Origin of the sequence: Sporosarcina highlanderae (genome assembly GCF_030433715.1) — a bacterium.
GTDB lineage: Bacteria > Bacillota > Bacilli > Bacillales_A > Planococcaceae > Sporosarcina > Sporosarcina highlanderae.
Genome location: NZ_JAROCC010000008.1, coordinates 115,343 through 173,013, shown reverse-complemented (window position 1 = coordinate 173,013; position 57,671 = coordinate 115,343). Strand labels below are relative to the sequence as shown.

General features: G+C 41.1%; 47 protein-coding genes and 1 pseudogene (1 of these 48 cut by a window edge). 39 read left to right on the top strand and 9 right to left on the bottom strand.

What is annotated here, in order from left to right:
- Together P5G49_RS11665 and P5G49_RS11660 are read left to right on the top strand one after the other, a co-directional pair.
- A protein-coding gene (locus P5G49_RS11665; RefSeq protein ID WP_301243992.1) for a zinc metalloprotease HtpX crosses the window boundary here: on the top strand, positions 1-510 show its 3' portion. The gene continues 387 nt to the left of window position 1, outside the view; the window shows 510 of its 897 coding nt (coding positions 388-897); its start codon lies off the left edge, out of view; it ends in the stop codon at positions 508-510.
- A 1,079-nt stretch (positions 511-1,589) separates the two neighbouring features.
- Positions 1,590-2,731, top strand: a protein-coding gene (locus P5G49_RS11660; RefSeq protein ID WP_301243990.1) for an IS3 family transposase whose coding sequence is annotated in 2 segments (ribosomal slippage) — positions 1,590-1,863 and positions 1,863-2,731 — 1,143 coding nt in all. Because the reading frame shifts where the segments join, the coding sequence is not laid out codon by codon here.
- Between the two features lie 77 nt (positions 2,732-2,808).
- Here the strand turns inward: P5G49_RS11660 and P5G49_RS11655 are convergent.
- Complete coding sequence (locus P5G49_RS11655; protein WP_301243988.1) at positions 2,809-3,735, bottom strand: acetamidase/formamidase family protein; 927 nt, start codon at positions 3,733-3,735, stop codon at positions 2,809-2,811.
- A gap of 396 nt (positions 3,736-4,131) precedes the next feature.
- On the opposite strand from P5G49_RS11655, the gene P5G49_RS11650 reads away from it, so the two are divergent.
- The 8 genes from P5G49_RS11650 to P5G49_RS11615 all read left to right on the top strand — a co-directional run bounded on the left by P5G49_RS11650 (position 4,132) and on the right by P5G49_RS11615 (position 14,449).
- On the top strand, positions 4,132-5,430 hold the full coding sequence (locus P5G49_RS11650) for a hypothetical protein (RefSeq protein WP_301243986.1): 1,299 nt from the start codon (positions 4,132-4,134) through the stop codon (positions 5,428-5,430).
- A 169-nt stretch (positions 5,431-5,599) separates the two neighbouring features.
- Positions 5,600-6,928, top strand: a complete 1,329-nt coding sequence (locus P5G49_RS11645; RefSeq protein ID WP_301243984.1) for an amidohydrolase — start codon at positions 5,600-5,602, stop codon at positions 6,926-6,928.
- Between the two features lie 170 nt (positions 6,929-7,098).
- Positions 7,099-8,025, top strand: a complete 927-nt coding sequence (locus tag P5G49_RS11640; RefSeq protein ID WP_301243982.1) for an ABC transporter permease — start codon at positions 7,099-7,101, stop codon at positions 8,023-8,025.
- Position 8,026: 1 nt separating this feature from the next.
- Positions 8,027-8,971, top strand: a complete 945-nt coding sequence (locus P5G49_RS11635) for an ABC transporter permease (RefSeq protein WP_301243980.1) — start codon at positions 8,027-8,029, stop codon at positions 8,969-8,971.
- Positions 8,972-9,009: 38 nt separating this feature from the next.
- Positions 9,010-10,053, top strand: a complete 1,044-nt coding sequence (locus P5G49_RS11630; protein WP_301243978.1) for an ABC transporter ATP-binding protein — start codon at positions 9,010-9,012, stop codon at positions 10,051-10,053.
- Positions 10,028-11,002, top strand: a complete 975-nt coding sequence (locus tag P5G49_RS11625; protein WP_301243976.1) for an ABC transporter ATP-binding protein — start codon at positions 10,028-10,030, stop codon at positions 11,000-11,002. The genes P5G49_RS11630 and P5G49_RS11625 overlap by 26 nt, the downstream gene beginning before the upstream one ends.
- Positions 10,999-12,618, top strand: a complete 1,620-nt coding sequence (locus P5G49_RS11620) for a peptide ABC transporter substrate-binding protein (protein ID WP_301243974.1) — start codon at positions 10,999-11,001, stop codon at positions 12,616-12,618. Before P5G49_RS11625 ends, P5G49_RS11620 begins: the two co-directional genes overlap by 4 nt.
- A 37-nt stretch (positions 12,619-12,655) precedes the next feature.
- Positions 12,656-14,449: a S9 family peptidase gene (locus tag P5G49_RS11615; protein ID WP_301243972.1), complete on the top strand. Its 1,794-nt coding sequence runs from the start codon at positions 12,656-12,658 to the stop codon at positions 14,447-14,449.
- A gap of 45 nt (positions 14,450-14,494) precedes the next feature.
- Here the strand turns inward: P5G49_RS11615 and P5G49_RS11610 are convergent, their stop codons facing one another.
- Positions 14,495-16,813, bottom strand: a complete 2,319-nt coding sequence (locus tag P5G49_RS11610) for a glycerophosphodiester phosphodiesterase family protein (RefSeq protein WP_301244006.1) — start codon at positions 16,811-16,813, stop codon at positions 14,495-14,497.
- Between the two features lie 390 nt (positions 16,814-17,203).
- Here P5G49_RS11610 and P5G49_RS11605 point away from each other — a divergent pair, with 390 nt between their 5' ends.
- The 4 genes from P5G49_RS11605 to P5G49_RS11590 are packed head-to-tail and all read left to right on the top strand — an operon-like array spanning position 17,204 to position 21,900.
- Positions 17,204-18,235 (top strand): ABC transporter substrate-binding protein, encoded by a 1,032-nt coding sequence (locus P5G49_RS11605; RefSeq protein WP_301243971.1) that lies wholly within the window; start codon positions 17,204-17,206, stop codon positions 18,233-18,235.
- A 16-nt stretch (positions 18,236-18,251) separates the two neighbouring features.
- Positions 18,252-19,382 (top strand): ABC transporter ATP-binding protein, encoded by a 1,131-nt coding sequence (locus P5G49_RS11600; protein WP_301243969.1) that lies wholly within the window; start codon positions 18,252-18,254, stop codon positions 19,380-19,382.
- Entirely contained in the window at positions 19,379-21,082 is a 1,704-nt protein-coding gene (locus P5G49_RS11595; protein WP_301243967.1) for an ABC transporter permease, read from the top strand. The genes P5G49_RS11600 and P5G49_RS11595 overlap by 4 nt, the downstream gene beginning before the upstream one ends.
- A 35-nt stretch (positions 21,083-21,117) precedes the next feature.
- Positions 21,118-21,900 (top strand): HAD-IIA family hydrolase, encoded by a 783-nt coding sequence (locus P5G49_RS11590; RefSeq protein ID WP_363322180.1) that lies wholly within the window; start codon positions 21,118-21,120, stop codon positions 21,898-21,900.
- On the opposite strand, the gene P5G49_RS11585 is transcribed toward P5G49_RS11590, so the two are convergent.
- On the bottom strand, positions 21,895-22,467 hold the full coding sequence (locus tag P5G49_RS11585) for a glycerol-3-phosphate responsive antiterminator (protein WP_301243963.1): 573 nt from the start codon (positions 22,465-22,467) through the stop codon (positions 21,895-21,897). The genes P5G49_RS11590 and P5G49_RS11585 overlap by 6 nt on opposite strands.
- Before the next feature lie 326 nt (positions 22,468-22,793).
- Between P5G49_RS11585 and P5G49_RS11580 the strand changes: the two genes are divergently transcribed.
- A complete protein-coding gene (locus P5G49_RS11580) occupies positions 22,794-24,434 on the top strand; it encodes a glycerol-3-phosphate dehydrogenase/oxidase (protein WP_301243961.1) in 1,641 nt (546 codons plus the stop codon).
- Between the two features lie 100 nt (positions 24,435-24,534).
- Here the strand turns inward: P5G49_RS11580 and P5G49_RS11575 are convergent.
- Both P5G49_RS11575 and P5G49_RS11570 read right to left on the bottom strand, forming a co-directional pair.
- Positions 24,535-25,101, bottom strand: a pseudogene (locus tag P5G49_RS11575) (LysR family transcriptional regulator substrate-binding protein); the annotation flags it as partial.
- A gap of 21 nt (positions 25,102-25,122) precedes the next feature.
- Positions 25,123-25,419 (bottom strand): LysR family transcriptional regulator, encoded by a 297-nt coding sequence (locus tag P5G49_RS11570; protein WP_301243958.1) that lies wholly within the window; start codon positions 25,417-25,419, stop codon positions 25,123-25,125.
- Between the two features lie 127 nt (positions 25,420-25,546).
- Here P5G49_RS11570 and gltS point away from each other — a divergent pair, with 127 nt between their 5' ends.
- From gltS to P5G49_RS11540, 6 genes are all read left to right on the top strand, one after another.
- On the top strand, positions 25,547-26,749 hold the full coding sequence (gene gltS / locus P5G49_RS11565) for a sodium/glutamate symporter (RefSeq protein WP_301243956.1): 1,203 nt from the start codon (positions 25,547-25,549) through the stop codon (positions 26,747-26,749).
- A gap of 26 nt (positions 26,750-26,775) precedes the next feature.
- Positions 26,776-27,921: a M20/M25/M40 family metallo-hydrolase gene (locus P5G49_RS11560; protein WP_301243954.1), complete on the top strand. Its 1,146-nt coding sequence runs from the start codon at positions 26,776-26,778 to the stop codon at positions 27,919-27,921.
- A 285-nt stretch (positions 27,922-28,206) separates the two neighbouring features.
- A complete protein-coding gene (locus P5G49_RS11555; RefSeq protein WP_301243952.1) occupies positions 28,207-28,908 on the top strand; it encodes a hypothetical protein in 702 nt (233 codons plus the stop codon).
- A 1,011-nt stretch (positions 28,909-29,919) separates the two neighbouring features.
- Complete coding sequence (uppS, locus tag P5G49_RS11550) at positions 29,920-30,726, top strand: undecaprenyl pyrophosphate synthase (RefSeq protein WP_301243951.1); 807 nt, start codon at positions 29,920-29,922, stop codon at positions 30,724-30,726.
- Positions 30,727-30,875: 149 nt separating this feature from the next.
- Positions 30,876-31,700, top strand: coding sequence for a flagellin N-terminal helical domain-containing protein (locus tag P5G49_RS11545; RefSeq protein ID WP_301243950.1), 825 nt, complete (start codon positions 30,876-30,878; stop codon positions 31,698-31,700).
- 270 nt (positions 31,701-31,970) lie between these two features.
- Complete coding sequence (locus P5G49_RS11540) at positions 31,971-32,582, top strand: RraA family protein (protein ID WP_301243948.1); 612 nt, start codon at positions 31,971-31,973, stop codon at positions 32,580-32,582.
- 57 nt (positions 32,583-32,639) lie between these two features.
- Here P5G49_RS11540 and P5G49_RS11535 read toward each other — a convergent pair whose 3' ends face one another.
- Complete coding sequence (locus P5G49_RS11535; RefSeq protein ID WP_301243946.1) at positions 32,640-33,503, bottom strand: LysR family transcriptional regulator; 864 nt, start codon at positions 33,501-33,503, stop codon at positions 32,640-32,642.
- Between the two features lie 165 nt (positions 33,504-33,668).
- Here P5G49_RS11535 and acnA point away from each other — a divergent pair, with 165 nt between their 5' ends.
- From acnA to P5G49_RS11475, 12 genes are all read left to right on the top strand, one after another.
- On the top strand, positions 33,669-36,326 hold the full coding sequence (gene acnA, locus P5G49_RS11530) for an aconitate hydratase AcnA (RefSeq protein WP_301243944.1): 2,658 nt from the start codon (positions 33,669-33,671) through the stop codon (positions 36,324-36,326).
- A gap of 194 nt (positions 36,327-36,520) precedes the next feature.
- Positions 36,521-38,089, top strand: a complete 1,569-nt coding sequence (locus P5G49_RS11525; RefSeq protein WP_301243942.1) for an ABC transporter substrate-binding protein — start codon at positions 36,521-36,523, stop codon at positions 38,087-38,089.
- A gap of 88 nt (positions 38,090-38,177) precedes the next feature.
- The gene (locus tag P5G49_RS11520; protein ID WP_301243940.1) at positions 38,178-39,128 is read left to right on the top strand and encodes an ABC transporter permease; all 951 of its coding nucleotides are present in this window, start codon (positions 38,178-38,180) and stop codon (positions 39,126-39,128) included.
- Positions 39,129-39,165: 37 nt separating this feature from the next.
- Positions 39,166-40,104 carry an ABC transporter permease gene (locus tag P5G49_RS11515; RefSeq protein ID WP_301243938.1) on the top strand — a complete coding sequence of 313 codons (939 nt, stop codon included), beginning with the start codon at positions 39,166-39,168 and terminating at the stop codon, positions 40,102-40,104.
- Positions 40,104-41,120 carry an ABC transporter ATP-binding protein gene (locus P5G49_RS11510; protein ID WP_301243936.1) on the top strand — a complete coding sequence of 339 codons (1,017 nt, stop codon included), beginning with the start codon at positions 40,104-40,106 and terminating at the stop codon, positions 41,118-41,120. Before P5G49_RS11515 ends, P5G49_RS11510 begins: the two co-directional genes overlap by 1 nt.
- A complete protein-coding gene (locus tag P5G49_RS11505) occupies positions 41,101-42,123 on the top strand; it encodes an ABC transporter ATP-binding protein (protein ID WP_301243934.1) in 1,023 nt (340 codons plus the stop codon). Before P5G49_RS11510 ends, P5G49_RS11505 begins: the two co-directional genes overlap by 20 nt.
- Positions 42,124-42,260: 137 nt before the next feature.
- Entirely contained in the window at positions 42,261-43,406 is a 1,146-nt protein-coding gene (locus P5G49_RS11500) for an MFS transporter (protein WP_301243932.1), read from the top strand.
- Between the two features lie 25 nt (positions 43,407-43,431).
- Positions 43,432-44,166 (top strand): sulfite exporter TauE/SafE family protein, encoded by a 735-nt coding sequence (locus P5G49_RS11495; RefSeq protein ID WP_301243930.1) that lies wholly within the window; start codon positions 43,432-43,434, stop codon positions 44,164-44,166.
- 68 nt (positions 44,167-44,234) lie between these two features.
- Positions 44,235-45,812: a sensor histidine kinase gene (locus P5G49_RS11490; RefSeq protein ID WP_301243929.1), complete on the top strand. Its 1,578-nt coding sequence runs from the start codon at positions 44,235-44,237 to the stop codon at positions 45,810-45,812.
- Positions 45,813-45,817: 5 nt separating this feature from the next.
- Entirely contained in the window at positions 45,818-46,492 is a 675-nt protein-coding gene (locus P5G49_RS11485; RefSeq protein ID WP_301243927.1) for a response regulator, read from the top strand.
- A gap of 50 nt (positions 46,493-46,542) precedes the next feature.
- Positions 46,543-47,529 carry a tripartite tricarboxylate transporter substrate binding protein gene (locus P5G49_RS11480; RefSeq protein WP_301243925.1) on the top strand — a complete coding sequence of 329 codons (987 nt, stop codon included), beginning with the start codon at positions 46,543-46,545 and terminating at the stop codon, positions 47,527-47,529.
- 102 nt (positions 47,530-47,631) lie between these two features.
- On the top strand, positions 47,632-48,378 hold the full coding sequence (locus P5G49_RS11475) for a hypothetical protein (RefSeq protein WP_301243923.1): 747 nt from the start codon (positions 47,632-47,634) through the stop codon (positions 48,376-48,378).
- 147 nt (positions 48,379-48,525) lie between these two features.
- Here the strand turns inward: P5G49_RS11475 and P5G49_RS11470 are convergent, their stop codons facing one another.
- Positions 48,526-49,005 (bottom strand): hypothetical protein, encoded by a 480-nt coding sequence (locus P5G49_RS11470; protein WP_301243921.1) that lies wholly within the window; start codon positions 49,003-49,005, stop codon positions 48,526-48,528.
- Between the two features lie 27 nt (positions 49,006-49,032).
- Entirely contained in the window at positions 49,033-49,290 is a 258-nt protein-coding gene (locus P5G49_RS11465) for a hypothetical protein (RefSeq protein ID WP_301243920.1), read from the bottom strand.
- Positions 49,291-49,513: 223 nt separating this feature from the next.
- On the opposite strand from P5G49_RS11465, the gene P5G49_RS11460 reads away from it, so the two are divergent.
- The 5 genes from P5G49_RS11460 (at position 49,514) to P5G49_RS11440 (ending at position 55,266) form a co-directional block, all read left to right on the top strand.
- Positions 49,514-50,026 (top strand): hypothetical protein, encoded by a 513-nt coding sequence (locus P5G49_RS11460; protein WP_301243919.1) that lies wholly within the window; start codon positions 49,514-49,516, stop codon positions 50,024-50,026.
- Positions 50,027-50,210: 184 nt separating this feature from the next.
- On the top strand, positions 50,211-50,921 hold the full coding sequence (locus tag P5G49_RS11455) for a CPBP family intramembrane glutamic endopeptidase (protein ID WP_301243918.1): 711 nt from the start codon (positions 50,211-50,213) through the stop codon (positions 50,919-50,921).
- A gap of 257 nt (positions 50,922-51,178) precedes the next feature.
- On the top strand, positions 51,179-52,477 hold the full coding sequence (locus P5G49_RS11450; RefSeq protein ID WP_301243917.1) for a serine hydrolase domain-containing protein: 1,299 nt from the start codon (positions 51,179-51,181) through the stop codon (positions 52,475-52,477).
- A gap of 32 nt (positions 52,478-52,509) precedes the next feature.
- Positions 52,510-53,736, top strand: a complete 1,227-nt coding sequence (locus P5G49_RS11445; protein WP_301243915.1) for a hypothetical protein — start codon at positions 52,510-52,512, stop codon at positions 53,734-53,736.
- A gap of 165 nt (positions 53,737-53,901) precedes the next feature.
- Positions 53,902-55,266: a plasmid pRiA4b ORF-3 family protein gene (locus P5G49_RS11440; RefSeq protein WP_301243913.1), complete on the top strand. Its 1,365-nt coding sequence runs from the start codon at positions 53,902-53,904 to the stop codon at positions 55,264-55,266.
- Between the two features lie 458 nt (positions 55,267-55,724).
- Here P5G49_RS11440 and P5G49_RS11435 read toward each other — a convergent pair whose 3' ends face one another.
- Positions 55,725-56,009 carry a phospholipase gene (locus tag P5G49_RS11435; protein WP_301243911.1) on the bottom strand — a complete coding sequence of 95 codons (285 nt, stop codon included), beginning with the start codon at positions 56,007-56,009 and terminating at the stop codon, positions 55,725-55,727.
- 272 nt (positions 56,010-56,281) lie between these two features.
- Between P5G49_RS11435 and P5G49_RS11430 the strand changes: the two genes are divergently transcribed.
- Positions 56,282-57,649, top strand: a complete 1,368-nt coding sequence (locus P5G49_RS11430) for a sigma-54 interaction domain-containing protein (protein ID WP_301243909.1) — start codon at positions 56,282-56,284, stop codon at positions 57,647-57,649.
- The last annotated feature ends 22 nt before the right edge of the window (positions 57,650-57,671 follow it).

The window sequence follows — 57,671 nt, the reverse complement described above, 5'->3', positions numbered from 1 at the left end:
ACGGCATTATTGTATGACATGACGCCTGAGGCTGTTGAGGCAGTAATTGCTCATGAGGTTGCACATATTGTCAATGGGGACATGGTAACACAAACATTGTTGCAGTCTTTCCTTAATATAATTGTAAGTGCTATTGTACTACCAATTACCATATTCAGATGGGGTGCATTATTTGTCGCTAATCGTGACTCGGAGTGGGTCTATTGGATTGTATGGATTGCTGAATGGATTATAACACTAATCCTTTTATTCTTCGCCGGTTTAATTGTAAAAAAATATTCCCGTCAGCGCGAATTCGGTGCAGACGATTTGGCATCACGATTAACGCACCCGGAAAAGATGATTTCCGCATTGCAACAATTAGGCGGTGGGGCGACAATTGCGCGTGAGCACAAAAAATTTGCAGCACTTCAATTCAACGGCCAAAGCCGCTTTATGGACTTGTTTTCCACACACCCATCTATTGAACGACGAATTAAGTATTTGGAGAAAGAGTTTAGTGATAAGTGAATCTGCTGCAAAGTCTTTCTACCAATTTAATACATACGGGAAAGGTTCTATAAATTTTACGTGGATAGTTTTATTTATACTCTCGGTCATATTTTTTTACGCTATTTCAATGGCTGAATACCCGATTACTGAAGGGATTATCATGACTTCGCTACTGCAGAAAAGTTGATGATTATAGTTGGTAAGAAATAAGTTTTTACAGATTTCCTCGCAAGGTCCTATTTCAGACAAACGGGTGTTTTAGTTTATGTTGGAGTTATGGAAGATGTTTAGTTCAGGGCCCTATCCGCGACCAAGGAGGCTCAAGCCGTGCCGGCGAAAAGCGTCCGTCTGAAGCGGAAATAAGTAGTGCCACTTATCGTGATATTGAAAAGCTGTCACAAAGAGTTAGTTTTTTTGACTTTCTGGACAGCTCCTTTTTCCTGATTTCTACATAGTAGCCTCACCTGTTGGCGGTGAATTTCTGAAGTTCACCGCCATTAACGTCAGCCCCATTTCGTTTTCAACCATAGAATTTCCCTAAGTGGAAATATAGTGAAAAGCAAATTAGGCTCCGAAAATTCAAAAACTGGTCCTACATCAATTTTTTGATGGCGATAGATCAAGCCCATTTATTCGTTCAATCCACATTCACTACAATAGGCTCCCCTACAACATTCCATTCCTTCCCAACATAGTAAACGTATGCTTAAAAAACTGTACCGTTACGCTGGATAGTGCTTCAATTGTATTGCCTTCATCTCTTACCGCGCCATTCTCACCTACAACGAATAGTTCAGAAGAGAAGACCTCCTTTTTCGCTGTACGGAAATTGACGAAAGCTTTTGGTGATACATGAGGTTTTTATTAGAATGCCATTATGTCAGGCGTTGGATTGTTAGTTATGTATTTGTATTTATCCGAATGAATTGTCATAAGTGTGTCGTGCACAGGTACCTTTACAATATACAGGAACTCTCAAAAACAAAGAAAAGCCAATCGAAAAACGCACTGACATCAGAAAATGAGACAAATAAAAACACCTTACGTTGAAAAACGGGTATTGAACCTTAATACATCAACGTGGAGGTGTTTTTTCTATGGGAACTAAAGTTAGTTATCCAGAAGAAGTTAAATTAAAGGCAATTAAAATGAGGTTAGCGGGTGTTCCTGTAAAAGAAGTTATGGAAGAACTGAATATCCGAAACCGTACACAGCTGAAAACTTGGATGAAATGGTATCGGAATGGTGAATTGCACCGTCTTGCACAACCGGTTGGTAAGCAATATGCCTTCGGCAAAGGACCAGATTATGATAGTGAGACAGCGAGGTTGCGGTCTGAAAATCGGTATCTTAAACAACAGGTTGAAGTATTAAAAAAGTACGCGGAATTGGAAAGGAAGTGGCGCCAAAAGTTGTGATTCAGTTAGTGGAAGAATTAAGGGGAAATATGACTATAGGAGAAATCTGTGGACACTTGGGCGTTAGTCGATCATCGTATTATCGCTGGAAAGCTCAAGAAAAGAACGAGACGCCAAAGGAGGTGCGGGATCGGCAGATTGGAGACTTGTGTAAGAGACATAAATTCCTATATGGCTACCGGAAGATTGCGGAATTGTATCCTGGAGCCTGCGAGAAGACGGTACAGCGTGTCATGCAGAAACATGGTTGGCAGTGCCGTGTAAAAGTGAAGAAACGGAAACGTACTGGGCAGCCCGCATATGTCGCACCGAATTTGTTGGCGAGGGATTTTACTGCATCTAAACCCTTGGAAAAGCTATTAACGGATATTACGTACTTGCCTTTCGGCCAATCCATGATGTATCTTTCAAGTATCCTTGATGTCTACAACGGAGAGATTGTGGCCCAGACCATAGGCTTCACCCAAGATACCGCTTTCGTTCTGGATACGTTGCATCAATTACCTGACTTGCCGGAAGGCTGTGTCTTGCATAGCGATCAAGGCACGGTATATACGTCATATGACTATCAAAAGGCAGTAAAAGAAAAGAGAATTATCATGAGCATGTCCCGTAAGGGCACACCCGCTGATAATTCTCCAATCGAAACGTTCCACTCCTCGCTAAAGTCGGAAACGTTCTACCTCGACGGAATCCATCGCACATCAAATGCGCATGTGATTCAAATTGTCGAAGAATACATTACTTATTATAACAATATCCGGATCCAAACAAAATTAAACAGCCAATCGCCGGTACAATACCGGCAACTGGCTGCATAATAAGGTGTTTTTTACTTGTCTCAAAAAAGATAGTCAGTTCCAAATCGATTGGCTTCCTTTTCTTTAATATAATCAGATCAAAACACCTTGATTTGATAAGCGTCCAGCACAAATTGTGGGATTAAAAAACGTGCAGTCATTAGTGGGTCCACCACTTGGCTTATTTGCGCCTGACCTACAGCACTCATCAGCATGGCTGCTTCTTCAAGGCTTAAATCCGTGTTGCGTTCAAGGAAATGGACTGCTTGTTTCGTTGCCTCTTTAACAGCCTCATCTAAAGTTTCTTTTGAAACGATGAATGAAAGTCCTTCTTCATACTTAACTCTCGGATGCTCAATAGCTTGCCCCTTCACAACTTCTATTTTTAGAACAGCCGAACCAGCTATCTCAACCCCTGTTCCGCAAATTTCACCATCACCCATCGCCCCGTGAAAATCACCCAAAGCGAGTAAAGCGCCATCAACAAATACTGGCAAGTATAAGACAGAGCCTTCTTTAATAATGGTAGTGTCCATATTACCGCCATGCGATTCCGGTGTGCCACATGGAATGTCACTATGTTCAGGTGCAACACCGATAACGCCAATCATTTTGGTGAGCGGAAATGAAAGTCTATCATTAAAAACGACTTGACCATCTTGGATTTGAACAATTTTCTTTGTCATTTCATTGAATTCATCGCCCAACATTCCAAGGTTAGGTCCTGTAAGAAGTACGCCTTGACTGTCGATATTGATTTTTTCGATTGTGACTTTGAGAGTGTCACCTTTCTCGGCTTGATTAACGAAAATCGGACCAGTTGCTGGATTAATTTGGTTCCAGTCAATGGCTACAATTGTATCTTCTTCCACAAGAATTTGATTCGACAGAGCATCCATCGTTTCGACTTCGATGGTTTCGCCACTATCCACATAAAGAACCGGTTTATGATTCTTTGACATTTCAAATATTGTATTATCCTTCGCTGACAATTTTTTCACTAATATCCCCGCTTTCATTTTCATTACTTATAAATTCCCTTCAAGAAAAAAAGTATATCTATTCAAATATATTAATCTTCCTTTGTTGTGTCAATTTTTTAGGTACCTGTGCATGGAACTATTCAAAAAATACACTACAAATGTATAAAAATACAAAAGTGAATCTATTATTATCAATGTTTCGCTTCTTTCTATCGTATATTTATTCAAATTGTCTGAATAAACATGAATGTTTCCTGCACAGGTACCTTCAAAATCTCAGAAGAAAGAATCCCTTCAGAGTGGTACCTTCACAATCACTTGCTTGAATAGTCTGTCAGTGTTAGTATGAATACTATCAAGCTTTCGATTATGGCACTTCGTCCTTCTAAAGGAGGAGTGCTTTTTTAGGGTAAATGAGCGGCTGGAGGTTGGATGTGTTTGAAGATTCGTTTAGGCGTAATTGGTCCAAGTGACTCGATTGAGATTGTGAAAAAAGCGGTGGAGGAATTTGATGAGATTACGCTTCTGCCTTTTCCGTATGAAGAAATGGAGGAGACCCGGGAAATTATTTTGGAGAACAGAAGATTTGTGGACCAATGGTTTTTCTCTGGACAGGCTCCTTATTATTACGCGGTTACGAATAATTTGATACGTGAAGAAGAAGGTAGTTTTGCGCCTTTGAATAGTAATAGTATTTACAAGACTCTTTTGGAAGCACAGTTGCAAGAGGGGAAGATTTTTAATCGCATTAGTCTCGATACCGTTCAAGAGACAGAAGTAGAGATAAAAAAATCCATTAAGTCAATGGAGCTATATACGTTCCCGTATAGCGGATATTTGCCGATACAGGAGATTATTGATTTTCATCTTGACCTTTTTCGTGAGGGGAAGGTGGATGTAGCCGTCACTTGTGTGAACACGGTCTATCATACATTGAAGGAATTGGGGATTCCTTGTTATCGAGTGGCGCCGGATATTATTGCCGTCCGTTTGATCATCCAGTACTTGAAGCAAAGAGGAGTTTCGCAATGGTATCGGAAAGCTCAAATCGCGATCTTAGGTGTGGAAATCATTCAGTTGGATTGGGCGAACTATTCGTATAAGACAAAGTATCAAGAGTTGGAACTGAAGAAGTTACTGCTTAATTATTCTGAACGGATCAATGGATCATTTATTGAAATCGGGGATGGTAGGTACTTCATCTATACGACAAGAGGGGAAGTCGAGCTTCAGTTGAATGAGGATTCCCTTTTTAAGTTGATTGAGCGAAGTGATTTGCAAAGCAAGTTGCAGATCCGAATTGGGTTAGGCTATGGTGCCACATCGTTAGAGGCCGAACAGCATGCAAGACTCGCCACGCAATATGCGAGGGAGAAGAAAGAACCAATCATTGTCATTATGGATGAGCTGAAGCAGATTACGGAGTATGGGGTGGATGAGCGTCCGCTTTCATATAATAATCGGCTGTCAACCGTTAAGTGGAATGAGTTATTGAGAAATGCCAATATTAGCCCGGCGACGGTTAATCGAATTCAGTCGATGGCACTCTATTATAAAAAAACGGAAATTACTTCAAAAGAATTGTCGGTTTGGATGAATAGCACGGAGCGAAATGCCAGAAGGATTTTGATGGAATTAGAGAGTGTTAATTTGGCGAAAATTACTGGAGAAGAACAGTCGGGACAAAGAGGAAGACCGCGAAAAGTTTATGAATTGCAATTCATCGATGAGAAGTAATGAATCGATCTAATAAATACTAACTGCAGTGATTTCGGCTATCGCCGATTCTACTGATGTTAGTATTTTTTTATTTCTAACTGTATTGACAATTCGGTGAAGAGGAATTATTATTAACGGAATGATAAGGGAAAAATTCCTTTAATATTAGTTGGAAAGTGGGTTGCTAATGAACTATCGTATAAAAGACATCTCGGTAGAGGATTTGGTACCGATAATGATTAAATGGCGCCGTGATTTCCATAAACATGCTGAGCCTGGGTGGTTGGAATTCAGAACTGCCTCGTTGATAGCGGACTATCTTGAGCAATTTGGTTATAGCCTTCGAACGGGGAGTGATGTGATTCATCATGAATCGCGGATGGGTGTGCCTACTCCGGAATTATTAGCTGAATATGAAGCAAAAGCTCTTGCCGAAGGGGCTAATGAAAAATGGCTGAAACGTTTTAGCGGGGGGTATACCGGGGTTGTTGGAACGATTCAATCGAAACGACCTGGACCGATTATCGGAATCCGTTTCGATATGGATGCCCTTAACATTAAAGAAAGCTCCGATAAGGATCATTTTCCTGTCGAAAATGGGTTTGTTTCCATTCGCAAAGGGGTCATGCATGCTTGCGGACATGATGCCCATATGTCAATCGGGTTAGCTGTGGCGAAATATATCTCCGAACACCTTGATGAATTAGCTGGTACTTATAAACTTATATTCCAGCCTGCTGAAGAAGGCGTTCGGGGTGCGAAGTCGATGGTTGCTGCAGGAGTGTTGGACGACGTTGACATTTTCCTTACATCACATGTGGGGATTGGAGTTGAACTTGGGACCGTTGTCAGTGGCATTGACAATTTTCTTGCCACAACAAAGTTCAATGCAAGGTTTTTAGGAAAGGCATCCCATGCGGGTGGACGTCCCGAAGAAGGGAGAAACGCCTTGTTAGCGGCATCTTCCGCAATTTTGAATCTACATAGCATTCCGAGGCATGGTAAAGGGCAATCGCAGATTAATGTTGGAAAGTTGTGTGGAGGTTCCGGACGCAACATTATCCCGCAATCAGCCGAAATGGAGGTTGAAACAAGGGGTGAAACGACGGATATTAACGAGTATATGTTCAGGAAAGCGAAAATGATTATAAAAGGCGCAGCGCAGATGTATGACATCGATTATGAAATTGAAATCGTCGGGGAAGCAAAAACAAGCAGTTCGAGTGAACGATTGAAAACGTATATTAAGAAGTCACTTGGCGATATTCCTTGTGTGGATACTGTATTGGATGAAGCCCCATATCCTATCGGGTCGGAAGACGCTACATATATGATGAATCAGGTGATAGAAAACGGTGGACTTGCATCCTACATGATTTTAGGAACGGCGCTTGCTGCTGGACATCATCATGAGAAATTCGACATCGATGAAGCGGTCTTAGAGATTGGCCTAACTTCATATATAGGCATCCTTAAAGGAATCGAGTCATTAAGTGCAGGTGGAGATGGTCAATAGTATATGGATTGAGGATCCTACGACTGCATTTCCGAATAGATAATCCATTTAAAATTAATTAAGAAAACTGAAGACTTTATTAACGGCCTGTGATACTATGAATTAACGGAATGATTAGGGAAAATAACCTTAATAGTTTCAGAGATTTCTTTTGAGAGGAAGGTGCTGTTTTGTACATATTAAAACGTTTAGGCGCAATGCTTTTAACGATTTGGATCATCGCAACACTTACATTTATGGTTATGAAATTCATACCTGGCGATCCTTTTGCGACTGATGCAGATGTATATCCAGAAGATGTCTTGCAGAATTTAAGAGCTGCTTATAATTTGGACAAGCCGGTTCCTGTTCAATACTTTTTATACATGAAGGATTTAATTACATTAAATTTAGGGACATCGATTGTTTCAGATACTCGCACAGTCAACTCCATTATTGGTTCGGGCTTTGTCGCATCGGCGACTGTCGGGCTTTTGGCCATGGTGGTAGCCATTGTTTTTGGAGTGTTATTAGGCATTGTTGCCGCACTTAATCATAATAAGGCAATCGATTACGTCTCAATGGTGATTGCGATAATCGGGATTTCAATACCGAACTTTATATTGGCTCCTCTTCTCATTAAAATCTTTGCAGTCGACTTGAGTTTACTCCCGGTTGCATCGTGGGGAAGTTGGAAACATGCAATCCTTCCTGCGTTAGCGCTTTCAACCACTCCACTTGCCATAGTGGCGAGGTATACGCGTTCAAGCATGTTAGATGTGTTGAATCAAAACTATATGAAAACAGCGGATGCTAAAGGGTTATCTACGTACCGAATTGTCCTTCAGCATGGAATTAGAAATGCCATTCTGCCTGTAATCACTTTTATAGGGCCATTATTCGTTTCCTTGATCACAGGAACTTTTGTTATCGAAAAGATTTTTGCGATTCCCGGAATCGGAAGGTATTTTGTAGACAGCATATTCAATCGGGACTACCCGGTCATTATGGGAACGACTGTATTTTACAGTGTTATTCTTGTAGTCATTCTGTTCTTGATAGACTTGTCGTACCGTTTTATCGACCCAAGAATCAAGTTGACGAGTAAGGAAGGGTGAGATGATGAATAAACAAGCAGATCAAGATTTATTCCGCCCGGTGGACCCCGCCTATTATGATGATAAAGAGGTTTTTCGACCGAGTTTAAGTGTTTGGAAGGAAACAGTCCTTTCCGTATTAAAGAATAAATTAGCGCTTTTAGGATTAACACTATTATTTCTGATCGTAACTCTTGCGATTGTAGGGCCTATGATGGCGCCGTATGGTGGATCGGAACAGAATTTGATGAATACGAATGCTGAACCTTCCAGTGAACATTGGTTTGGAACGGATGATTTAGGACGTGATGTTTGGGTTCGGACATGGTTAGGGGCTCGTGTTTCATTAACAATCGGTATTGCAGCGGCCTTAATCGACCTTATTATTGGTCTAATCGTAGGTGGCATTTCAGGTTATATGGCTGGTAGAGGTAAAAAAGGTGACCAGATTGATGGAGTACTTATGAGATTGGTCGAAATTCTCTATGGAATTCCTTATTTGCTTCTTGTGATTCTATTAATGGTTGTCATGGAGCCTGGTATTAAGACAATCATCATTGCCCTATCTGTAACAGGATGGGTTGGAATGGCGCGTATTGTGAGGGGACAAATCTTACAATTAAAATCGAATGAATACATTCAGGCAGCCGAGAAATTGGGAACAAGTACACCGAAAATAATTATGAGGCACCTTTTGCCAAACACGATGGGGATTATAATTGTAAACCTTACATTCACGATTCCTTCAGCAATTTTCGCAGAATCATTTCTAAGTTTTATCGGTTTAGGGGTTCAAGCTCCACTTGCAAGTTGGGGGACGATGGCGAATGATGCATTGGGTGTTATATTAAGCGGCCATTGGTGGCGGCTATTTTTCCCGGGACTAATGATATCGCTTACAATGTTTGCATTTAATGCACTTGGTGATGGGTTACAAGACTCATTGGATCCACGGGCACGTAAATAATGATAGGATTGAAAATTTGAAGGTTGGCAGGTGATGATATGAACCGTTTGTTGGAAGTTGAAAACTTAGGCGTGAATTTTAAAACGTACGGCGGTGAGGTTAAAGCTGTTCGCAATGTTTCTTTTCATGTGGATAAGGGAGAGATTGTTGCAATTGTAGGAGAAAGTGGAAGTGGGAAAAGCGTAACGGTTCAAACGGTTATGGGACTCATTCCGAAGCCCCCTGCAATTATTAATTCGGGAAAAGTGCTATTTGAAGGTAAAGATTTAATGACTTTATCGAAGAAGCAGTTGAAAAAAGTAAATGGATCCAAAATGAGTATGGTATTTCAAGATCCGATGACGTCCCTAAACCCGACGATGAAAATCGGTCACCAAATTGCTGAAGTGTTGATCGTCCATAAAAACTTAAGCAAAGCGGAGGCAAGGAAAAAGGCGATTGAAATGATAAAGCTTGTAGGGATTCCGAACGCAGAAGAACGCTATGACCAATATCCACATGAATTTAGTGGCGGGATGAGACAACGGGCAATGATTTCCATTGCACTTGCATGCAGTCCGGAGCTTCTCATTGCTGATGAACCGACAACCGCATTGGATGTTACCATTCAAGCGCAGGTGTTAGAGCTTATGAAGGATCTGAAGACGAAGATAAATACAGCAATTATTTTAATTACACATGATTTAGGGGTTGTAGCGGAAACCGCTGAACGAGTGATCGTTATGTATGCAGGAATGATCATGGAGACGAGTTCGGTAGATGCAATTTTCAACAATCCGAAACATCCATATACATGGGGCCTGTTGGAGTCGATTCCGGATATAACGACATCGAGTGAAAAACAAAGACTCATTCCAATAGAAGGGACTCCTCCGGATTTATTCTCCCCACCAATAGGTTGTCCATTTGCACCAAGATGTAAGTATGCAATGGAGATTTGTGTAAATCAAATGCCACCAGATTTTGAAATCGATGAGGGACATACTGCGAAATGTTGGTTAAACGATCCTCGTTCATTAGGCGCAGAAGAGATTCTTGAGTTAAGGGGGAGAGGTCGTGAAAGAGAAGCTTCTACGAATTGAAAACTTAAAGAAATACTTTGCTGTTGGAAAAGGACAAATTGTAAAATCGGTTGATAATATTTCCTTTGATATTTATAGAGGCGAGACTTTTGGTCTGGTCGGCGAAAGTGGAAGTGGAAAGTCGACTTTAGGTCTTACGGTTGCCGGATTGCATACTAAAACGGACGGCGATATTTTCTATAATGATGAAAACCTATCGAAGATGAACCGAAAGAAGAAAGTCATCGTGAACCGTGAGATGCAAATCGTTTTTCAAGATCCCCATGGTTCCTTGAACCCAAGAATGGTCGTTGGCGACATCATTGCCGAAGGGATTGATGCCCATAAGCTATATAGCGGGAAAAAACGACAAGAAAGAATCTACGAGTTGTTGGAGAAGGTTGGACTGCGGCCTGAGCATGCGAAACGGTTCCCGCATGAATTCAGTGGTGGACAACGACAAAGAATCGGAATTGCGCGGGCGTTGGCTGTCAACCCAAAATTCATCGTGGCGGATGAACCAATATCCGCATTAGATGTTTCCATCCAAGCTCAAGTTATCAATCTGTTAGAGGACTTGAAAGAATCTGAAGGGTTGACCTATCTGTTCATCGCCCATGACCTTGGCATGGTGAAACATATAAGTGACAGAATCGGGGTTATGTATTTAGGGAATATGATGGAGCTTGCAAGTAGTGATGATTTATTCGCAGAGCCTTTGCATCCATACACACAAGCTCTCCTATCTGCGATTCCCGTAGCCGATCCAAGTAATTCGCGGAAGGAACGAATTGTCCTTCAAGGGGATCCGCCAAGTCCTATCAATCCACCAAGTGGATGCCGTTTCAGGACGCGGTGCCCGTTCGCAATGGATATTTGCAGCAAGGCAGTTCCGAAGTGGAAGGAAGTTCAACCCGACCATTTTGTCGCATGCCATTTATATACTAAAGAAGAGGTGGGAGAAGTATGAAGAAGTGGACAATGCTGATCGTATTATTACTGTCAGTGGCAGCAGTCATGGGGGCTTGCAGCAGCAAAAATGCAGAAGATGTTGAGGGTGGAAAGAACAGTGATGTGAAACAAGAGTTAACGCTGAATATCAAAACAGAGCCACCGAGTCTCGACCCAGGTCTTGCAACGGATACAACGTCTGCATGGGTGTTGGATCATGTATTTGAAGGCTTGTACACAACAGACGAAGATGGAAATCCGGTTAAAGGCGTTGCGGAAAATGTAGAAATTTCCGAGGATGGGACTGTATATACATTTACGATCCGCGATGATTCGAATTGGACAGATGGAACGCCTGTTACAGCTGCTGATTTTGAATACGCTTGGAAACGGGTGTTGAATCCGGAAACGGGTTCACGTTTTGCTTTCTACTTATATTATATTAAAGGTGCAGAAGAATATAATATGGGAGAAGGAACGGTTGAAGATGTAGGTGTTGAAGCGATCGATGAAAAGAAGCTGAAAGTGACATTGAATGCTCCTCTTGGCTATTTTGACAAGCTGTTGACAATGTGGACGTATTACCCGGTTAAACAGGAACAAGTAGAGGGTAATAAAAACTGGTCAACAGATCCTGCAACGTATGTAAGCAATGGCCCGTTCAAAATGACGAAATGGGCGCATGATAGTGAAATCGTGATGGAGAAGAACAATGATTATTACGATGCATCAGTAGTGAAATTGAATAAAGTTACATTTAAGATGGTAAACGAAGCAACGACGTTCTATCAAATGTACAAAACGGGTGAGTTAGACTTGATCTCCAGCTTACCGATGGATGTATTGGAAGCTGAGCAGAACAATGAAGAATACTTGGCTGTTCCACGTTACGGGACGTATATGTATATTTTTAACGTGAAAAAAGAACCTTTCACGAATGAAAAAGTCCGTAAAGCATTTTCTTTGAGCGTGAATCGTGAACTTGTCGTGAACACGATCAACAAGGCGGGAGAAATTCCAGCCTATGGTATGGTTCCACCAGGGGTATCCACTCCGGATGGAGATTTCCGTGAAGTTGGTGGAGAGTATTTCAAAGAGGATGCTGAAGAGGCTAAGAGATTATTAGAAGAAGGAATGAAGGAAGAAGGATGGGACAAGCTTCCTGAAATCGAGCTTCTTTATACAACATCTGAAGGAAATAAACGAATTGCCGAAGTCGTTCAGGAAATGATCCATAAAAACTTGGGCGTCCAAGTTAAATTGGTGAACCAAGAATCGAAAACACAATTGGCTAACGTAAACCAAGGGAATTTCCAAATGGCAAGAATGGGTTGGGTTGGTACATTCGTTGACCCGGTCATCAATCTTGATTACTTCTTAGGCGGAAGCCCGAATAACCGTACAGGTTGGGTCAATGAAGAATATGATTCCCTGCTATCACAGTCTAAGGTTGAACAAGATGATGCCAAACGGTATGACTTACTTCATAAAGCCGAAAAGGTGCTTATGGATGATATGCCGTTCATCCCGATGTATTACTACTCAAGCACGTATTTGACTTCACCGAAGCTTGAGAATGTAGCCTATTACGTGAACCGTCAACCATTCTTGAAGTGGGCAGAGAAGGTTGATTGATAACACTGATAAAAAGGTGTAAAAATGAGGTGTGAAAATGGAAAACCGATTAACAAATTATCTAAATGTAGTTACAGCGTTCAATTCTTCTGCAATTCCTGGGAAACAGAAGTTTACATTTTTAAGCAAAAAGACTGGGATTCCGCAAGCCTATCTTTGGAATGGAAGTAATGAAGATATCAAACCGTACGGGGAATTTGAAGATCGAGTCATGTCTGTCTTTCATGCACCATCTGGAAAGAACTCCATAATTGGAATGGACTATCAAGGTAATGAAAAGCAACAATTTTACCTTGTGGATGAAGAAGGCAATTATAGGGACCTGGTCGTTGCTCCGGAATATTTTCATAACTTCGGCGGCTGGTCTACAGATGAAAGCAAAATCATCTATTCGAGTAATCGTCGGAATGCGGGTTGCTTTGATATTTTCATGCTTGACATAGCTACAGGGGAAGAGAAAGCGGTCTATGAATATGATGGGAATTGTGTCCCGATTTGTTGGATTACAAATAGTGAAAATGAAATTATCGTAAGTATCCAAGAAACGAATATTGACAACTCATTATATCTATTAACTATCGATTCGGGGGAAAGAAGGAAGATCGGTCCGAATGATATCTCGGCCAGATATAAATCAGTCGTGTTATCAAAAGATGAAAGAACTGCCTTCCTTTTATCCGATTTCGAGAATGATACGATGGGGATTTATAAATGTAAGTTAGATGAACCGGGTACTTTAGAGGAATTAGTTCATGAGCCGAAGTGGGATATCGAGGAAATCTCTCTAAATCCTAATCAACAAACAATCGTCTATAGTGTCAATATTGGCGGGACGACAGTTTTGAAAATGTATGATTTAGCTGAAAAAACGACCTCTGAAATAAAGAATGTTCCTAAAGGTGTTATCAGTTCAATTTCTTGGCTCGATGCAAATCGCTTCGTGTTTAGTATTAAAAGTCCATTACTACCAGGGGATGTCTTTGTCTACGATATGGATAATTCCGAAGCAGTGCGAGCGACTTATTTCGGTGTATCAGAGACAATTGAGCATCTGTGGACCGAACCGCAATTATGTACATTCCAATCATTTGATGGCTTAGAGGTCCCTTACTTTTATTATTCAAGGGAGGAAAAACCGAAAGCCGCTGTTGTGTATGTGCATGGTGGCCCGGAAAGCCAGATTAAACAAGACTTCAATCCTGTAATTCAGTATTTAGTTTCTGAAGGCTTCGCGGTAGTAGCCCCGAATGTCAGAGGAAGTATGGGATATGGACGGAAATATCTGCAAATGGACGATCGAAGAAAACGTATGGACTCCGTCGCCGATTTGGCAAGCTTGGTAGAGGATCTTGTAAAAAATAGGGGCGTAAACAAGGATAATATAGGAATTATAGGAAGAAGCTATGGCGGATTTATGGTGTTGGCCGCCGTGACCCATTACCCTGAACTATGGGCAGCTGGCGTTAATATCGTAGGAATTTCGCATTTCAAATCATTCTTAGAGAACACAGGACCGTGGCGAAGAAGATTACGAGAATGTGAATACGGTTATTTAGGCGAAGACGATGACTTCTTCGAAGAAATAGCACCGATGAACCATTTGTCCAAAATTAAAGCGCCACTGTTAGTTTTCCATGGCAGAAATGATACAAGAGTGCCAGTAAGCGAAGCAGAGCAGCTGACGAAAGAAATGCTCGATATGGACAAGGAAGTCGAACTTTTCATCTTCGAAGATGAAGGCCACCAAACCGACAAACTGTCCAATCATATAACATTGAACACGAAAGTCGTCGAGTTTTTCAATAAACACTTGTTGGTCGCGCATTGTTAATAATAAATCAGGAAGCCGAATCCATCGGCTTCCTGTTTTTTTTACTTATTCCACATTCACCTCAATAGGCTCTCCTACAACATTCCATTCTTTACCCAACATAGTAAACGTATGTTTAACAAAAACCTGTGCCGTTCCGCTGGAAACAGCCTCAATCGTATTTCCGTCAACTCTGACTACACCATTGTCACCAACAACGAATAGTTCAGACGAGATGTTCTCCTTTTTCGCTGTACGGAAATTGACAAAAGCTTTTGCGTTAACAGTTGATGTTTTTCCGACTTTTAAGTTGATTTTTTTAATCGGTGTTTCAATTTTGATTGGTGCGTCTGTCAACCACTGCGTGTAGTCGGTGATTGGGCCGATAAGTCCTTCTGTGAGCTTGTCGCGGAATGGTTCTTCTGCACGGAATGTCCAGTGCATTGTGAGCATGCCGCGTTGGCGCATGTATGTGATGAATTCTTGGTAGGTGCTTCCGTAGCTTGCGTTTAGGGTAACTCTATTGGAAGTCCCGTAATCCAACATTTTTTGTGCGTTCTTAATTTTTGCGCTTGTCGTTGCTGGTACGGCTGCTGAGTACAGATAGCCGACAGGGATTTCGGGTTTTATTGAAAACGAGTCAATCATGCTCCCTAAGTCGAAGTTTTGGATGATGACTTGGTCGACCATTCCCATGTCCTCGATTTCTTTGATCACTTGTTCCTCAAAGCCGGCTCCTTTTAATTCGATAAGAAGAATGACGTCCTTCTTCTTGAATTCCTCAAGAAACTCTTTCAATGTCGGAACCTTTTCTCCAGCGAATTCTTCACTGAACTTGCTGCCTGCATCTAATTGGCGGATTTCATCCAATGTAAGATCCTTAACCGCACCAGTTCCGTTTGTTGTCCGGTTTACTGTTAAATCATGCATGATAATGAGGTGCCCGTCTTTCGTTAATTGTACATCCGTTTCAATCATGTCCGCGCCTAAGTCATACGCCAGTCGATATCCGGCCATTGTGTTCTCAGGGGCAAGAGATGGAACCCCGCGGTGTGCGGCGACGATTGGTCGTTGCACAATCGTGTTTTCAGGATACTTTCCAAGTGCTTCAATGGATGCTTCAGGGTTGACAGTGATGATGCCATCGACCCCAGTGTGAATTAATGCATGTGCACCTTTCTCGTTTTCTGCACCAATTCCCCAAACGGCCACCATTCTTGTATGCAAGTAATGGACCTTTTCTGTATCAAGGACCTTTTCAGGAATCAACGCAACCTTCGCATTGCTCTTATGGACAGTTTGAATTAACTCATTCAGGTCATGTTTATTAAAAGAGTTCTTCGTATAGACAATTCCGCCACGTGCTGTCGGCATAAGGTCTGTAATCGCCTTTACGATTTGTGGGTTCGACGAAACGATATGAACGTCAGTTGTCTGTGTAGCATTCAGTGCATTAATAATTGTATCTTCAATGCCTTCTTGTTCAACCTGCAGAATCGGAATATGTCTGTTTTGAACATTGGCAAGCGCTTCTTCAAGTGGCATATTGTTTGTCATCAGTTCTCCCGCATGATTCTGTTCAACTTCAAGAAGAACGGAAGCCGTATTTGACGAGTTTGCAGCCGACAATGTTTGTCCAATCAGTGTTGGTGCATTAATGATATTCGACTCTACTTCATCCGGAAGGAATGCGCCTGCATTTTCAATGGGCGGCAGTTCATTCTCAAACGTGGAGACCTTTACATTGTCGAATAAAACAGTAGACCCGTTTGCCTGGAAACCGATGTCTCCGTTGAGCCAGTTGGATGCTTGATCGGTATTGATGACTAATTTATTATTGATGAATTGTTGTACGCGATTACCGCTTGCGATAATTTTTATGCGATACGGTTTGTTGTACGCTAACTTTTCAGTGAAAAATGTGGCTTCCGAAACGACCCATTGATTTTTCGAATTGCGCTCCGCGAACTCTGCACCATTCAGTGCGGTTGTCCCCCTACGAACGGCGAATTGATAGTAAGGATAATTTGACGACTGGACCCTGTACATCATGGATGCCCAACGCGTATCCTCAACCGCTGAAACGAAAGTCATATCCGCTTCGAAAACGATATTCCCGTTTTTATCCGGAAGTGGTACAAGTACCCTCGCAGGTGTTGCCGAAGATGGTGAGGTCAACTTTAACTTTCCATCTTCAACGGACGCTTGTCCCTCGATAACGCTCCATCCGTCCGGTAAATCCCCTTCAAGCTGATCGAAATTCTCTTCAACAAGAATCGTCTGCGCCGCGCTTGTTTCACCGGCAACGCCAAATAAATAACCGCCCCCAGTCAGCAACACGACCATACAAATGATCAACAGCTTTGTCCACCCATTTCTTGCCATTCCCACAACAACTCCTCCTTTGGAATCAGGTCACCTTTATAGCAACCTATCAAGTTATCGAAACGTAGTACACATGATTCTTAATTATTTGAAAGTTAGACACTCTAAAACAATCAAAAACGATTCTTTCCTACTTGATTGGTGCAGGAAACCATTTCCTTTGTCGGAGATTCAGAGTAGGATATTTCGGGTACCCAAGGATTTGCACGGCGCTCCAAAAGAAAATAGTCATTAAACTATTGCATTTCTGATAATCTGATATATACTAAGATTTAGTTGTATATAGGCAGAGACCATGAGATGAAAGCCTAAATGAAAGCCCTTACTAAAACAGGGTCTCATTTTGCATTCGTCTCTTTTTTGTCTATAAATTTTTAAAGGGGGATTCACATGAAGAAAAGATTGGGTGGATTGGCTGCGGGTGTTTTACTTGCAGCAGGAATATTGACAGGATGTGCAGGTGGCGGATCATCATCGGGGGCCGGCGATAAAGGTCGGATCACTCTTTACTCACCTGAAACGCCGGATTTCACGAAGGAATTGGCTGCAAAGTATGAGGAATTACATGGTCAGAAAGTCGATGTTCACTACGCTGGGACAAATATCTTAGTGAATCAGATGATGGCTGAGAAAGACAATCCGAAAGCTGACGTTTGGTACGGTGGTGGAGGAATCCTTCCGTTTGAAGCGGCAGTTGAGCGTGGAATCCTTGCTTCCTATATTCCAGATTTCGCTGCGGACTGGGACATTGTGGAGAACGGAATTAAGTTGAAGCACCAAGATGGAAAATATGTCGGAGTTGAACTTTTCGTATTAGGTTTTTCTTATAACACAGATTTAGTTACTGAAGAAGAAGCGCCAAAGACATGGGCTGACTTACTTGACCCGAAATGGGAAGGGAAAATTCAATTCCCGAACCCTGCAGCATCCGGTACAGCAACTCTAATGGTTATGGACCAAATGATGCAGCAAGGTGAAGAAAAAGCATGGGAGTTCTTCGAAAAGCTTGTAAAACAGGCAAACTCGATTCCTGACTCCGGTTCTGCTCCAACAAAAGCGGTAGCGATGGGTGAAGCGCATATCGGTATCGGATTCGACTTCATGGCATATGAGCAAAAGGCTAAAGGTGAAACGGTAGACTTTATCGTTCCTGATAAAACACCAGTACTTGTTAACCCTGCAACATTGATTGAAGGCGGTCCGAATGCTGAAGGCGGTAAGAAGTTCATCGACTTCCTACTATCTAAAGAAGCACAACAAATCATGGCTAACTGGTACCATATTCCAATCAACCCAGAAGTCGAGTCAAAAACGCCATTGACGCTTGAAAAAGTGAAAGCGCATGCGGTTGACCTTGACATTGACTGGGTGAATGAAAACTATGACCGTGTTCGTAATGAATGGAAAGACAAATTTCAGTAAGTAAGGGTGAAGATGAATGGGATCAGTAAGAATTGAAAAAATGACAAAATCATTTGGGGATTTTACTGCCCTTCACGACATTAACCTTGATATCAAGGAGGGCGAGTTCTTCGCCCTTCTTGGTCCTTCGGGATGTGGGAAAACAACAACAATGCGCTGTATAGCGGGTTTTGAAAATCCAACATCAGGAAGAATATACATAGGGGATCGTGAAGTTGAGAAAATTCCTGCGAATAAACGGAATTGCGGTATGGTGTTCCAAAGCTATGCACTGTTTCCGCATATGAATGTATTCGAAAACGTTGCGTACAGTTTGAACATTAAACAACTGAATGCAAGCAATCCTATTAAACAAATGGGGATTTACGGACGTTTACTTTCAAGCCGTTTAGGAAAATATCCAGCTGATATCAGAAATAAAGTAATGGAAATATTAAAGTATGTCGAATTGGATAATCATGCTGACCGTTTAACGAGTGAATTATCCGGTGGTCAACAGCAACGTGTTGCCCTCGCAAGAGCATTGGTTATGGAGCCAGCAGTTCTTCTTATGGATGAGCCATTATCCAACTTGGACCAGAAATTGCGTCACTCCATGAGAAACACGATCCGTAAGATTCAACAGGACTTGGGCATTACAACGATTTTCGTAACACATGACCAAGAGGAAGCGATGAGTATGGCTGACCGTGTTGCGGTTATGGATAAGGGCCATATCGTCCAAATCGGAACTCCAACTGATTTATACAGTAATCCTTCTTCACCGTTTATCGCAGATTTCGTTGGAACTTCCAATATCCTTGAAGGTACTGTGGAAGGCGAAGAGAATGGATTTACAGTTGTAAAAGGTGAAGGCTTCTTGCTTCGTTCATCTACTAAAACAAAGAAAAAATCCGTAGACGTCATTATCCGACCTGAACACGTAAAAGTGGAAGCGGCTGATAGCGTTATTGATCATAATGAAACGAATGTTATTGAAGGAACAGTCATCATGTCGACGTATTTAGGCTCCATTGTTCGATATGACGTTCAAGTCGGATCGTACCAACTGATTGTCGACACCACTTATTCCTCAGGCGCTAACATTTTTGAGGAAGGGAAAAAGGTTAAGTTGACCGTTGAACACGAGAGGGTGCTGTTAATATGAATCGTTTAAAAAACAGCTTAAATGGATTAACGGTAGTAAAGGTTCTCATCTTTATATTCTTTGGTTTATTCATGTTACTTCCACTCCTCTCGGTTTTTGTCGTCAGTTTTACGGGTGAACCGACAAATCTATTGGGTGCTTTGACAGATCCGGCGATTTTAAATTCGACAATTGAAAAGTTCAAGAACATTTCATTGGATAACTATAAAAGGATTTTTTCAAACGCTGGATATGCCACTGCATTGAAAAATAGCCTTGTGTTGGCGTTTACTGTTACCATCATCATTATCCTCGTTTGTATACCCCTTGCATATGGGATTGCAAGGACGAAAATGCCTTTTAAAAAGACGATTTCCGCATTATGTATGATTCCGTTGATTGTTCCAACTTTCATCTCTGCATATGCATTTATCATCATGTTTGGCCGCGCTGGATGGGTAACGCAAATCTACAATGCACTTGGCGGAGAAGGGATGTTACTAAATCCTTATTCGATGGCGGGTGTTGTTGCAGTTCAGGTATTCTTCTTTTTCCCTTATGCATTATGGCCATTAGTGGCGGCGTTTAAAGTGAGCGACATCAGCCTGGAAGAGGCCTCACAGAATTTAGGGGCGAAAAGCTGGTTCACGTTCATATTCGTCACGTTTCCACTTGCATTGCCGGGCGTCATCTCGAGTGCTTTGCTAATTTTCACGGTAAGCTTCTCGGATTTCGGAAGTCCGATCGTACTTGCACCAAAAGACTTGAACCTGTTAGTCGTTGAAGCGTATCGGGAAATCTCAGGGTTCTTTAACTGGGGCGGGGCAGCCATCCTTACAGTTGTCATGGTAATTGTGGCGGCATTCTTCTTCTATTTGCAGCATCTATTTACGAAGGGGAAAAACTACGGCTCAGTTTCCGGAAAACCGAAGCAACAGAAGTTGATTGAGAATAAATTATTGACACGCGTTCTATCTGGTTATTCCCTATTTATCGTATTGATTCCACTACTTGCAATGCTTTCAGTGGCACTTCAATCAGTCGCGACAACATGGGGGAAGGATTTGTTGCCAAGTGGTTATACATTGAATCACTATAAGACGATCTTCTCCACTTCCATGGGGAACATCCAAAACAGTATCATGCTTGCGACAGGTGCATTGGTTTTAAGTGTAATCGTCGCAACGTTTGTATCGTATTTCGTTGTACGTCAGAATTCAGCGAAGTTAGATTTCATCGCTTCGATTCCATTAGTTGTGCCAGGAATCGCTTTCGGTATTGCATTGATTCAGACATTCAACACGGCTCCACTTCAGTTGACAGGAACTGCTTTACTTTTAATCATCGCTTATACAATTCGACGACTCCCTTATATGGTTCGTTCGACAATGGGATCGATGCGGGCTATTAAAGCGGATATCGAAGAAGCAGCGGTTAACTTAGGGGCTACCCCTTTGACAGCGGCGATTACAATCGTTGGACCTTTAATGTTGCCGGGGATTGCTGCGGGATCCGTGCTTGTTTTCATCACAGTTATTAAAGAGGCGAGTGTTTCTATCTTGCTTGCACCACCTGAATGGGCTCCAATGAGTTTGGCGATCTTCCAAAACATCTTGCGCGCAGAGTATTATTCAGCAGCTGCGATGTCGGTCATCCTTGTTGCATTGGTGTTGATTTTGCAAGCAATTGCAAGCTTCATAGGCAAGAAACAACAGCTTTAATACCGCACCCTGGCCTTTAACATAATTGATTTGGAGTGAGCTTTTTGAAAGGTTTTATCTTTGACTTGGATGGAACAATCTATCTTGACGACCATATAATAGATGGTGCTGCAGAAGCTATCAAATCCCTTAAGGACCGCGGGGATAAAGTCGTGTTCCTGACGAATAAATCAATTGCAAGCCGTAAAGATTATGTCGTTAAATTAAATGCCTTAGGGATTGAAGTTGAACTTGACGAGGTCATTAATTCCAACTACATTACTGCTCATTATTTGAAAAATGAAATGAAAAATGATGACGCGGTTTACGTAATTGGTGAGGGGCCTTTATTCGATGAATTGGCAAGTGAAAACATTAAGTTGGCGGAAAATCCTGTTAGCGCATCTCATGTTGTATTAGGGTGGGATCGCGAATTCAATTATGAGAAATTGAACAATGCATTCCAAGCTTGGAAAAATGGAGCAGAAATCATTGCGACAAACCCAGATCGGACGTGCCCAGTGAAAGACGGCGAAATCCCTGATTGTGGCGCAATGATTGGTGCCCTTGAAGGGGCGACCGGTGAACCGGTGAAGATGATCACTGGAAAGCCCTCATTGTTAATGGCTGAATATGTATTGAAAAATGTATTAGGCATGGAAGCCGGCCACTGTTATATGGTCGGTGACCGTCTGGAAACGGATATTAAAATGGCGAATGACGCGGGAATCCATTCCGTCTTAGTCTTGTCAGGTATTACGAATGAAGAAATGCTGAACAAATCCGAGCATGAACCAAATTTCGTACTGGACAGTGTTAAAGACATCGCGGCATTATAAGTCAAATTGCCACATTTCCGGATCACCGGAGGAAACGGCTAATGCGCCAGCTTGCAAAGCTTCGTGAACTTCTGATAGGTCCGTGATCAAACCGCCGGCGATGATTGGATATTGAAGATCCCTTGATAGTTGGTCAATCACTTTAGGGATAATGCCAGGCAGTATCTCAACAGCATCCGGTTGACAGGATTTGACCATTTCAATTCCTTTCTCAACGGCGGCTTGGTCCAATAGAAAGATACGTTGTATCGTTTTTAGCCCCAATTCCTTTGCAGCTTTAACAACATTGCTCTTTGTTGTAATGATGCCGGTCGGCTTCCAATATTCTGCAACATAGCTAAGTGCACTACGGGAATTGGATATTCCGTCAATAAAGTCCATGTGAAGAAACACATGCTTATCGGCCTTGCGCAACTGTTCAATATAGTTGGCAATGGTCATCAGATTCCCGGTTAGAAGGAAGACAATATTGACATTGGATGTCAGTGCGTGTTTTAAATCCTCCTCACTTTTTACGGAGGCAATCATCTGGGATTCCACCATGTCAACTAATTTCAATTTATTCATCCTCTCGATAAATAAGAAATGGTGATTCTTCTATTATAATAGTATAGAAGATGAAATTTTGGAAATAATTTTTTAGGTGCCTGTGCACGGAACTATTCAGTTAATACACTACAATTGCATAAATATGAATGATGGAGTATAGTGGTGACAAGCTTTCGTATTGAGGTATTGTATTTTTATTCAAACTGTCTGAATAAACATGAATGTTTCTTGCACAGGTACCTTTACAATTTTATAAGGTCAGAGATTATGAGAAAAGACCATTACAATTCCTGCACTTGGCAGGGATATTGTAATGGTCTTTTTTAATATAGGAGGGTGTAAATATGAAGTCATTTTCATTTAATGGCAGACAAGAATTATTAGGTAGAATTGAAAATGAGCATTATGATGTGATTATTATCGGAGGCGGAATTACAGGAACGGGCATCGCTCTTGACTGTATAACGAGAGGTTTGAAGACGCTTTTAGTTGAAATGCAGGATTTTGCAGCGGGTACATCAAGTCGTTCCACGAAACTTGTCCACGGGGGATTGCGTTATTTGAAGCAATTCGAAGTTGGCATGGTTGCTGAAGTCGGTAAGGAAAGGGAAGTCGTTTATCGAAATGCTCCCCACGTCACACACCCAGAGTGGATGTTGCTGCCAATCTATCGTAAGGGGACATTCGGTAAGTATTCCACATCGCTTGGTTTGAAAGTTTACGACTTTTTGGCTGGAGTCAAAAGGGATGAACGCCGCAAGATGCTGTCGAGGGAAGAATGTTTGCGGAAAGAGCCTTTATTAAAAAAGAAAGATCTTTTAGCAGCAGGTTATTACGTGGAATACCGTACGGACGATGCGAGGCTGACAATTGAAGTTGCGAAAACCGCTTATACAAGGGGTGTCGACCTGCTAAATTACGCAAAAGTTGAGTCGTTTGAGTATGACATGAATGGCAAGGCTTCAGGGGTATATTTCAAGGACGTATTGAGTGAAAAGGGATATCTTGTTTTGGGCAAAAAGATCATCAATGCCACTGGTCCGTGGGTTGAAGATGTTATTGGACACGACCGGAAGATAGAGGGGAAAAGTCTATTTCATTCAAAAGGCGTTCATATCGTCATCGATGGTTCGAAATTTCCTTTGCGCCAAGCAGTCTATTTTGACACGCCCGACGACAGAATGGTATTTGCAATTCCAAGAAACGGGAAAACATATGTAGGAACGACCGATACCGAATATCATGGCGACTTGGTTAATCCGGAAATCACCGTGGAAGACAAACAGTATATATTGAAAAGCATTGCATTCATGTTTCCTGAGTTGCAGATCGACATGCAGGATATCGAATCTGCCTGGGCAGGCATCCGGCCGTTAATCCGCCAGGAAGGAAAAGGTCCATCCGAAATTTCTCGTAAAGATGAAATTTGGACATCTGAAACAGGCCTTATAACAATTGCAGGCGGAAAATTAACCGGTTACCGAAAAATGGCCGAAACCGTCACTGACATGATTTGCGAGCAATTAAAACAAGAAGGCAAGACGTGTACCAAGTCCATCACGAAGAACTTAAAGTTGTCCGGTGGGGATTTCAAGAATCCGGAAGACTACAATCAATTCATCCATGAAAGAGCCCAAGCGGTTGCTGCGCAATCAGGCATCTCACAGCGTGACGCAACAAGCATCCTTGCAACATACGGTACTAATACTGATTCAGTGACACGATACGCGGGCCAAGTATTGCAAGAAACCAACTTGCCATTAGCCATCAAACTGACCCTCCACTACGCAATCGAAGAAGAAATGGCCCTCACCCCTGCGGACTATTTCATAAGAAGAACTGGGGCAGTCCTCTTCGACATTGACTGGGTGAACAAATGGAAATACGAGGTTATCACGTATATGGCTATTTTGATGAAGTGGAGTATAGATGAGACGCAGATGCATATTGATGAGTTGAACCAGAGGATTGAGGAGATTTTGTAGATTTTATCCGAAAATATTAAAAGGCGGCTTTCCGGAAGATTTAACCGAAGAGCCGCCTATTTTGGTACCTACGGCAAACGTTAGAGGTATCGGTAGTTTTTTATTTTAATTCATCGAATAAGCGCAGCATGTTATTTACTGTAGGCGGTAGATAGCGATCTTTCATTAGACTAATATATACGTTTCTTGTCGGAGTTGGATTACATATTTGGACCATATGAAGCACCTCCATACGTTGGGGTGAGTACTTTAGATAACTTTCGGGGATAACCGTAACGCCTAATCCGAATTCGACAAGACTACATGCCAACTCCAAATCATCAACGACATACCTTCCTTTTGGATTAACATTTGTTTGATTGCATGCTGTTAAAAAGACTTGCTGGATTTGATATTCCTCAGGATATTGAATGAAATTTTCATTTTGTATTTCAGTTAAATCAATTGTTTTCCTGCTGCTTAGGTGATGTGACTTATTAGTTAACAAGATAAAATTCTCAGTGAAAATTGGGTAACAGACGAGTGAAGGATCCGTTACTTCATAAACGGTGATGGCAAAGTGGATATCGTAACTTTTTAATGATTCGATAATTTCTTTGGAGCGAATAATGTTCTTAAAATTAATTCTCACATTTGGATATTCTTTGCTGAAGGACTGAATGATGGTAGGAAGCCAAAAGCGAGAAGATTATATGATTCCAATATGTATTTCTCCTTTCCCGATCTTTTTGATTTCCTCCATTTCTTTCAATGTTATCGTGTACAAACCAAGTATTTTTTTCGCATGTACATACAAAGCCTCCCCCATCTCGGTTAAAATCACTTCCCTCGTTGTTCGTTCAATTAATTTTGAACCGAAATTCTCCTCCATTTTCTTTATCATGTTTGAAAGGGAAGGCTGCGAAATAAATAGTTCTTCAGCTGCTTTAGTGAAGTTTTTGTTTCTTGCAATGGACTCGAAGTATTTTAGATGCCGTATATCCATATGTTGTGCTCCTTTGTATTTATAGCTTGAGACTATAACGTTATTGTTATTTAGTATTATACATTATAGATGAACTATCTTACAATTTAGAATGTAAGTAAAATATTCGAAAAGGGGTGTGTGACAGATGTTTTCTTTTCAACTTGGGGTAGTTGAAACATTGTGTTTGGCGTTGGCTTTATTGTTATTGGGGTCATATTTAGCTAAAAATATTAACTTTTTAGGGAAATTTTGTATTCCTGCTCCGGTTATAGGTGGATTTTTATTTGCAATCGTCGCTGCGATACTTAGAGGATTCGGTTTAATAGAAATTTCGCTGGACACCACACTACAGTCTTTGTTTATGTTAGCTTTCTTTACGACTGTTGGATTGGGAGCTAGTTTTACCCTTATTCGAAAAGGGGGAAAGCTACTTGTAATTTATTGGTTGATATGTGGTGCTTTGGCGTTTATTCAAAATGTAATTGGTGTTTCGCTTGCTAAAGTGTTTGGCCTGCAGCCTTTGATTGGAATTATGGTTGGTGCAGTTTCGATGGAAGGTGGACACGGGGGAGCGGCAGCATTCGGTGAAACGTTGGAGAGTTTGGGGATCGACTCCGCTGTAACAGTCGGTCTGGCAGCTGCAACACTTGGATTGATTGCTGGTGGGTTAGTTGGGGGACCCATCTCAAAATATTTAATAACTAAAAATAACTTGAAACCAAATGAAAACGCTGTCAACTTGGTTGATTTGGAGAGTGCGGTTAAAACAGATGAGAAGAAATTGACTGCGAATCTATTCATTAATCAAGTCTTCATTATTACCCTTTGTATGAGCCTTGGTACCCTATTAGGAAAATACTTTTCAGAAATTACCGGGTTTGTACTTCCTGGATATGTAGGTGCAATGTTTGTTGCGATTATAGTTAGAAATGCGATGGATAAATTGAAGATGAAGTATTTTGACTTGAAAGGTACGACTATAATCGGGGACCTTTCGTTAGGAATCTTCTTGTCTATGGCGTTGATGAGCATACAACTATGGCAGTTGGCTGATATGGCTTTACCAATGGTTCTCATTATTGCAGTGCAAGTTATCTTTATGGTATTGTTCACGATTTTCGTTGTATTTAGGTTACTTGGTAAGAACTTCGATGCTGCCGTTATGGCTGGTGGATTAGCTGGACACGGACTGGGAGCTACTCCGAATGCAATTGCAAATATGGATGCAATCACAAGAAAGTATGGTCCATCTCCTACGGCTTTCTTAATAATACCAATCGTTGGTGCATTTTTGGTGGACGCTTTATATATTCCAATCATCTTAGCATTTATTAACTTCTTTAGTTGATTGTTAGAGAAAGGATTTGAATTTGTATGAGTAAAGGAATAAAGGTGAATGAAGAAAGACTATTGGAGAGTTTCATAGAGTTAGCTAAAATTAACGGGCCAAGTGGAAGTGAGAAACCCGTAGCAGACTTTATTGTTCCCATACTTGAGAAGCTTGGGTTTACATTAGAATTTGATGAGGCGCATAAAAACTTTGGAGGGGATTGTGGAAATCTAATTGCCTACTGGAAAGGAACAAACCCATCGGCTCAACCATTGTTTTTTTCAACACATTTAGATACGGTTCTTCCTACAAAAGGGCTCCAACCTGTTATTAAAGACGGAGTCATCTACACGGACGGGACTACGATTCTTGGTGCAGATGATCGGGCTGCGTTGGCAGCATATATAGAAGGGATTCGAGTCATTCAGGAAACAGGTATGCCTTGCGGGCCGATAGAGTTAGTTTTGACTGTGAATGAACAGCCGGGATTAGTCGGAGCAACGTACTTGGACTATTCAAAGGTTAGGAGTAAAAAAGGTTATATTTTCGATAGTAGTGGCGATGTAGGACAAATCATTCAACAAGGTCCATTTAGCAGCCGGTTCCATTGTGAATTGATAGGGAATCAATCACATATCGGGCTCAATCCCGAAGAAGGCATTAATGCTTTTCAGATAGCAGCAAAAGCAATCATGGATTTAAGATTAGGACAGTTAGATCCTGACACCCTTGTAAATATTGGTACAATTCACGGAGGGGAAATGTCTTCCATTATTCCTGGAGAAGTTAAGCTTGTTGGAGAGGTGCGTTGTTTCCATAAAGAAGGGCTCGAACAACAACTCGATAAAATTAAGGATGTAATGGCTGTGGCCGCAGAAAGCTATGGAGGTAAAGCGAATGTTCGTATCGAAAAGAAATATTTAGGCTTCTATTCACCTTCCGATTCTGTCCTTGTTCAAAATGCAGTTCAAGCTGCTGAAAGCATTGAAGTAGAAAATTATGTAACAAGAACGTTAGGCGGTGCAGATACAAATATCCTGAATGAAAATGGATTACAGTGCATTACCTTAGGAAATGGTTTTAGAAACATTCATACTGTAAACGAACATATCTCGATTGAAAACTTAAATAACACTGCCCGCTATATGATTGGGTTGGTGGATGAATGGTACAAAACCCATTTGTCGTAAGGACTTGTAAGGACTAACGCTCGAGGTAGGTTTTGAATAAACATCTAACATACCAAAAGGTCAATCGTAGCTTAGCTATCGGCTGACCTTTTTTTACATCCAATCTTTCCTACCCATCTCCCAAATTAGTAATATATACAGGAAGGACTTTCCATTCTTTTGTCGAATATAGGTACCAAGAAGGGAAGGGGATGCGAGACTATTTGGATGGTATAAAGAATTAGCTGTGACGCCTCGTATTTTGGACATGCAACACAGAAGAAATTTATCGGGAGTGTAGTCAAGATGATTAATGAAATGTTGGATCTGTATTTAGAGCCAACCAAAGAGGATATCTACCACCGTTATAACTCGTGGCATCATTGCCGTGGCTATTTCGCAACCCACCACAAACGGTTGCAGGAGGAATCTATCCAAGAGGTTGCCGCTTTACAATTAGGATTTTACTTGGCAGGTTGTGAAGTTCGAAGCAATTCCGGCCTGTTTCACAAAGATTATAAGATTCACTTAAAATTTATCAGTACTGTTGCTAATAAAGCGGATTACGAAGCTTTTCATTCGGGACAGTTACCGAAGGAAGATCAGGTAGGTCTTTTGATAGATTTGATAAATGAAACGCAAGAATGTTATGGGGAATTCGGAGTTTCAGATATGCTTGTTACAAAAATCCTCTTGGGCGTGTTCGGTATTATTCCTGCTTATGACGACTATTTCAAAAATGGACTAAAGTTACATAGTATGGAGAGCACCCTCACGGAGGAATCTTTGAAGGAATTAATCCTTTTTTATAAAGCGTATGAAGTGGAATTTAATCCGTATTTGGATAGTGGCTATACTCCAATGAAGTTGGTTGATATGTATTTTAGACAGGTAACTAAATATAATAAGCATGCATCGAAGATAATTCAGTCTGGCCTTGAATCATCTGATTGTGAAAATAGCAAAATGCCTAATAATCAAACAATGGAAAAAGAAGTACGTGTATAATAGCTATCATATCCTATTTATAGACTTTCCTTTTAAGGTAATAAAGTACCAGTTAGTTCCACGGGGAATTAGCTGGTATTTATTCTTCAAGAAATCTTTCCTCTAACTTTACATAAAGAAAACATAACAAAAAAGGCATACCGGAAAGTTACAGTTAACTTTCGGATTGCCCCTTTCCCCCAAGAATCTATTCCTCTTTTATCCCTTTCTTCTAACATGTCCACAACGCCGGCATGTATTGGAATAGTAGTCCATCCGATGGTACCCGGATAGCTTACATAGCCATTTTCCCATCCACTTTGACATAAAATCCTCCTTCCATAAAACACTGGTTGGTGATAATTAATTTATTCAGAGTTATTAAAAGATAGTGAATAAGTAAAATGATTGCGTACCGTTATTATACACCCTATATTAGGTTTTACCTATAGATTGCGAATAAATAATGTGGAATTTCTTTCGACAACGCATTTCGACCTATTTCGTCGTGCAGTGAACTGGTTTTTAACAATCAAACGACTTAGATATGGCGAAATGGATATGTAAAAGGCATTAGATGAGAATATTTTGTCGCATTTTGTAGTGCGTTAACATCATATATGTTGAATCAAAAAGAATTGGTTACAGGCAAAAACGTAAATTACACTGGCTGGTACTTGACTACTCTTCTGACAGGTTGCGAATTTGTAGGAAGTTTCTGATGGTTTTGTTTCCTCGGGAACCTTTGGTGATATGACGCGTCCTGAATAGTAGATAACTATTTTTGTGAGTTTAATAGACCCATTAATTAGTGATAAAGTCCGTATTTAAAATTAATTATTTCACATAATTGGTAGCAATAATTCGGCGAGATAGTAGGCCTAATAAACCAATGAAATTGAAATTGTATTCCAATTCGACAAGAAGAGTGATATAGTGACAATATGACTCTATCATCTTGAGAAATATACAAATAATTGAAAATAAATAGTGACCAAATAGTTGATGGGAGAGAAAAGTAGGAGGGACAGTATGCTTGAAAAAATTTGGTGGAAGAAGTCACCAGATGTAGAGGAGAAAACTTTATCCTTTCGTGTTGATGAGGTCCGACAGAAAATTGTCCCCTCCCATGTAGCAATTATTATGGATGGAAATGGACGATGGGCAAAACAACGTAATCTACCGCGTGTAATGGGGCATCGTGAAGGTATGAATACCGTACGTAAGATCACGCGATTTGCTAATCGACTCGGTATTCGTGTGTTAACCTTATACGCATTTTCCACCGAAAATTGGAAAAGACCAAGATTTGAAGTCGATTTCCTTATGAAGCTCCCTGTCGAGTTTTTATCCACATATCTGCCTGAACTTATTGAGGAAAACGTAAGGGTAGAAATGATTGGTGATTTTTCAGCATTACCATCACATACACAAAAGGCCATCAAAAATGCGATGGACGCAACGGCTACCAATGATGGTCTTGTTTTGAACTTTGCAATGAACTACGGCAGTCGCCTTGAATTGGTGGATGTGGTGAAAGCGATTGGGGAAATGACTAAAAATGGGGAGATTCGCCCGGAGGATATTGATGAAGCACTCATTGAATCCAAGCTAATGACCTCCCATTTACCAGAGCCTGACTTGTTGATCCGAACGAGTGGAGAAATTAGATTATCAAATTTCATGTTATGGCAGTTAGCTTATGCCGAGTTCAATTTCACGGATGTCTATTGGCCGGATTTTGATGAAGAATGTTTGTTGAGTGCTGTTGAGGATTTCCAAGCAAGGTGCCGTCGTTTTGGCGGTGTGAATGAGGGAATAGGGGCGTTAAACAAATGATTGGGGATACCATTGTGGTATCTCTTTTTTTTATTATTTGTTAGGTATAAGGATACTATTTATAATATTTTTTCAATGGTATTATTACAATACAGGTAGTAAGTAGTATGCTATACGTATTAGGAAAATAGAAAAACAAGGGAATGGGAATGGGGAAAATGAGAATAAACCACAATATATCTAATCTCAACAATTATAGGAATCAACAGCTTACTAATAATTCAATAACAAAGTCACTCAATAAATTATCGTCCGGACAGAGAATTAATACTGCGGGCGACGATGCATCCGGGTTAGCTATATCTGAAAAGATGCGTGGACAAATCAGGGGGCTTGAGGAAGCAGCCAAAAATATTGACGTCGGTATATCTCTAATTCGAGTTGCCGATGGAGGGCTTGGTCTAATATCCGATCCCAATTTGATGCGATTACGGGAACTGACTGTGCAAGCCGCCAGCGATACTGTGTCTGACACGGATCGTGAATTTATCCAAATAGAAGTCAATGGGATTTTAGAAGGGATAGACGACCTCGCGATGTCGACCGCATTCCAAAACAAGAAATTATTGAATGGTAAAAATGAAGAATTCATTATCCAAGTTGGTCCTAATGCAGGACATCAGTTTAAGATTCAACTGACGGATGCAACAGCTGATAACCTTGGATTAGATCCTTTTTTAGTGAAAACACGTGCAGACTCCGAGTCATTAATTACAAAAGTGGACAAAGCTATAAATCAAGTCTCTTCCGAACGGTCCAAATTTGGAGCTTATGAAAATGTTCTTGAGCATATAGGCTCAAGCGTGAAAAACTATCAAGAGAATTTAATCGCTGCCGAATCACGTCTACGGGATGTGGATATTGCTAAGGAAGTCACGGAACTTACAAGTAATCAAACTATCTTACAAGCCGCCCAAGCTATGATGAAAAAAGCGAATGAAATCTCAACTGAGATATTGCAACTCTTAAAGTGAAATTTATTTTGGACTAATATAGGGGCCCTACAGAGTCACATTGATTTCTGTAGGGTCTTTTTATTTTTGGATTGGATGCGGGAAGCTTCCAAAGAGGGGCTCTCTTTTTTGTATCAACCGCGGCGAAGGATTATTTTATAGCAACGTATCCTAACCATTTTTAAAATGCACTATTCAAATAAAGCATCACTAACCATAAATAAACCCTATTTCCCACATACCAGCACACTTGATACGATATTTGTATACCTATTTCAAGGAGGCGGGAACATGAACATAATAGATCAGTTTCAAAAAATCCCAACAACAAGCATTTCCGACGCGTTAAATGGCCTAACCAATCTTGATGCCTCGATTAAGCCATTAAAAGAAGAATATAAAATTGTCGGTCGTGCTTTTACTGTCCAGATGCCGGTCGGTGATAATCTTGTTGTGCTGAAAGCGATTCGCGAGGCGCATCAAGGGGATGTGCTTGTCATCGATGCGAAGGGGGATACGTATCGGGCGATTGCGGGTGATTTCATCCTTGGACTGGCGCAGACGCTTGGTATTCAAGGGGTTGTTATAGATGGGGTCATTCGCGATATAGTTGGGGCTAAACATCTTGATTTTCCTGTATTCTGCAAGGGAACTACTGTTGCGGCAAGCGGAAAAGCAGGTGATGGGGCTATAAACGTACCAATTTCCTGTGGAGGTGTCTCAGTTCAACCCGGCGATCTAATTGTGGGGGATGCGGATGGTGTCGTAGTTGTTCCACGTTCAATGGAAGATGAAGTATTGATAAAGGCGCTCGACAAAGAAGATAAGGATCAAAAAAGGGCGGCGAATGTGTCCGGGGATAGGGAAAAGGTCATTGCGTATTTAGATGAGTTTTTATCATGACCAATGGGATGGGCCTGAAAAGCCTGTCTTTTTTAATGCACAAAAATAGGGCGCAGGTTAGACAAAAGGCGCCCTCTTTATAAAGTCTACAAATGCCTTCACCACATTAAGCTTTTCAGATTCTTTGTGATAGATCATCCATGTTTTTTGCGTAAGGGGATGACCATCCTTTGTTTGCAAGGGTGATTGATACACATGTGGAGTATCCATTAAAAAAAGAGACGGCAAGATTGCATACCCAAGACCGCTCAAAACCATTTCCTTACAAGTATCTCCGCGGTCGACTGTGACTTTTACAAGTGGCGGTTGGGAGTAGCGTTCTGCCCACCAATTATCGGTTAAATGCTTGTAAAGTGTGTCGGTTTGGTAATCGATTCTTGGCAAGTTTGGTAGGTTCTCTAAATCGATTGGGTGAATCGAAGCGATGCAGAGCGATTCTTCAAATAGTAATTCCTTTTCACCTGGCCAATTGTAATTGCCTCTAATAAATCCGATATGTATGTCTTGATTAAAAGCGAGTTGGTTGATTTGTTTGCTATAACCGGTTTCTACTTGAAATTCAACGTCTGGAAACTGTTTTTCAAAATCGGCAAGCCAATTGGGAAGTAGGTATTTACTGATGAAATTGGAGACGCCGAGGCGCAATGTACCGGCGATATAGTGGTTAAAGTTATCGACATCCTCTTTTATCTCACGGAATGTGTCCAAAAGTTCCGTTGCCCGCTTCGCCAAATACTCGCCTTCAGGTGTGAATTGTACTCCTTTGACACCGCGATCTACAATTTTCGCACCTAATTTCGTTTCAATTTGCTGTAACCGCTTTGTTAGTGTCGGCTGTGAAATAAACATAGCTTTTCCTGTATTCGTAATGTTTTTTTCCTGGTAAAGCGTATGAATAATAAGCCAATCCCTCTCATCCACATTAATCCCTCCAACTGATTGAAGTTTCAATCAATATATCATAAGGAAGTTTATTCTGAAAGTCCCATTCAAAAAGAGCATAATCAACAATGAAAGAACGCTATTTTTCGTAAGATCAAAACTGCATTACTCTTAATAAAGAACACTCATTAGGAGGACAACAATGTGTACACGACTTCAACATTACAGATAAACGGCAAGGAATTTCATTATTACCCAATTGAATCAATGGCGACACACGGAAATATAAAGAAGTTACCTTATTCAATAAAAGTCTTGCTTGAGGCGGCGATTCGTAAATATGACGGAAGCGCCATAACGAAGGAACATATTAGGAAACTTGCGAACTGGACGGCTGAGCGCAATAAAAATGAAGAAGTTCCATTTATGCCAGCCCGCATTCTATTGCATGACACGACGGGTCTGCCAGCGATTGTGGACCTTGCGGCAATGCGGGAGACGATTACCGAAAAGGGAGGGGATGCTTCAAAAGTAAATCCGTTAATCCCGGTGGACCTTGTTGTCGACCATTCAGTTGCCGTTGACTATCATGGAAGCCCTGAGGCGATGGAAATGAATGAGAAATTGAATATGGAACGAAATATGGAACGGTTCCGTTTTCTTCGGTGGGCTCAGCATGCATTCGAAAATTTACATGTCGTTCCACCCGCGACAGGAATTATGCATCAAATCAATATGGAGTATTTATCGTCGGTGGTCACTGAAGAAGAGGTGGATGGCCGAACCGTTTTGTTTCCGGATTCTCTCGTTGGAACGGATTCGCATACGACGATGATTAATGGTCTTGGAATTGTGGCATGGGGAGTGGGCGGAATCGAAGCGGAAGCCGCCATGTTGGGACAGCCTTTGTATTTCGTTGTTCCGGAGGTTTTAGCTGTACGATTAACCGGGGCACTTCAGGAAGGAGTAACCGCTACCGATTTGGCATTAACGATAACGAATCTACTTCGAACGCATGGCGTCGTCGGGAAGTTTGTAGAGTTCTTTGGACCAGGTGTCCACTCGATGAGTGTTGCTGACAGGGCGGCTGTAGCCAATATGGCTCCCGAATATGGCGCGACAATGGGGTTCTTTCCGGTTGACCGGGAAACGATCAAGTATTTGCGTCAAATTGGGCGAAGTGAGGTGCACCTCAAGTTAATCGAAACCTATTACAAAGCCCAAGGAATGTTCATGGAAGAGAATAGTGAGGCTTCTTATTATCCGGAAATGATCGAATTGGATTTATCGACAATCACAACTTCCCTTGCAGGGCCGAAACGTCCTCAAGATCGAATCAGTTTGACGGATATGAAACAGGCGTATCAAACAATCATTCGTCAACCCGTTTCAGAAGGAGGCTATGGACTAACTGAAGAACAGCTTGGGAAAAACAAAAACAATATTACGCACGGATCAGTTGTTCTTGCTGCAATTACAAGTTGTACAAATACATCAAATCCGACTGTGCTAATGATGGCTGGACTCCTTGCAAAAAACGCAGTGGAAAAAGGATTGGAAAAGCCCAACTATGTTAAAAGTTCATTGACGCCAGGATCGCGTGTCGTGACGGATTATTTAAGAGGATCGGGACTGTTAACGTACTTAGAGAAATTAGGATTCCATGTTGCGGGGTATGGCTGCGCAACTTGCATTGGAAATTCAGGTCCACTTCCGACAGAAATCAGCCAAGCTATTGAAGAACATGATTTGACTGTAGCAAGTGTCCTATCTGGAAATCGGAATTTTGAAGGGCGCGTCCATCCGGAGATCAAGGCGAATTACCTTGCATCGCCGCCACTTGTTGTTGCCTATGCGCTTGCGGGAACTGTGGATATTGACTTCGCGAATGAACCGATTGGAATGAACTCACAAAATGAACCCGTATTTTTACGCGATATTTGGCCAACATCCGCTGAAGTTCAAAAGTGGATTGCAGATGTGATCCGTCCTGAACTCTTTAAAAATCGCTATCAAGATGTATACGACGCCAATGACAGTTGGAACAAGATTAGTATACCCAAAGGTCAATTATATGAATGGGACGCTTCTTCCACATACGTTCAGCAACCACCGTTTTTGCAGGACTTGAACCAAACTCCAACACCGATTAAAGACTTTGAAAGGGCAAGGGTATTGGCGTTTTTTGGTGACTCGGTGACAACTGATCATCTTTCACCGTCTGGTATCATAACTGCGAAAAGCATGGCCGGTGAATATTTAAAAGAAATGGGCGTAAAGCCGCAAGATTTTAATTCCTATCCTTCACGTCGCGGGAATCACCATGTTATGGTCCGTGGAGCGATGGCTAATCTTCGTATTCGAAATAAGCTTGTACCGGGCTCGGAGGGAGGTGTGACAAATTATTTTCCAACCGGCGAAATACTGTCCATTTATGAAGCATCCACGAAATATAAACAGGATGAGACACCTCTTTTGATTATCGCCGGAAAAGAATATGGGACAGGGAGTTCAAGGGATTGGGCTGCTAAAGGCGTTCAGCTCTTAGGAGTCAAAATGGTCCTTGCGGAAAGCTTTGAACGAATCCATCGGAGTAACTTAGTCGGGATGGGTGTTTTACCGCTCCAATTCATTCCTCATGAAAATGCGCAAACACTCGGGATAACCGGGAGGGAAGTCTTCAGTACAGTCGGCTTATCCTATCAAATCCAGCCGGGTGAAAAGATCAAAATGAAAGCCGAGCGAGAGGACGGAACCGTTCTCACCTTCGAAGTCATTGTCCGCCTCGATAATATAGTGGATGTGGAAACCTATCAACATGGCGGTATTATGCAGAGAGTAGTACGGCAGTTGATGGATTAAAAGATTCAGTGGTTTTAATGAACAAAATGTATTCAAATGTTTTAATTCATTTTAAGTAGTCAATCTATTATGTCAGTTTAACTTATGGTAAATTTCGAAGTATACAAAAGATGGTTTTATTGATATGTAACCGCTGTCATTAGGGACCTATTTTTTGTTTGGGTTTAATTACTGAAAAAACAGGGGGAATTGGAATGAAGTTCATTAAGTATGCCATATTTTTAGGCGTCCTATTACTTGCACTTGCAGGTTGTTCGAAGGATGACAAGGCTGGGGCGGATACGACGAAAAAAGGAACGACATCAGGGGGAGAATTGAGGGTTGCAGTGCCTTCTGAGCCGCCAACATTGGACACGCATGTAAATACAACAACAATTTCTTCAAATATTGCAAGAAATATTTTTGAAACTCTTTTGACGTTTGACTCTAAAGGCGGAATTCAACCAATGCTTGCAGAATCATATAAAGAAGATGGTAAGACAATTGAATTTAAATTGCGTAAGGGTGTTAAATTCCATAACGGCGAAGAACTGAAAGCAAAAGACGTTGTTGCATCGATGAACCGATGGATCCACGTTTCGAGCTCAGGTAAAGAGACTTTCAAAGGTGCAAACTTCTCTGAAGTGGATGAGTACACTGTCCTACTTGAAATGGCTCAACCAACTTCAACAGCAACACTTGTTTTATCATATTCAGGCGGTGAATCACCATCCATCATGCCTGCTTCTGTTCTTGAAGGTAAGGAAGAGAAGGAAAAAGTTACTGAATATATCGGTACTGGCCCATTCAAATTCAAGGACTGGAAACAAAACCAACATATTCACATGACGAAATTTGAAGACTATTCCCACCGTGATGAGCCGGGGGACGGCCTTGCTGGGAAACGTGAAGCATTAGTAGATGATCTTTACATTGTTTTTGTTCCGGATTCTTCTACACGTGTTGCCGGACTTCTATCAGGGGAATACGACGCTGGTATGGAGATGCCAATCGATAACGTGGATCAGTTGAAAGCGAACAAAGACGTTGTACTGAAAAGTGTTCCTCGTGAACTATTATTGCTTTATTTCAATAAAAAAGAAGGCCTTTTCGCAAATCAGGTTGCACGTGATGCGGTAAACGCAGCAGTAAAGAAAGAAGACGTTTTGAAAGCGGCATTTGTTAACCCGGAATTCTACAAAACGAATCACCATGTCATGTTAGCGAACCAAGAAGCACAATGGTATAGCGATCTTGGTAAAGATGAATATGGCAAACAAGATGCAGAACTTGCTAAAAAATTATTTGCTGAAGCTGGTTATAAAGGCGAAGAAATCCGCCTGATGACTTCCCGTGATTATGACCATATGTACAACGCTTCAATCGTTGTTCAAGAGCAATTGAAAAAAGCTGGCGTAAACGTGAAGCTTGAAGTGTATGACTGGCCGACGTTCTCAGAACGCCGTAATGATCCATCTGCATTCGATATCACAATCATTACTAATAAAGGTAAAGTTGAGCCAACATCCCTTGTTTGGTCAAGACCGGACTATGTGGGTTGGACAAATAGCGAGAAGTTAGCTCCAATTACAGCTAAGATCCGTACAGCACCATCTCTTGATGAAGCACGTAAATACTATGACGAACTACAAGCGTTCTTCTTAGAGTATAAACCTGCTATCAAAATGGGTGACGGAGATATGCTTTTCGCAGGTCGTACATCACTATCTCAATTGGAAGATATTGATGGACTTATTTTCTGGAACGTTTCAAATTCCAAGTAATTGAAGGGTTAAAATAACGCCAGGTTTAGCATGTTTTTGTAAACATGGCGTTATTTTTTATTTTTATGCTTGAAGGAGGTAAACACGCATGTGGTCATACATTATTAAGCGTTTATTTTCGCTGATACCAGTATTATTTATTGTTTCTATTGTTATTTTTTCAATCATCCATCTTACGCCTGGAGATCCGACGACTTATATGTTAGGGGAGGAAGCGACTCCTGAACAAATTGCGGATGCGAAGAAGCAGCTTGGATTGGACCAGCCGATCCATGTGCAATATTTCAATTGGGTTAAAAAGGCTGCAATCGGGGATCTTGGCTCTTCTTACCATATGAATATGTCGGTGAATGACGCGATTATGAGTCACATCGGACCGACATTATCGCTCGCGATCTTAGCGGAGATTGTCGCCTTGCTTATCGCTATTCCACTTGGAATCATCGCTGCAATTAAAAGAGGGACAGCTACAGACCAAACAGTTATGGGGTTCTCGTTACTTGGAATGGCAATCCCGAGTTTCCTGTTAGCATTGTTTTTAGTATTACTTATCGGAGTGAAATTACAATGGTTGCCAGTCGCAGGATACCGGCCGTTGGATAGTGGATTATGGAATCATATTAAATATCTAATCATGCCAGCCATTTCGTTGGGATCCATCCAAGCAGCTTTGATTGCAAGGATGACAAGATCCTCCATGTTAGAAGTATTGAACACAAATTATATCAAAATGGCAAGGGCAAAAGGGGTAGTCGAAAGACGAATCATTTACGGCCATGCATTGCAGAACGCTTTCCTTCCAATCTTGACAGTTATCGGTATCACATTCGGTGGATTGGTGACAGGGGCTGTTGTAACGGAAACAATTTTCAATATCCCAGGCATCGGTTCATTGATCATCAATTCAGTTGCAAGACGTGATTATACGGTCATCCAAGGGATTGTTCTATTTGTAACATTCGTTTATGTCATGCTGAACCTGGTCATTGATATCCTTTATGGAGTCATTGATCCTCGTGTTCGATTGGAAGAAAAATAGACAGTGGATCTATTGTTAAGCGGTAAGGAGGAATAGTATGGAGAACATAGGGAGCACGTTAACGCTGTCAGAGGCAAGAAAGAAATTGAAGAAAGAGCAACAGCAGCTACTGAAAAAACGTTTCTTTTCCAATTATTCAATGGTAATTGGATTAGTAATTGTCATATTTTTAATGCTTTTAAGCTTTGTCGGTCCTTATTTGACAAGCTATGGTCCGTTGGATCTCGAAGTGAACAACAGGCTTCAAGCACCAAATGCGGATCATTTATTAGGAACGGATAATTTCGGAAGGGACTTGCTTACACGAATTGTATATGGTGCAAGGGCTTCTATTAGTGTTGGTTTGTCGATCGCAATCATCACGTCCATAATTGGTCTCGCCATCGGTTTATACGCCAGTTATTATAAACGGTTGGACCAGATTTTAATGCGGATCTGCGATGGTTTGATGGCTATTCCTGGAATTCTTTTGGCAATCGCTCTAATGGCAGCTTTAGGTCCGAAAGTTGAAAACGTTATCATCGCATTGAGTATTGTTTTCACACCATACGTCGCACGTATTGTTCGATCGGCTGCACTTGTCGTTCGTGAACAGACGTATATTGAGGCAATGAAAGCGCAAGGCGCAAGTTCAACTCGTATAATTTGGCTGCATGTTGCACCAAACGTATTGTCACCGCTAATCGTACAGGCGACTTTCATTTTTGCCGATTCAATTATTACGGAAGCCGCGTTGAGTTTCCTTGGAGCGGGGATTCCTGCGCCGGCACCAAGTTGGGGGAATATTTTATATGACGGAAAGCTGGTCATCTTCAATGCTTGGTGGATGACTGTATTCCCGGGGCTTTTGATTATCATTGCTGTTATCGGGTTGAACTCAATGGGAGACGGGCTACGGGATATCATGGATCCGCATTATAAAAAGGTTACGAAAAAGCGTTCCAAGGCAGTAAAAGGGAAGGAGGAAGTTGCGTAATGTCAGATGTACTTTTGGATATTAAGAACCTCAAAACCCACTTTTATACGGAAACAGGCCATGTGACGGCTGTTAACGGAGTATCGTTCAACGTCAAAAAAGGGGAAATCGTCGGCGTCGTAGGTGAATCGGGTTGTGGGAAAAGCGTAATGTCCCAAACGATCCTACGCCTTTTCGAAGAAGGGACAGTCGAATACGAAGGGGAAATCAACTTTAACGGCAGAAATCTTCTTAAACTCAATAAAAGACAGATTAATAAAGTTAGAGGAAATGACATCTCGATGATCTTCCAAGATCCTCTCAGTACACTAAATCCTGTGCACACAGTCGGTCGCCAAATTGCAGAGTCTATCATTTTGCATCAAAATGCAAGTAAAAAAGAAGCGGAAGAAAAAGCAATTGAACTATTACGACTTGTCGGGATTCCATCGCCTGAGAAAAGAGCGAAGGAATATCCGCATAATCTTTCCGGCGGGATGAGACAGCGTGCGATGATCGCAGTGGCGCTTGCTTGCCGTCCGAAGCTGTTGATCGCAGATGAGCCTACAACCGCACTTGACGTTACAATCCAAGCTCAAATCCTGGACCTGATGAACAATCTGAACGAAGAACTGGATATGGGCATCATCTTCATCACGCATGATCTTGGTGTCGTAGCTGATCTCTGTTCACGGGTCGTTGTCATGTACTTAGGGGAGATCGTGGAGGAAGCTAGTATTGAGGAATTATTCGATAGACCTTTACATCCTTATACACAGGGGCTTATAAAATCGATTCCTCAATTAGACGGGGACCGGTCCGCGATGCTACATACAATAGAAGGAACAGTGCCGCCGTTGACACGCGTGCCGAAAGGATGCCGTTTTGCGGCGCGTTGTCCATTTGCGGATGAAAAATGCGTTGCGTCTGCACCTCCTGTCACGGAATACACTGCTACACAAAAAGTGAAATGCTGGCATTTTGAAAAAATCCTTAAGAATCAGGAGGGAATCGCAGATGTCCACACTTACTCTTGAATCCAGCAATGAACAAAAGATCGAAAGCAAAGAAACCCTTTTGGAAATTAAAAATGTGAAGAAATTCTTTCCTGTGAAAAAAAGCCTTTTACAATTCAACAAAGAACAGACTTATGTCCAAGCGGTGAATGACGTTTCGTTTTCCATCCTGAAAGGTGAAACGTATGGCCTTGTTGGGGAATCCGGCTGCGGGAAAAGTACAACAGGGCGTACATTGTTGAAATTAATCGAGCCGACGGAAGGCGAAGCCATCTATAATGGAAAGGATATTTTCAAACTTTCGGGACAAGAGTTGCGCAAAGTGCGTCAGGATATTCAAATGGTTTTCCAGGATCCCTATTCTTCATTGAATCCAAGAAAACGGATTGGAAAGACACTTGAAGAGCCGTTAGTCATCCATAACATCGGAACGCCGAAAGAGCGAACGGAAATCGTCATGGAAATCTTAAGTAAAGTCGGTTTGCAACTTGAACATTATTTCCGTTATCCACATGAGTTTTCGGGTGGGCAACGGCAACGGATCGGGCTTGCGCGTGCGCTTATCTTGAATCCGAAATTATTGATCATGGATGAGCCTGTTTCGGCATTGGACGTATCAATTCAATCACAAATCTTGAACTTGCTGAAAACTTTACAGAGTGATTTCGATTTAAGTTATCTTTTCATCTCACATGATATGAGTGTCATTCGACATGTTTCCGATCGGATCGGTGTCATGTACCTTGGGAAATTAGTGGAAGAAGCACCTACGGATGAACTGTTTGCCAACCCGTTGCATCCTTATACACAGGCGCTTTTATCGGCAGTACCTGTTCCAAAATCGGGCGCGAAAAAGGAACGGATCATCCTTGAAGGTGAATTACCATCTCCGATGAATCCTCCTTCGGGCTGTGTGTTCCACACCCGGTGTCCTTTTGCAATGGATCGATGTAAAATGGAAGTCCCGATGAAGAAAGAAATTGCGAATGGCCATCACATTGCCTGTCATCTATATGATAAATAAACGGAAAAAGACTCCTTCAACGGTTGGGGAAAGGGGTCTTTTTACTAATTTTTTTCAGCTTGCGTATTGGATTAAGGACTTTAGAAAATTAGACTGGACATAGCTTTAATTCCGGGATGAAGAAGAGGCGAGTACCTATGGTTTTACGAAATGTGTTAATCATCGTGTTAGGTTTTCAAATCGTGATCAATGCAACCCGACCACTACTCACATTATCTGCCTATGAAATGAATGCTTCGATGCTCGAAATCGGATTATTGACGGCATCTTTTGCCGCACTGCCATTATTAATCGCCATCCAGGCGGGAAAGATCGCCGATACGATTGGTGACCGTCTTCCTGTCATTTTCGGTTTAATCGGAATGGCTCTCGGAATGTTGTTCCCTTATTTATTTGAATCGATTTGGTCGTTATATGTGAGTCAAATCCTTGTTGGAACGTCCAATGTTTTTATTGCGTTATCGTTGCAAAATGTCCTTGGGAATGACGCGACGAAAGAAACCCGGGATTATTATTTTAGTATGTTTGCGTTGGCTGTCGCGGGCGGTGCGTTGGTTGGTCCTGTCATGGGTGGCTATTTAGCCGATCATATCTCTTACTCCGCCGGTTTTCTTGTGTCGATGATCATTAGTATTCTATTAATCGTTTTTGCTATTTTCATACCCGTCACGATCAAAGAACAGCCTACTGAAAAAGTGAGTTTTGGTGCCTCGTTGCAGTTGGTAAAGGATCCACTGATTCAAAAGGCATTATTTTCAAGTGCGCTTGTGCTTTATTCGAAAGACATTTTTGTAGCGTATTTCCCGCTTTACGGAACGGATATCGGACTCTCGACCACGACAATTGGTTGGATTCTATCGATTCAGGGATTAGCTATGATGACGATCCGTTTTGTCTTGCCTAAATTACTACAAGTGATGGGTCGGGAAGTCGTTTTATTTACTTCCATTTTACTTGCGGGCGCTTCCTTTCTATGTTTTTCAATCTCGCATAATGTTATTCTCTTTTTCGTTTTCAGTTGTCTGATGGGGTTTGGCTTAGGATGTGGACAACCGATCTCCATGACGACGACTTACAATGCTTCACCAAAATCACGAACCGGCGAAGTGTTAGGTATTCGTTTGATGACTAATCGCCTTTCCCAATTCATCGCACCAGTGCTTTTTGGCGCAGTCGGCGGATGGATTGGTGTTGTGTCCGTCTTTTACGTGAGTGGCGCCTTTTTAATAGGTGGGGCGTTTATTATGAAACCGCGTAAAAATCAAGAAGAAGTCAATACATAATTTGGGGAATAGAGGGGTTAATGCAATGGAATATGTTCTTATTTTTTTCATTGGGATCGTCGCTACAACTTTAGGCACACTTGCAGGGGGAGGCGGTCTGATCAGTCTACCTTCAATGCTGTTAATGGGACTCCCGATCCATTCGGCCATCGGAGCGAATAAAGTATCGAATACTGTCAGTGCATTTTCCAGTTTTTACGTATTACTCAGAAGGAAAGAGATTTCATTCAAAGAATCGTTCTGGATTATCCCTGTAAGTCTTGCTGGAGGAATTAGCGGTGGATATATTGCTTCACAGATGTCTGCGAAAAACCTGTATTGGGTAGCAATTTGTTTACTCATCTTTGCATTCATCACTTCGTTTTTATCAAAGGGGAATTTTAGTGGGAATGAACCGCTCCGTTTCTCGAAAATAAGCGTTCCCGGCCTTTATGGAATTGGAATCTATGACGGAGTATTCGGTCCTGGCCAAGGGACATTAATGCTTTATTTATTTGGATATTTGAATGTTGCCTACATCCGGGCAGTCGGGTACGTGCGACTTGCTACATTTGCAAGTTGCTTTGGGGCTTCTATCAGTTATATCTCAACGGGAATGATCATTTGGCCGATGACAATTGCCCTGCTTCTTGGTTCAGTGACAGGGGCACAAGTAGGTGTGCGGATCGCTCAAAAGTTGAACCCAAAATATGTTAAACCAATCCTTCGGGTTGTAACGGTAGCGATTATCCTTCAGCTTGTTATTGAAAACTTGAGATAATTGAATACAAGACTCATCCGATGTTGGTATAATAGAGTTGTAACTTCAAGACAGAAATTGGTGAAAAAATGTTTAAAGGATCTTTGCAAAGAAAGATTTTAATAGTAGTAGTTTTCCTTGTCTTTTTAATGGTCTTCTTGATGTTAAGTCTTTTTATATATACAGATTATAAACGGGTATTCCAAAATGCAGAGGAAAAGGGATTACAAACAACGAAAATCCTATCGCAAATGGATTCCATTCAGCGGGCGATGGCGGAAGGGAACACCGATGAACTGAAGCCTCTCGTCGATTACTATATGACCCAGTCGGAAGCGGCGTTTATTGTCATTAAGGATCGGGAAGGAACAGTCCTTGCTCACCCGTCATCAGAGGAAGTTGGTGAAATTCACCCAATAAGGGATGAGACGAAAGCGCTTGTTTTCGGTGGTAACTATAATGTGATGTCTGATGATATTATCGGCTCTGCCGTTGTTGCAATTTCACCGATTTACGTGGATCGGCAAATAGTAGGTATTGCTAGGGTTGGATACTTGGTGAAAGACCTACAAAATACCGTTATTGATCGCACAAAAAAATTGGCTCTGTTCTCCCTTTCTATTTTTGTAATCGGGATTCTACTAAGCATTTGGCTTGCGCGTCAAATCCGCAAAGATACTTTTGGAATGGAACCACAGGAAATTGCAAATTTCTACATGGAACGACATGCAGTTCTTGCTTCAATTTCGGAGGGACTTATTGCCACTGATGGTGAAGGGAAAATAAAGATCATCAACACGGCAGCAAGAAAGATTTTGAACATAACAAGCGATTATAAAGGAAAACCCATACAGTCCATTTTTCCGACTTTACAAGACTCTGACCTAATAGATATTTCAAATAAGCCTTTATCCTTCGAGATAACGATCAATCAAAAAACGTTAATCATGACGATTGTACCGTTACAAAAGATCGCCACTTCCGGGACAGTCATTACATTCAAAGATAAGACGGAAATGAATGAACTCGTCAATACATTGTTCGAAGTGACGAAGTACTCGGATGACCTACGGGCCCAAACGCATGAATATATGAATAAACTTTACGTCATCTCGGCTTTATTGCAACTGCATAAGTACAACGAAGCGGTCAAAATGATACAAGAAGAAATCGATATTACCCAACATACGAACACCTTTATATTGGAAAATATCAAAGATCCAAACGTCCAAGCGATTTTATTTGGAAAAATTGGAAAAGCATCGGAAAACAAAATCATTTTTAACATTGATGAAAATAGCAGTATCGCAGAACTTCCATCATTCATCGGAACTGGATTATTAACGATTATAATCGGCAATCTGATAGACAACGCCTTTGACCAGGTCATTGACCAACCGAATGGCGAGGTGAATTTCTTTGCCTTGGATATTGGCGAGGACATTATTTTTGAAGTATCGGATAACGGCAAGGGAATTCTCCCGGATGTTGCAGATAAGATTTTCACACAAGGTTTTTCTACGAAGGGCAAGGCAGACCACGGATACGGTCTATCGAATGTAAAAAGTGCGATTCAAAATCTCGGTGGGGATATTCAATGGTCGAGCAATGAAAGCGGAACCATCTTTACAGTTTTCATCCCAAAAACCGAAAGAGTTGAAAGGTGATACGAATGTTAAATGTTTTAATCGTAGAAGACGATTATCGAATTGCGGAGATCCATCAACAATTTTTGGAAAGTATTGAAGGCATTCGGGTCGTAGGGAAGGCATTACGGGCAGAGGAAGTTCACGGGTATTTTCAAAAGGAAAAAATCGATCTTCTGCTTGTTGACATATACATGCCCGATCAGTTGGGGATCGACTTGGTTGTTGAACTGAAAAAGACATACCCTGATCTTAGTTTCATCATGATCACGGCTGCAAAAGATATGGAAATCCTTGAAAGAAGTGTCAAAGCAGGTGCCTTTTATTATCTGATTAAACCATTGCAGTTGCAGAAGTTGCAAGAGGTCATTGAGCAATTTAAAAAGAGGAAGTCAATACTTGAATCAGACAATCCAGTCGAACAATCATTAGTTGACCAATTATTCAGCAAGCCCTCCTTCGAAACACCGCAACAAGAGGAATTGCCGAAAGGGATCAATGCGCTGACACTTTCGAAGGTCATAGAAACAATGAAGAATTTTTCAGAGGGCACGACCGTTGAAGAAATCGGCGAACAGATTGGTGTTTCAAGAACAACCGCACGAAGGTATATGGAGTATCTTGTGTCGATAGGCAAAATGAAAGCGGAGTTGGAATATGGAATTGTCGGCCGCCCCGAAAGGAAATACTTTATGGTTTGAGCATCCTTATAGGGGTGCTCAATTTTTAACTTGAAAGTGGGGAAAGTTCGATGAAAAAAGTCATTCGCTCGTTTTTAATTGGTTTCATACTGCTATTGCCGGCATGTTCCGCCGGAAGCAAAGCTGACATAGGTGATCAGGATTTCCCAACGGTAGCGATCGAAATTATCGCTCCGGCATCGGCCGGCGGTGGATGGGATACCGCAGCACATGCAGTCCGACAAATCTTGATAGAGGAAAAATTAGTGGAACAGGACATTCACGTTGTGAATAAGCCGGGAGGCAGCGGAGAAGTTGGTTGGCAACACTTGTCCAATCAAGATGGTCACCATATTGCTTTCAATTCAAGTCTCCTGTTGACAAATCATCTCGTTGGACAAAGTAAATTGCAGTTTCGGGATTTTACGCCTCTCGCAATTCTGACAACAGAATGGATTGCTGTTGCAGTGCCAAATAATTCTCCATTTCAAGATGCGAAAGAATTGTTGGAACAGTTGAAAGAAGACCCGTCGTCCTTAAAAATTGCTGTCGCACCAGGTCTTGCAAACAATGATCATCTATCTTTTTTACAAGCTGCCAAAGCCTTCGGAGTTGATGTATTGAAGTTGAATTTTTTAGTGTATGATAGCGGCGGAGACATCGTAGACCAGTTACTTTACGGGCAAATAGACGTAGCGATTTCCTCCGTTTCTGAATTTATTGATGAACATCAGACGCATCAGTTCAAAGTCATAGCTGTCACATCGGACGAACGTCTTGAAGGATTAGAGGATGTTGCCACTTGGAAAGAGCAAGGCGTCGACATGGTATTCCCGCATTGGAGAGGCATTATGGGGCCCCCAGATATGACTGAAGAAGAAATTGCTTATTGGAATCAAACGATAAAAAAGATGACTGAAACCGAGGCGTGGAGGAAGTTGATAAGGAAATACAAATGGGAGTCATTTTATAAAGGAAGTAGTGAGGCGAAGAGATTTTTGGAGGAGCAGGAGAGAATGTATCGCCAGTTGTTAGAGGGATCAGGGTTGGTGGATTAGGGCGGCTTTGGCACTGGGCGTGTCCTGAGCATACTAAGTGCTATTTACATACCATTCCATCATACCTTTCTTTAGAGCAATCTAAAGGGAGGAATATATAACATGGAAATCATTCGGTATAGTGCTGATCCACATAGCACAGTAAAGTTTATTAAATCGAATTTGGATTTATTGGATGAAGTGTCGAGTTTTGAAGTATATTTTAACGATGAAGATATACCGGTAATCTATCGAAATGTTCCCGATGTTTATTTGGATGAAGGGAAAAGGGAAATTCAATTTAGAAACTATACGTTAATCTTGAGGAATGAAGAAAGTGAACGGGAAATTTGGTTAAATGGTGCAACCTGCGGATACAGTGGTAGCGGGCCAAGTGCAACGATTGAAATTTTGCAGCTGCTTGGCGTCAAGTATAATTACGACAAAATCACGGCGGAAAAGAAAATTGTTGAGAAAAAACTTGTCACCTTCCATGATCTAAACATCCATATTTATCGTCCGACCGAGCTATGGAATTCGCGTGGCGATAAAATCTTTACTGCCAAAATGTCTTTTGAAACTGCTGGCCAGAAATACGAGGCGAAAAAGTTAATTGAACAAATGGGCTATCTAAGGCCATTGATTCGTCGAACTGACTATGAGAGGATCGGCAAAATCGAAGCCTATTATTTCGTGAATACACCCTATTCAACGCGGAAAGAATGGCCCGAATATGCAACGAATAATACGTTGACATTAAATCGGGCCTATTCGCAAATTGGTGTGAAAACAGTAAAAGAAATCATCGAGAATATAGGGTATACGTATAATGCAAGACTTGGGATTGAGACCTATGAGAGGACACTGTGAAAAGTGTACTTTTATATTAGGTTGATAAACCTGAAATCATGAACCTCTCCAATCGTGTACTTAATAAAAGGGATTATTTATAAAAACGGGAACGGCAATCAAATGGTTTGCCTTCCCGTTGTATGACATACTACATTTTGTCCGCTTTTAACGCCCGTCATCCAATTTGAATTCTTGGATAGTAGTGTTAAATAGAAACCCTCGCTTTACTGCCATTACTGGGTTGCCTTCCATTAAGTCATTTTCATTCATCTTAAAAGTTACAATTACTGAGGTGCTCATACCGGGATTCAGTTTATGATCAGTTAGCTGCACACGTTCGCTTGAATAGGTATTTCCATTGTTTCTAATTGAAAACGAAGTATTGCTAATTGAAATCTCTTTATGATTGATGTTTTCTATACTGAAATGAAAAGTATGCTCCGTCTCATTATGCGATGAATTAAGAAGTTGAATCAATATATCATCGAAATGTAACACTTCAGAGGAGAAGGTCGTATTTTCTGCTTGCACCGTTTCAACCGACGAGTTGTTAGGCTTAATGAAAAGGAAGACAGCCAAGAGTAACGAGGCCATCAGACCAACAATAAATACTTTATTTCGAGGTGATCCTAAAAAGCTTGCCAAAAAAATGACCTCCTAATATTTTTTTCATTAAATTAAAAAACCGGGTAAAAGCGAAAAATGGTAGTAAAACGAAAATAGCGAAATACAAATACCGATAATCGCCTGGATTCGTAAATACCGTTTAAATAAGCCAACGATTCCAAGAATAAAGGCAAGAATCCATACAGGCATCAACAAAACACCAATAACAGGTACAATGCCAAAAATAAATCCAATCAGTGCAAAAATAAGCGACAAAGTAGCTGTGGTGTTCCTCTCTATCCGAATATTATGAGTTTGCGTCATGTTTTTTCTCTCCAATCAACTTCATTTTCACTTTATTATTCCCCAATAGAACGTAGTGCATGCAAAAATAATTAGGTTACTGAAGTAAGATGTGTTTTGCTTTTAACGATTCTCTGTCTAAACAACTTAAATACACTTAGAAATATGGTAATTACATCGTCCTAAATTTATTGAAGGTGGAATACAATGGTGCAATTGAAAAAATAAAATGGGAGGAAAGTATTTGAGTGATAGGAAATATGGTTTAATGTTTGGGGCAATCCTGGTTGCTTTAGGCTTTCATATGTGGGCTGACTATTTAACTATACCGTTACAGGGAAGGGCCGCCGGTGAATTAACATCTGAAGTGTTAGGACAAATTACATCATCATTTGCTGCAATCTTCCTAAGTGTAATAGATAAGCCGTATGAAATTACAGAGGCAACGTATAGTGTAGGATGGAACCTTGCTTTCCCGTTGCTGTTATTATTAATTGCAACATTACTATTTGGCTATATACTAAGGCAGCTTGTGTTATCAATCTTTCAAGAAGAGAATACGAAACTCATGGGTGCATGGAAAGGGATTTTATCTTTACTAATTACTTTTGTTTTATTTAATTCCGTAATAAAGACATTTGGAATTTTAGTACTTAACCTAGCTGTTGCTGCTGTTGTGGGAATCATTTTCATCATTTTCCTTTCTATACTTAAATCGATGGTGAACAGCGATGAAAAAGAAAGAGTATATACGTAAAGTAACTAGTTCGGTTGAATGGGAGAAAATATAAAGAAACACAGAGTTCAGGGACACAATTCACATATGAATTGGTGTCCCTGTATTCTGAAAAACAGTATTTTTCATTCTTCTAAATAACAACAGTAAGCCAATTCATATTTTTTTCCCTCTTTGAATATGTTGAACAAAGAGGGGGACAAGTGTGGCTTTTTCAAGGTTTTTATTTAGATTTGTTTTGTCTTTTTTATTTATAGGAGTTTATACATTAGTAGATATATTCTTTCAACTTGGTCTAACGAGTGATGATGCCAATAATATATTCACTTTACCTTTTTTGTATTTTATTACATTATTAATTTTATTACCCCGAATGAGAAAAAAGTTTGTATTGTGGTTCATTTTTAAAAAAGAAGAAACTTATAAAACTATATGTTATCCTATCTTAGTTGCAATAATACAATCTTTTTTAGTGTACATTTACATGTATACTCCATATTGGTTGGGTTCGGAAGCTATTGGTATAGGATCAAAACAAGTAACGACTGTAGAAGGTGTTACTGAAATTGGTTTAACAATTGGTGCGACAATAATTGGACCCTTTAATGAAGAATTTATTTTTCGATTCTTTTTGATTGCGGGATTTATTGAGATATTAAATTTTTCAATTAGTAAATTTAAACGATTAATTAAATTAAAACCGATTGCCATCATTTTTTGGATAATAGTTACCAACTCGTTTTTTTCATTATTACATGGGCCTGACTTATTAAGCTTCCCTCCTTATTTCGTAGGAGGTGTAATACCTAGCCTGTTTTTTATAAGGTACGGATTTTTAGCTGCGTGGATATCTCATGGTATGTTTAATTTCCTTTCTCCTATTGCTTTTTCAATTATTCACAGCCTGTTTATGTAAAGAATATATAGATAATGAACCCTTTCTTTTGTAGAGAGGGTTCTATTTTGTAATGATTAAAAAGACTATACATCATAATACACAAAGCTAAAGGCAATTATATAAAAGAGATTTAGGAAGAAGCTGATGGCATCTGCTATCGGCTTTTACGTTTATTAAAAAAATCTGGGAACGTTTTAAGTCTATTATACGTGGCGATAAGGTGTTAGAATAAATTATATACGAGTGGTCAGAAAATTAATTCAAATGAAAGGAGAATGAAATTGCGTCAATGGGATGGATTTGAGAAGTATGTAAATAAAGTAATGAAATCTGAAAAGATTCCCGGAGTCGCTGTTGCGGTTTCAGAGAATGGGAAAGTCATTTATCAAAAAGGCTTTGGGACGAGGGATTTGGAAACGGGCGAACCTGTCACTCCGGAGACGATTTTTGGCATTGCTTCGATTACTAAGTCGTTTACTGCACTTGCCATTATGAAATTAATTGAGGATGGTAAGGTGCAACTTGAGGATCCCGTGACCAAGTACCTTCCTGATTTCCGGTTGAAAGGTTGTGATTTTGTTGATGACATAACGATTCATCATCTTTTATCGCATACGACCGGGATTGGAACGATGGAGCGCTTGGAGCAGTTGAATGGTTTTGAAGAACATTTACGATATTTGAATGAGACGGATCATACCTATTTAGGCAAGCCGGGTGAGTTTATTTGCTATAACAACGATCTGTTTTTATTATTAGGGGCCATTATTGAGCGGGTGACCGGAGAGAAGTATCAGGATTTTATTACAAAGTTGGTTATCGAGCCATTAGGGATGGAGAGGACTACATACGACCTTCAGGAGTTGCAGGGATTTGACAATGTAACGGTTCCATACGTGTTGGAAGATGGTAAACCGAAATCATGCCCTTGGCCGACCTTAGGGAATTATGCTGTTGGTGGCGGCGTTCGCTCGACAGTATTGGATTTACTGAAGTATGGAGAGAAGTATGTTGGTCCGGAGAAGAATATAATAGCCGATGAGTCCATTGTGAGAATGACTACTCCTGTACACTATGTTAGCGGAAAAAGCTTTTATGGATACGCCCTTAAAATCACTCCTGATTACTTGGGTGTTTCGTTAGTCGAACATGGCGGCGGGCAACCGGGCGTTTCATCCAATTTCGGGTTCATTCCTAAACGGGGAATTGTAGTTGCCGTGTTGACGAATTTGAGTAATATAAGTGCAGACGCCATTTGGCTTGCCGCGGTCAATACTTTGTTAGATCTTCCGATTGATCAAAAAAGAAGTGTGGAACCGGAATTTGAAATGAAAATTGACCAACTCAAACGAATGGTTGGAACGTATCGTTCAGGTGAAGGGGCCGAAGTGGAAATTTCTTTGGATGGTCCTACAGCTATGGCTACGATTGGGAATGAAACTTTTACTCTTTGCGCAAGTGATGAATCTACTCTCGTCATTGAGTCTACTGAAAAACCGATACGCTTCTTTTTTGATGGAGAAGATGAGGCATGGGCGTTGTTTTTGGGACTTAGAATGTTGGTTAAACAGTAATGGTACCTTTGCGGATGAAAGGAGCATGACCGTTGGATCAAATCATTATCGTTTCAGTACTTACGCTTTTAGGAATTAGCTTATTTGCATTTCGGGGTTTGCGGGGAAAAGTGGGCTTGGTTTTGATTACTATAATCGTTGCGGGTTGTAGTGGGAAAGCACCGATTCCGCAACCTGAGATTGAGGATATAGATGAGGAAGTTTCGGAGCCGGAAGTTGATGTGGATGAAGAAGGTAGTGTATTCATTTCGATTGAAGCGGCGAAGGAGCATGCGGTTGCCACTACTACGGTTCGCTCGGGTGAAGCAGTTGGAGATGTTTATTTGATTTCAACTGAATCAATGGCTTCCATTACTGGTAAGGAGCATGCATCTGATGAAGGGTCATACGCTGTGTTTTTGGCAGGGGATGGCGCGAAGGAAGCTGAGCTGCAATTACAGATTAACGGGTTATTGACGAATCCGGAAGAATCGCTTGGTACGTACACGTTGGGGGAGTACACTATTTTTAGCTTGGCCCGTCAGGATAGACCAAATCTGAATTTAATTAGATCATGGGCTTATGATGGTGAAAAATTGAAGGAGATTCAATTTGCAGGCAAAGGTGAAGTTGAGGCCTCGCATCCAACATTTCGGGCAATCGAAGACAGTTATTTGCAAATGTATTTGGATTTGGAAGACACGGCGGATGCTGTTCCCGGATGGACGTTTACAACATGGAAATGGCATCCTGAAAAAATGAGTTTTGCTTTCCACTTTGAAAGATCCTATACCGATCAAGAGGAATTCGGGTTGGCATCAGGAGGATATTTAGTGGGCAAGTGGCATAAATATCAGCATTTCTACCTTGCTTTTCCACAATTCACTTTTACAGACCAATCTAAGGCTTTATTGTCGGAAGGCATGTTTATCGATCAGAATGTGCAACTTGGGCAACCAATCCACAAGTTGCTGCAGGAAAGAAATGACTGGGTTGGCCACGATTACTATGAGGGCGGTCCTTACTATGAATTCCCGGGTGGCTTTACGTACTTTTATAATGAAGGGACGCAGGATGTTTCATTCATAGTTGTTTCGAAAATGGCATTGACCAATTCGACAGATGAGCTGAGAGCACTTTTGGGGGAATCGGATAAAAAAGTGTTCGATGATATTAACAACGAATATATTGAATATTATACATTTGGCGGGTACCGACTATTAATCTTCTCCTCAATAGAAGATGAAGTGACTTCCCTATGGTTGTCGAAGAAGCAGTGATAGGGAAGTCATTTCGCTACAATTGAATACTATCGGATGGGGAGTCAATCGTGTATTAAACGGTTGGCTTTCTTTTACATGACGTGTAGGCTGGATATTTCTTAGGTGAAGAATTAGTATAGATACTACCGGTAAGATGAATTTGTGTAAAGCTGAGGTGCAACGATGAAAGCATTTATTGTAAAACTGACATTTGAGGATATCGACCCGCTGATCTGGAGAAGGGTGATCCTTCCCGCTGGGGCGACATTTAATCGACTGCATGAAATGATTCAATACGTCACGAACTTTCAAAGCAGGTATATGGATGAGCCATATCATTATTTCGATATAGAAGTGGATGGACTTTTCATTACAAATAATCCTTATACACATGAAGAATATAAGAAAGAGTTCAATGGCTTGAAGCTTAAACGCCCTTCCCATTTGAAAATCGATACGTATTTGGAGGGGAATAGGCAAATCTTGTATCGATATGATTCGGGGGATGACTGGCGTATCATGGTGGAACTTGAGGGGATTGTTGAGGATTATTATTTCGGTTATCCGACCGTTCTTGAGGGAGAAGGAGCAGCTCCTCCTGAAGATGTCGGGGGTCCTCCGGGATATGCACACTTTTTGGACGTCTACCATGACCCGAAACATCCTGATTATTTGTCAACCTATGAGTGGGCGGAAGCGCAATGCTATAAGCCTTTTGATATCGAAAAAGTCAATGAATCCTTGAAATATGTAAAGTACAAGAAAACCGAGTGGGATCGAATTGACCATGAAAATTATAATGTGAAGTCGGATAAATATCGCGGTCCCAAGCAATTAAAGCAAGCAGAGCCTTTAGCCGGGGATCTGATCCTTGATTATATCGTTGCTTGTACGAACTTATATGGAGTCGTCCCTCATGAAAAAGTGAGGGAGATTTATAGTGGGCAAAATAAATTAGTGATATCGAGTGAAATGATGAAGGCAATGGTAACTGACCTACCGACCGTTGAATTGTTGAAAAGGCGGCATGTACTTGTAGAAGGCCGGAATTTTTATCATGAAGCGATGGATTATGTGGATGAAGTTCGATTAATGAAGAATGTAGAAGGGAAGCCGTTTTATGTTCCGGAAAAGGACAAGCTGCTTCATTATGTCAAGGATACGTATTTTGAAAGGACTCCGCAACAGTTAGTGCTTGGGCAATTGATGGTAAAGGATGGTTTTCCGGCACGGACAATAAATAGTGAAATAGAAGAGTTATTAGGGGAGTTATCCGTTCCTTTTTCCAATGTCCTATCCGTTTTTCAAACATTTGCAGGTAGATTGGAGCTAAATAATAGGGCTCAAGTTAACTCCTATTTACAATGTGTGACGGAAATTGCCAACACAACACGACTCTGGGAAAATCGGGGTCACACTCCTAACGAACTATTTCCTTCGGAAAAACCTTACCTTCATCCGCTGCCGGGAGAATCGACTAAAACTGGACGCAACGACCCTTGTCCATGCGGTAGTGGGAAGAAATACAAGAAGTGTTGCGGAAAGTGAAAGCAGGGGCCAATCGTTAGCGTTAGTTAAACAGTGATGTTGCCTTTGGATAACGCAGTCTTGACTTCATTGTGCAAGTTGCACAATGAAGTCACAAATTTGACAAATGTAAGCGCTTTGCCTTTGACTGTTTTGTGAACACCGCATTTCTTGTCTTTTGTTTTGGGGAAAAGGGAGTAACATAGGCAGTAGAAAAGGCGAATTGCCAACCAAAACCAAAACAAAAGGAGAATGCATCATGTGGGTCATCACTGTTTTTGAACAAAAAAGTTACCGGATGTTCGAGTTCGCTACAAAAGTTGAAGCTCTTAAAGTCCTAAAAAAATTCCCTGCTGCAGTCCTTTCTTATACAAATTAATAGTTATCTATACCCCCGGTCGAATTGTCGACTGGGGGCTTTTCTGTTTATCGCTGCAACCGGTTATTTCGGTGGCAGCTTATCCAACTACTATCCGTTATTATCTCCGCCAACAATTAAATCTGGTCTGGGCAAGCATATAACGATAAAGCATTCGCGCGTGCCGACCTTCATAGTTATCGTAATGAATGTATTGTTCCAAGCGATCCAGAAATTCTATATCACAATCACATCGTCTTTTATACGAAAGATAACACAGATCATGCGCTTTGCATGCCGCATCGACTGCATTTACCGGAGCCCCCGGTCCAGAACAACCCGGGCCACACCAATTATATCCGGGAAACACGCAAAGTCTCGGACTCCTAAATCGTCTACGTTCCATGGAAAACCCCCCCTAACATAAAATCCATCTTCTATATTTTATTCGAATATTTTTGAGGTACCTGTGCACGAAACAATTCAGATTATGCACAACAATTGCATAAAAAATAATAAGGAAGCCAATAAAATTAACGGTTAATTGGATTCTTTTCGCATATTTATTAATTTTATTGAATTGTCATAAATGTGTCATGCACAGGTACCTTTACAATTCAGGTACCTTTACAATTTATTCTGAAATTTGGTGTACTATAGTATTAGAATGACAGGTTTTTGAATTCGAATAAGGGGATGGTGGCAATCGAAGAGACAGTTAACTGGTGGAAAGCGATTGTTGAGTCGATGAATGATGGGGTGCTTGTCATTGATCGTTCCGGTATAGTAAGGACGATAAATCCGGAGTATACACGGATTACTGGTGTGACGCCGGATATTATTGGGAAGCCATTGGTTTTGTATCGTCCAGGTGCGAGGTTGCCGGAAACGCTTGCAAGTGGGAAGAGTCAGGTTGGTGTTTATCGGAAGACGCATGATAGGGAGTATGTTGTTGATATGGCGCCTGTAATGCTTGACGATAAGATTGTGGGGGCAGTTTCGGTTTGTAAGAGTTTGACTGAAGTTCAGCTGCTTACGCAGGAACTTGAGAAGCAACGGCAAAAAGTGAAGGAATTGCAGGAGCAGATGAGTGCGTTACATAGGGTGAGGTATACATTCGATGATATCATCGGTGCCGAGTCGAAGATGCAGGATATAATCTCGATTGCAAGGAAAACTGCGGCTACCGATTTGCCTGTATTGATCAGGGGAGAGAGTGGAACGGGTAAAGAATTGTTTGCTCAGGCAATCCATCATGCTAGTTTGCGCTCAGAAAAGCCGTTCATTGCTGTGAATTGTTCAGCCATTCCTTCTGCTTTAATTGAAAATGAATTGTTTGGTCATTTGGACGGGTCGTTAGTCAGTCAATCAGTAGCTGGTAAGGCGGGCTTATTTGAAATGGCAGATGGAGGAACGTTATTTTTAGATGAAATAGGAGATCTCTCACTCGATGTCCAAGCCAAATTGTTACGTGTTTTGCAGGAAGGTGCGGTCCGGCGAGTGGGAGAAGTTGAAGAACGTAGGGTGGATGTCCGAATTGTTGCGTCAACACATCGGGATTTGTATCAACTCATTGCGAAAGGGCTTTTTCGCAATGATTTCTTGTACCGTTTGAATACAATCGATCTTCAAATTCCGCCACTCCGTGAACGGAAAAAGGAGATTCCCCTCATCACCAGTTCATTATTGGCGGATAGGTTTGAAGTAGAGGATAATGTAATGATGTTTCTCACACAGTATGATTGGCCGGGAAACATTAGAGAACTGCGCAACGTCTTGGATTATGCGATGTGTTTGGTGGATGAAAATGAACGTATCTCAATTCGACATTTTCCCGATTTTATGCAAAAACAGCATACTCTATATAATGAAGAAAAGGGGATTCTCCCGTTGCATGAGGCTGTGGAAGTGGCGGAGAAACAGATACTTGTATCCGCACTTCAATCCTGTGAACCGACAGTTGGAGAACGGCAGGAAATTGCAAATATGTTAGGGATTTCTCTTGCCACATTGTATAATAAAATGAAGAAATACAATATAAAATAATGGTTCTAATTATTTGTAATTA

Excerpts from the sequence above, each read along its gene's own strand:
- P5G49_RS11655 (WP_301243988.1), bottom strand. The coding sequence starts at position 3,735 with ATGAAAATGAAAGCGGGGATATTAGTGAAAAAATTGTCAGCGAAGGAT.
- P5G49_RS11645 (WP_301243984.1), top strand. The coding sequence starts at position 5,600 with ATGAACTATCGTATAAAAGACATCTCGGTAGAGGATTTGGTACCGATA.
- P5G49_RS11635 (WP_301243980.1), top strand. The coding sequence starts at position 8,027 with ATGATGAATAAACAAGCAGATCAAGATTTATTCCGCCCGGTGGACCCC.
- P5G49_RS11630 (WP_301243978.1), top strand. The coding sequence starts at position 9,010 with ATGAACCGTTTGTTGGAAGTTGAAAACTTAGGCGTGAATTTTAAAACG.
- P5G49_RS11620 (WP_301243974.1), top strand. The coding sequence starts at position 10,999 with ATGAAGAAGTGGACAATGCTGATCGTATTATTACTGTCAGTGGCAGCA.
- P5G49_RS11615 (WP_301243972.1), top strand. The coding sequence starts at position 12,656 with ATGGAAAACCGATTAACAAATTATCTAAATGTAGTTACAGCGTTCAAT.
- P5G49_RS11610 (WP_301244006.1), bottom strand. The coding sequence starts at position 16,813 with ATGGCAAGAAATGGGTGGACAAAGCTGTTGATCATTTGTATGGTCGTG.
- P5G49_RS11605 (WP_301243971.1), top strand. The coding sequence starts at position 17,204 with ATGAAGAAAAGATTGGGTGGATTGGCTGCGGGTGTTTTACTTGCAGCA.
- P5G49_RS11600 (WP_301243969.1), top strand. The coding sequence starts at position 18,252 with ATGGGATCAGTAAGAATTGAAAAAATGACAAAATCATTTGGGGATTTT.
- P5G49_RS11595 (WP_301243967.1), top strand. The coding sequence starts at position 19,379 with ATGAATCGTTTAAAAAACAGCTTAAATGGATTAACGGTAGTAAAGGTT.
- P5G49_RS11585 (WP_301243963.1), bottom strand. The coding sequence starts at position 22,467 with ATGAATAAATTGAAATTAGTTGACATGGTGGAATCCCAGATGATTGCC.
- P5G49_RS11580 (WP_301243961.1), top strand. The coding sequence starts at position 22,794 with ATGAAGTCATTTTCATTTAATGGCAGACAAGAATTATTAGGTAGAATT.
- P5G49_RS11570 (WP_301243958.1), bottom strand. The coding sequence starts at position 25,419 with ATGGATATACGGCATCTAAAATACTTCGAGTCCATTGCAAGAAACAAA.
- gltS (WP_301243956.1), top strand. The coding sequence starts at position 25,547 with ATGTTTTCTTTTCAACTTGGGGTAGTTGAAACATTGTGTTTGGCGTTG.
- P5G49_RS11560 (WP_301243954.1), top strand. The coding sequence starts at position 26,776 with ATGAGTAAAGGAATAAAGGTGAATGAAGAAAGACTATTGGAGAGTTTC.
- P5G49_RS11555 (WP_301243952.1), top strand. The coding sequence starts at position 28,207 with ATGATTAATGAAATGTTGGATCTGTATTTAGAGCCAACCAAAGAGGAT.
- uppS (WP_301243951.1), top strand. The coding sequence starts at position 29,920 with ATGCTTGAAAAAATTTGGTGGAAGAAGTCACCAGATGTAGAGGAGAAA.
- P5G49_RS11545 (WP_301243950.1), top strand. The coding sequence starts at position 30,876 with ATGGGGAAAATGAGAATAAACCACAATATATCTAATCTCAACAATTAT.
- P5G49_RS11540 (WP_301243948.1), top strand. The coding sequence starts at position 31,971 with ATGAACATAATAGATCAGTTTCAAAAAATCCCAACAACAAGCATTTCC.
- P5G49_RS11525 (WP_301243942.1), top strand. The coding sequence starts at position 36,521 with ATGAAGTTCATTAAGTATGCCATATTTTTAGGCGTCCTATTACTTGCA.
- P5G49_RS11520 (WP_301243940.1), top strand. The coding sequence starts at position 38,178 with ATGTGGTCATACATTATTAAGCGTTTATTTTCGCTGATACCAGTATTA.
- P5G49_RS11515 (WP_301243938.1), top strand. The coding sequence starts at position 39,166 with ATGGAGAACATAGGGAGCACGTTAACGCTGTCAGAGGCAAGAAAGAAA.
- P5G49_RS11510 (WP_301243936.1), top strand. The coding sequence starts at position 40,104 with ATGTCAGATGTACTTTTGGATATTAAGAACCTCAAAACCCACTTTTAT.
- P5G49_RS11505 (WP_301243934.1), top strand. The coding sequence starts at position 41,101 with ATGTCCACACTTACTCTTGAATCCAGCAATGAACAAAAGATCGAAAGC.
- P5G49_RS11500 (WP_301243932.1), top strand. The coding sequence starts at position 42,261 with ATGGTTTTACGAAATGTGTTAATCATCGTGTTAGGTTTTCAAATCGTG.
- P5G49_RS11495 (WP_301243930.1), top strand. The coding sequence starts at position 43,432 with ATGGAATATGTTCTTATTTTTTTCATTGGGATCGTCGCTACAACTTTA.
- P5G49_RS11490 (WP_301243929.1), top strand. The coding sequence starts at position 44,235 with ATGTTTAAAGGATCTTTGCAAAGAAAGATTTTAATAGTAGTAGTTTTC.
- P5G49_RS11485 (WP_301243927.1), top strand. The coding sequence starts at position 45,818 with ATGTTAAATGTTTTAATCGTAGAAGACGATTATCGAATTGCGGAGATC.
- P5G49_RS11480 (WP_301243925.1), top strand. The coding sequence starts at position 46,543 with ATGAAAAAAGTCATTCGCTCGTTTTTAATTGGTTTCATACTGCTATTG.
- P5G49_RS11475 (WP_301243923.1), top strand. The coding sequence starts at position 47,632 with ATGGAAATCATTCGGTATAGTGCTGATCCACATAGCACAGTAAAGTTT.
- P5G49_RS11465 (WP_301243920.1), bottom strand. The coding sequence starts at position 49,290 with ATGACGCAAACTCATAATATTCGGATAGAGAGGAACACCACAGCTACT.
- P5G49_RS11450 (WP_301243917.1), top strand. The coding sequence starts at position 51,179 with ATGAAATTGCGTCAATGGGATGGATTTGAGAAGTATGTAAATAAAGTA.
- P5G49_RS11440 (WP_301243913.1), top strand. The coding sequence starts at position 53,902 with ATGAAAGCATTTATTGTAAAACTGACATTTGAGGATATCGACCCGCTG.
- P5G49_RS11435 (WP_301243911.1), bottom strand. The coding sequence starts at position 56,009 with ATGGAACGTAGACGATTTAGGAGTCCGAGACTTTGCGTGTTTCCCGGA.